At 59.7% G+C, this 57,671-nt stretch carries 44 protein-coding genes and 3 pseudogenes; 22 read left to right on the forward strand and 25 right to left on the reverse strand.

Translation table 11 applies throughout. From position 1 onward, the window contains the following. Positions 1-96: 96 nt before the first annotated feature. The 4 genes and pseudogenes from BF99_RS0115050 to BF99_RS22145 form a co-directional block, all read left to right on the forward strand. Positions 97-834, forward strand: a pseudogene (locus BF99_RS0115050) (amidohydrolase family protein); the annotation flags it as partial. Between the two features lie 102 nt (positions 835-936). Further along, complete coding sequence (gene ubiG / locus BF99_RS21120) at positions 937-1,746, forward strand: bifunctional 2-polyprenyl-6-hydroxyphenol methylase/3-demethylubiquinol 3-O-methyltransferase UbiG (RefSeq protein ID WP_081759306.1); 810 nt, start codon at positions 937-939, stop codon at positions 1,744-1,746. A gap of 14 nt (positions 1,747-1,760) precedes the next feature. Continuing rightward, positions 1,761-2,468 carry an HAD family hydrolase gene (locus tag BF99_RS0115060; protein WP_081759300.1) on the forward strand — a complete coding sequence of 236 codons (708 nt, stop codon included), beginning with the start codon at positions 1,761-1,763 and terminating at the stop codon, positions 2,466-2,468. Positions 2,469-2,498: 30 nt separating this feature from the next. Then, on the forward strand, positions 2,499-3,419 hold the full coding sequence (locus tag BF99_RS22145; protein WP_025771599.1) for a hypothetical protein: 921 nt from the start codon (positions 2,499-2,501) through the stop codon (positions 3,417-3,419). A gap of 87 nt (positions 3,420-3,506) precedes the next feature. Here BF99_RS22145 and nth read toward each other — a convergent pair whose 3' ends face one another. The 3 genes and pseudogenes from nth to metG form a co-directional block, all read right to left on the reverse strand. After that, entirely contained in the window at positions 3,507-4,145 is a 639-nt protein-coding gene (gene nth, locus BF99_RS0115075) for an endonuclease III (protein ID WP_025771601.1), read from the reverse strand. 349 nt (positions 4,146-4,494) lie between these two features. Then, positions 4,495-4,897 (reverse strand): annotated as a pseudogene (locus BF99_RS24030) (RnfABCDGE type electron transport complex subunit B); the annotation flags it as partial. Between the two features lie 106 nt (positions 4,898-5,003). Then, complete coding sequence (metG, locus tag BF99_RS0115085; RefSeq protein ID WP_025771603.1) at positions 5,004-7,109, reverse strand: methionine--tRNA ligase; 2,106 nt, start codon at positions 7,107-7,109, stop codon at positions 5,004-5,006. A 491-nt stretch (positions 7,110-7,600) separates the two neighbouring features. Here metG and apbC point away from each other — a divergent pair, with 491 nt between their 5' ends. From apbC to BF99_RS21130, 3 genes are all read left to right on the forward strand, one after another. Next, positions 7,601-8,686 carry an iron-sulfur cluster carrier protein ApbC gene (gene apbC / locus BF99_RS0115095; RefSeq protein ID WP_025771607.1) on the forward strand — a complete coding sequence of 362 codons (1,086 nt, stop codon included), beginning with the start codon at positions 7,601-7,603 and terminating at the stop codon, positions 8,684-8,686. Positions 8,687-8,783: 97 nt separating this feature from the next. Then, the gene (gene dcd / locus BF99_RS0115100) at positions 8,784-9,350 is read left to right on the forward strand and encodes a dCTP deaminase (RefSeq protein WP_025771609.1); all 567 of its coding nucleotides are present in this window, start codon (positions 8,784-8,786) and stop codon (positions 9,348-9,350) included. Between the two features lie 46 nt (positions 9,351-9,396). Further along, positions 9,397-9,903, forward strand: a complete 507-nt coding sequence (locus BF99_RS21130) for an RDD family protein (protein ID WP_081759307.1) — start codon at positions 9,397-9,399, stop codon at positions 9,901-9,903. A 122-nt stretch (positions 9,904-10,025) separates the two neighbouring features. Here BF99_RS21130 and lptG read toward each other — a convergent pair whose 3' ends face one another. Next, entirely contained in the window at positions 10,026-11,084 is a 1,059-nt protein-coding gene (gene lptG / locus BF99_RS22150) for an LPS export ABC transporter permease LptG (protein ID WP_025771613.1), read from the reverse strand. Then, positions 11,081-12,274 carry an LPS export ABC transporter permease LptF gene (gene lptF, locus BF99_RS0115115; RefSeq protein WP_025771615.1) on the reverse strand — a complete coding sequence of 398 codons (1,194 nt, stop codon included), beginning with the start codon at positions 12,272-12,274 and terminating at the stop codon, positions 11,081-11,083. The genes lptG and lptF overlap by 4 nt, the downstream gene beginning before the upstream one ends. A gap of 436 nt (positions 12,275-12,710) precedes the next feature. On the opposite strand from lptF, the gene BF99_RS0115125 reads away from it, so the two are divergent. The 8 genes from BF99_RS0115125 to BF99_RS0115170 all read left to right on the forward strand — a co-directional run bounded on the left by BF99_RS0115125 (position 12,711) and on the right by BF99_RS0115170 (position 21,886). Further along, positions 12,711-14,333 carry a leucyl aminopeptidase gene (locus BF99_RS0115125; RefSeq protein ID WP_025771619.1) on the forward strand — a complete coding sequence of 541 codons (1,623 nt, stop codon included), beginning with the start codon at positions 12,711-12,713 and terminating at the stop codon, positions 14,331-14,333. Between the two features lie 36 nt (positions 14,334-14,369). Next, positions 14,370-14,810 (forward strand): DNA polymerase III subunit chi, encoded by a 441-nt coding sequence (locus BF99_RS0115130; RefSeq protein ID WP_025771621.1) that lies wholly within the window; start codon positions 14,370-14,372, stop codon positions 14,808-14,810. 47 nt (positions 14,811-14,857) lie between these two features. After that, complete coding sequence (locus tag BF99_RS0115135; RefSeq protein WP_025771622.1) at positions 14,858-17,635, forward strand: valine--tRNA ligase; 2,778 nt, start codon at positions 14,858-14,860, stop codon at positions 17,633-17,635. Positions 17,636-17,965: 330 nt separating this feature from the next. After that, positions 17,966-18,511, forward strand: coding sequence for an Rrf2 family transcriptional regulator (locus tag BF99_RS21140; RefSeq protein WP_025771625.1), 546 nt, complete (start codon positions 17,966-17,968; stop codon positions 18,509-18,511). After that, positions 18,496-18,816, forward strand: coding sequence for a HesB/IscA family protein (locus BF99_RS0115150; protein ID WP_025771626.1), 321 nt, complete (start codon positions 18,496-18,498; stop codon positions 18,814-18,816). The genes BF99_RS21140 and BF99_RS0115150 overlap by 16 nt, the downstream gene beginning before the upstream one ends. Before the next feature lie 208 nt (positions 18,817-19,024). Continuing rightward, on the forward strand, positions 19,025-19,459 hold the full coding sequence (gene ndk, locus BF99_RS0115160; protein ID WP_025771627.1) for a nucleoside-diphosphate kinase: 435 nt from the start codon (positions 19,025-19,027) through the stop codon (positions 19,457-19,459). Between the two features lie 87 nt (positions 19,460-19,546). Continuing rightward, positions 19,547-20,737 carry a 23S rRNA (adenine(2503)-C(2))-methyltransferase RlmN gene (gene rlmN, locus BF99_RS0115165; protein ID WP_306699909.1) on the forward strand — a complete coding sequence of 397 codons (1,191 nt, stop codon included), beginning with the start codon at positions 19,547-19,549 and terminating at the stop codon, positions 20,735-20,737. 30 nt (positions 20,738-20,767) lie between these two features. After that, entirely contained in the window at positions 20,768-21,886 is a 1,119-nt protein-coding gene (locus BF99_RS0115170) for a RodZ domain-containing protein (RefSeq protein WP_025771629.1), read from the forward strand. Between the two features lie 187 nt (positions 21,887-22,073). Here the strand turns inward: BF99_RS0115170 and BF99_RS23075 are convergent, their stop codons facing one another. Continuing rightward, positions 22,074-22,247: a hypothetical protein gene (locus BF99_RS23075; protein WP_156013362.1), complete on the reverse strand. Its 174-nt coding sequence runs from the start codon at positions 22,245-22,247 to the stop codon at positions 22,074-22,076. Between BF99_RS23075 and hisS the strand changes: the two genes are divergently transcribed. The 4 genes from hisS (at position 22,237) to der (ending at position 27,323) form a co-directional block, all read left to right on the forward strand. Further along, positions 22,237-23,532: a histidine--tRNA ligase gene (gene hisS / locus BF99_RS0115185; RefSeq protein ID WP_025771632.1), complete on the forward strand. Its 1,296-nt coding sequence runs from the start codon at positions 22,237-22,239 to the stop codon at positions 23,530-23,532. The genes BF99_RS23075 and hisS overlap by 11 nt on opposite strands. 75 nt (positions 23,533-23,607) lie before the next feature. Next, positions 23,608-24,420, forward strand: coding sequence for a YfgM family protein (locus BF99_RS0115190; RefSeq protein ID WP_025771633.1), 813 nt, complete (start codon positions 23,608-23,610; stop codon positions 24,418-24,420). A gap of 30 nt (positions 24,421-24,450) precedes the next feature. Further along, on the forward strand, positions 24,451-25,842 hold the full coding sequence (locus BF99_RS0115195; RefSeq protein ID WP_025771634.1) for a PQQ-binding-like beta-propeller repeat protein: 1,392 nt from the start codon (positions 24,451-24,453) through the stop codon (positions 25,840-25,842). Between the two features lie 56 nt (positions 25,843-25,898). Beyond that, entirely contained in the window at positions 25,899-27,323 is a 1,425-nt protein-coding gene (der, locus tag BF99_RS0115200) for a ribosome biogenesis GTPase Der (RefSeq protein ID WP_306699895.1), read from the forward strand. Between the two features lie 165 nt (positions 27,324-27,488). Here der and bamC read toward each other — a convergent pair whose 3' ends face one another. Both bamC and BF99_RS0115210 read right to left on the reverse strand, forming a co-directional pair. After that, positions 27,489-28,742, reverse strand: a complete 1,254-nt coding sequence (gene bamC / locus BF99_RS22155; protein ID WP_197019177.1) for an outer membrane protein assembly factor BamC — start codon at positions 28,740-28,742, stop codon at positions 27,489-27,491. Positions 28,743-28,901: 159 nt separating this feature from the next. Next, a complete protein-coding gene (locus BF99_RS0115210) occupies positions 28,902-33,941 on the reverse strand; it encodes an NAD-glutamate dehydrogenase (RefSeq protein WP_025771638.1) in 5,040 nt (1,679 codons plus the stop codon). 283 nt (positions 33,942-34,224) lie between these two features. On the opposite strand from BF99_RS0115210, the gene BF99_RS0115220 reads away from it, so the two are divergent. After that, on the forward strand, positions 34,225-35,988 hold the full coding sequence (locus tag BF99_RS0115220; protein ID WP_197019178.1) for a tetratricopeptide repeat-containing sulfotransferase family protein: 1,764 nt from the start codon (positions 34,225-34,227) through the stop codon (positions 35,986-35,988). A 134-nt stretch (positions 35,989-36,122) separates the two neighbouring features. Here the strand turns inward: BF99_RS0115220 and BF99_RS0115230 are convergent, their stop codons facing one another. Next, positions 36,123-36,599: a hypothetical protein gene (locus BF99_RS0115230; protein ID WP_025771643.1), complete on the reverse strand. Its 477-nt coding sequence runs from the start codon at positions 36,597-36,599 to the stop codon at positions 36,123-36,125. A gap of 93 nt (positions 36,600-36,692) precedes the next feature. Here BF99_RS0115230 and BF99_RS0115235 point away from each other — a divergent pair, with 93 nt between their 5' ends. Further along, a complete protein-coding gene (locus BF99_RS0115235; RefSeq protein WP_231471406.1) occupies positions 36,693-37,787 on the forward strand; it encodes a PQQ-dependent sugar dehydrogenase in 1,095 nt (364 codons plus the stop codon). 304 nt (positions 37,788-38,091) lie between these two features. Here BF99_RS0115235 and BF99_RS0115245 read toward each other — a convergent pair whose 3' ends face one another. Further along, a complete protein-coding gene (locus BF99_RS0115245) occupies positions 38,092-38,523 on the reverse strand; it encodes a glycine zipper family protein (protein ID WP_025771645.1) in 432 nt (143 codons plus the stop codon). A gap of 381 nt (positions 38,524-38,904) precedes the next feature. On the opposite strand from BF99_RS0115245, the gene BF99_RS23080 reads away from it, so the two are divergent. Beyond that, the gene (locus BF99_RS23080) at positions 38,905-39,078 is read left to right on the forward strand and encodes a hypothetical protein (RefSeq protein WP_156013368.1); all 174 of its coding nucleotides are present in this window, start codon (positions 38,905-38,907) and stop codon (positions 39,076-39,078) included. A gap of 750 nt (positions 39,079-39,828) precedes the next feature. Here the strand turns inward: BF99_RS23080 and BF99_RS0115275 are convergent. The 15 genes and pseudogenes from BF99_RS0115275 to BF99_RS0115360 all read right to left on the reverse strand — a co-directional run bounded on the left by BF99_RS0115275 (position 39,829) and on the right by BF99_RS0115360 (position 57,172). Then, complete coding sequence (locus BF99_RS0115275) at positions 39,829-41,127, reverse strand: adenylosuccinate synthase (protein WP_025771647.1); 1,299 nt, start codon at positions 41,125-41,127, stop codon at positions 39,829-39,831. After that, a complete protein-coding gene (locus tag BF99_RS0115280; RefSeq protein ID WP_025771648.1) occupies positions 41,124-42,428 on the reverse strand; it encodes an ATP phosphoribosyltransferase regulatory subunit in 1,305 nt (434 codons plus the stop codon). Before BF99_RS0115280 ends, BF99_RS0115275 begins: the two co-directional genes overlap by 4 nt. A gap of 31 nt (positions 42,429-42,459) precedes the next feature. Then, positions 42,460-42,648: a DUF2065 domain-containing protein gene (locus BF99_RS0115285; protein ID WP_306699900.1), complete on the reverse strand. Its 189-nt coding sequence runs from the start codon at positions 42,646-42,648 to the stop codon at positions 42,460-42,462. Positions 42,649-42,820: 172 nt separating this feature from the next. Further along, positions 42,821-43,681: a protease modulator HflC gene (gene hflC / locus BF99_RS0115295; RefSeq protein ID WP_025771650.1), complete on the reverse strand. Its 861-nt coding sequence runs from the start codon at positions 43,679-43,681 to the stop codon at positions 42,821-42,823. Next, positions 43,682-44,992, reverse strand: coding sequence for an FtsH protease activity modulator HflK (gene hflK, locus BF99_RS0115300; protein WP_025771651.1), 1,311 nt, complete (start codon positions 44,990-44,992; stop codon positions 43,682-43,684). Positions 44,993-45,325: 333 nt separating this feature from the next. Continuing rightward, positions 45,326-46,735: a GTPase HflX gene (hflX, locus tag BF99_RS21150; protein ID WP_025771653.1), complete on the reverse strand. Its 1,410-nt coding sequence runs from the start codon at positions 46,733-46,735 to the stop codon at positions 45,326-45,328. A gap of 190 nt (positions 46,736-46,925) precedes the next feature. Beyond that, positions 46,926-47,219, reverse strand: a pseudogene (hfq, locus tag BF99_RS21155) (RNA chaperone Hfq); the annotation flags it as partial. A 115-nt stretch (positions 47,220-47,334) separates the two neighbouring features. Next, entirely contained in the window at positions 47,335-48,381 is a 1,047-nt protein-coding gene (gene miaA, locus BF99_RS21160) for a tRNA (adenosine(37)-N6)-dimethylallyltransferase MiaA (protein WP_025771655.1), read from the reverse strand. 39 nt (positions 48,382-48,420) lie between these two features. Beyond that, positions 48,421-50,493, reverse strand: coding sequence for a DNA mismatch repair endonuclease MutL (gene mutL, locus BF99_RS21165; RefSeq protein WP_025771656.1), 2,073 nt, complete (start codon positions 50,491-50,493; stop codon positions 48,421-48,423). Further along, the gene (gene rlmD / locus BF99_RS0115330; RefSeq protein ID WP_025771658.1) at positions 50,490-51,878 is read right to left on the reverse strand and encodes a 23S rRNA (uracil(1939)-C(5))-methyltransferase RlmD; all 1,389 of its coding nucleotides are present in this window, start codon (positions 51,876-51,878) and stop codon (positions 50,490-50,492) included. Before rlmD ends, mutL begins: the two co-directional genes overlap by 4 nt. Further along, positions 51,875-52,813 carry a 3'-5' exonuclease gene (locus BF99_RS0115335; RefSeq protein WP_025771660.1) on the reverse strand — a complete coding sequence of 313 codons (939 nt, stop codon included), beginning with the start codon at positions 52,811-52,813 and terminating at the stop codon, positions 51,875-51,877. Before BF99_RS0115335 ends, rlmD begins: the two co-directional genes overlap by 4 nt. 141 nt (positions 52,814-52,954) lie before the next feature. Further along, positions 52,955-53,716 (reverse strand): uracil-DNA glycosylase, encoded by a 762-nt coding sequence (locus tag BF99_RS0115340; protein ID WP_025771661.1) that lies wholly within the window; start codon positions 53,714-53,716, stop codon positions 52,955-52,957. Between the two features lie 192 nt (positions 53,717-53,908). Further along, positions 53,909-54,760, reverse strand: coding sequence for a CDP-diacylglycerol--serine O-phosphatidyltransferase (pssA, locus tag BF99_RS21170; protein WP_025771662.1), 852 nt, complete (start codon positions 54,758-54,760; stop codon positions 53,909-53,911). Continuing rightward, on the reverse strand, positions 54,757-55,251 hold the full coding sequence (ilvN, locus tag BF99_RS0115350; RefSeq protein WP_025771663.1) for an acetolactate synthase small subunit: 495 nt from the start codon (positions 55,249-55,251) through the stop codon (positions 54,757-54,759). Before ilvN ends, pssA begins: the two co-directional genes overlap by 4 nt. A gap of 193 nt (positions 55,252-55,444) precedes the next feature. Beyond that, a complete protein-coding gene (locus BF99_RS0115360) occupies positions 55,445-57,172 on the reverse strand; it encodes an acetolactate synthase 3 large subunit (RefSeq protein ID WP_025771664.1) in 1,728 nt (575 codons plus the stop codon). Positions 57,173-57,671: the final 499 nt, after the last annotated feature.

The following is a 57,671-nucleotide window of genomic DNA, read 5'->3' on the forward strand; positions in this document are numbered from 1 at the left end:
TGACATCCTTATTTTATGTTTAACTTATAGCAACTAAACAAGCGTAGGAAGGAATCGTCCGATACCGTATAGGGGGCGTGCGGAGCCCCCTATACGGTATCGGACGATTCCTTCCGGCGCATATCGACTCTGGCCGAGGAGCTCGATATCCAAATCCATACCCATCTGCACGAAAGCGAGGAGGAAGTCACCCAAGGACTCGCCCAATACGGCGTGCGCCCGTTCGAGCGCTTGGACAGGCTCGGATTGATGTCCCCCCGGCTCATCACGGTCCACATGACCCAACTACGAGATAGTGAAGTGGAGCGGCTCGCCGAATGCGGGACCCATGTCGTGCACTGCGCCGAATCCAATCTCAAGATCGCCTGCGGCATCGCCCCGGTGAGGGAATTGAACCGAGCGGGGGTCAATGTCGCGATCGGCACCGACGGGGCGGCGAGCAACAACGATCTCGACATGATTCAAGAGCTGCGGACCGCAGGCTTGCTCGCCAAGGGGATCACCGGCGATCCCACCGCCGTCCCCGCCCACCGCGCTCTCGAAATGGCAACCCTCGGCGGAGCCCGGGCCATCGCCCGCGAGGATGAGATCGGAAGCCTGGTGCCGGGCAAAGCCGCGGATATCATCGCCATCGATCTCGGGGCGCCGGAGACGCGGCCGGTCTACAACCCCGTCTCCCAAGTCGTCTATGCCGCATCGAGAAGGCAGGTAAGCCATGTCTGGGTGGAAGGAGAGCCTTTGCTGGACAACGGCGAGTTACTCACCTTGGACGAACAGGCGATTTTGGAAAAGGCGGATCGCTGGCAGCGCAAGATCATCGGCTCGAGTGCTTGAACAGTCGTTCGTCGCTTGCGATTGGAGCCCCTCTTTTGCCTTGGGCTGCATCCCGACGATTGCATCTCGATCGATGAGAAGAGATCGGAGAACTCGAAAACAATGATCGATGCGGTACCGAGCGACGCCCCCTTCGATGCCTCCTCCGAGACGCAAGCCGAATCGCCTTCGAATACCGACGAGGCGGATGTTGCGAGATTTTCCAAGTTGGCCTTCGAGTGGTGGGACCCTCAAGGATCCTTCCGCCTGCTGCATCGACTCAATCCGATACGATGTGCCTTCGTCGCCGAGCGCATCGATCTCGACGGAGCGTCGGTGGCCGATATCGGGTGCGGAGGCGGGCTGTTGAGCGAAGCGCTGGCCTTGCGCGGAGCGAGGGTGCTCGGCATCGATGCCTCGAGCGAGACGATCGCCGTCGCCGAGGATCATCTCGAGCGCACGTCCACCGCCATCGACGGTTCGATCTCCCTTGCCTACCGGACGGGGACCGCCGAAGATCTCGCAGGGGAGCGCCCCGGCGCGTTCGATCTCGTGACCTGCATGGAATTGATCGAGCACGTCCCGGATCCGGAATCCTTGGTCCACGCCTGCGCCACCCTCGTTCGCCCCGGGGGACGGGTCATCTTCTCGACCATCAATCGCAATCCGAAATCCTGGCTTTTGGCGGTGCTGATGGCCGAGTATGTCCTTGGCATGCTCCCCAAGGGCACCCATGACTACGCCCGTTTCGTTCGCCCCTCGGAACTGGCGAGGTGGGGCAGAGCCTGTGGCCTGATGGCCGAGAAGATCGACGGAATTTCCTGGTCGCCGGTCAAGGGCGGCTTCGGGCGAAGTCGAGATAGCTCCATCAACTATCTGATCTCCTTCATCGCCGGTCGGCCTCGGAGGTCGAGCCTTGGGGATTCACTTTAAAGGACTGCAGCTCGATGGCTAATATGGCTTCCTTCAAGGCGATGCTCTTCGATCTCGACGGCACCTTGGCCGATACCTTTCCCGATCTCGTCCTCGCCTTGGAGGAGAGCTTTCGGCAGGCGGGAAGGATCGGACCCGACGAATCGCTGTCGATCGATCGCCTTCGTCCCTTCGTTTCCAAGGGCGCGCGATCGATGGTCGTCGCCGCCTTCGAATCCGAACCCGCTCCCGACCCCGATATCATCGAATCCCTCCATGATCGCTTTCTCGCTCTTTATCTGGAGGGGATTGCAAGAAAAACCCGCCTTTATGCGGGCATCGATCCCCTCCTCGAGTGGCTCGAGGAACGAGGTCTCATCTGGGGGGTGGTTACCAACAAACTCCTCGATCCCAGCCTTCGGCTGCTTGCCGCCTTGGGGCTCGATCGGCGGGCGGCCTGCATCGTCGGCGGCGACAGCGCGGCGCGCGCCAAGCCCCACCCCGATCCCATGCTCCTCGCCTGCGAGCGCATCTCGATCCTCCCCGAAGATATCGTCTTCGTCGGCGATGCGCGCACCGATATCGAGGCCGGAAGATCGGTAGGAGCCCTGACCGTCAGCGCCGGATGGGGCTATATCGACCCCGCCGACCCGCCCTCCGCTTGGGGGGCGGATATCCATGCCGACTCCCCCCATGAATTGCTCGATCGGGCGATGCGCGAACGATTCGCCCCGCACGCATGATGTCCACTTCGAAGCCCTTGTATCGCCGCCGTGCAAACGAAGCCGGATGATTCTTTGGAGCGAGAGCATGCCCCGCCCGGCTCCGCCGTCTACTACGCCACCCTTTTCGCCGGCCGAGGACCCTTCGCCCATCGATATCGGCGGGAGGCAAGCATCGCCCTGCATGCATTGAGGGAGCGATGGCTCGATATCATCGCCGATACCGGCGAGCCCCATATCAAAGACCACAAGATCAACTGGTGGAGCGACGAGATCATGGAGGCCAGAGATGGCCATCCCCGCCATCCGGTCTCGATCGCATTGAGTCGCCATGCCGGAAGGGAATTCTGGCGAAAGCCCGAGGTGATCGGCATGCTGCGAGCGGCGGGCGATGCCGTGGCCCATGGGCTTTCGCAAAAAAGGGATGTGGAGGATTTTTGCCGTGATTTCGGAGGCAATTGCCTCGCCCTCAAATACGGTCTCGTGAATGCACCGCAATCCGCCTCATCTCCGAGCGAAGACCCCTCGCCCCCCCTGGATGCCTGTACGAAAGATGCAAGCAAAGTAGCAGCCCTTGCCGCCTGCGGAAGAGCCCTCGAACGGGCGATGCTAGCCAATCCACCCCCGAGTCTTTGGGCGGGACTGCAAGGACTCTTCAAGGCAAGCCCTGCGGATCTCGAAGAAAGAGCGAATACCGCTTCGCACGAAGAAGGCGATGACACCGCAAAGACTCATCGACAACGAATCCGAGGGGCCGGCGATGCGCTGAGCGAAGCCCTCGCCCTCATCTCCCCCGCAAAGGATTCCCTTTTCCTCGAAACCGAAATCCTGCTGCGGATCAGACAAGCGGAAATCCGCCTCGCATCAAACCTCGACAAGCCCCGCCCGACCTCGATCACCCCCTTGCGCAAACTCTTCATCGCTTGGCGATGCGCCCGCAAAGCCAAGGCTCATAAACAACATCGATCTTGAATGCTTTCTCGGTTGGTATCGAAAACCGATCGTTCAAGGCAATCGCTATGATGAAAAAGTTCGATCATCGTTCCTGAAGATCAACGATCACTGTACCGAGGTCTTATCCGGGTATTCGCATAGATCGTGGATCGGGCATTGCGAGCAGTGCGGGCGGCGGGCGGTGCAGATATAGCGTCCATGCAGGATCAGCCAATGATGGGCGTTGTGCAAGAACTCCTTGGGTAGCCGTCGCAGCAAGCGATCCTCGACCTCTTTTACATTCTTGCCGGGGGCGATTCGGGTGCGGTTGGATACCCGGAAGATATGGGTATCCACTGCCACCGTCGGTCGGCCGAAGGCGGTGTTGAGCACCACATTCGCCGTTTTTCTCCCGACCCCGGGCAGGGCTTCAAGATCTTCTCGTACCGCAGGCACTTGTCCTTCATGGCGTTCGAGAAGCAATCTCGAGGCTTTGATCACGTTTTTCGCCTTGGTATTGAACAGCCCGATATGGCGGATATGGGTGCGCACCCCATCTTCGCCGAGCGCCACCATCGCCGCCGCATCGGGGGCGGCTCGAAAGAGATCGCCGGTAGCTCGGTTGACGCTGATATCCGTCGCCTGCGCCGAGAGCATCACCGCGATCAGCAGTTCGAAGGGCGATGAATATTCGAGTTCGGTGGTCGGGGAAGGGTTCGCCTGCGCCAGCCGCTCGAAGATCATCCGTCTTTTGGCGGCGTTCAAGCCTTATCTCCGGCTCGTTGGCGATCGAAAGATTCTTTCGTCAAGGAGGGGGATCGACGGGCTCGCTCTCGCTTCAACGCCGCGGCGATCACCGCGCGTCGCCGCTCGATATCGAGCGAGGCGTCATCGATCCCCGTTCGGGGGGTTGCCGCCCCCTCGGTGGGCTTCGATGCCTTGGACGGGCGGGATCGCTTGGAGCGCCTTCGAAAGGCGAGATCTCCTGTCTTTTCGCGGTCGAGGTGGCGTAGGTAGCTTCGTTTGGCTCGCGGTGCGCGCTCGCTTCGGCGACGTTTTTCCCATCTTTCGCGCCATGGATCTTCGGCTTGGTCGAGCGGGGAATCGCGGGGGATCAGATGAATGCAGTCCATCGGGCAGGGATCGATACAAAGGGCGCAACCGGTGCATTCGGCGCCGAGCACGGTATGCATCCAACGCTTGGCCCCGATGATCGCATCCACCGGACAGGCGGGGATGCAAAGGGTGCAGCCGATGCAGGCGCGCTCGTCGATCGATGCGATCGGGGGCGGGAATTCCGCCTCGCCGCAATCGAGATCCAAAGGCAGGACCGGAAGCCCCAAGAGATTCGAAAGGTCCGAGATGGTTTTTTCGCCGCCCGGGGGACAACGGTTGATCGAAGCATCGGCGAGCGCTATCGCTTCGGCGTAGGGGCGGCAAGCCGGATAGCCGCAACGAGCGCACTGGGTCTGGGGCAAAAGATCGTCGATGCGATCGATCAGCGTATTCGAATCCACAAGCCTCGAGCCACCCTTTTCTTGCGCGCTTTTCGATCGACGAGTCTTGCCATTCGATAGCCGCTTTATTTCCGATATACACGCGTGCCCGCAAGGCTCGTCGGCATCACCTCACCCGCATGCCGGGGCGAGCGCCTTCGTCGACTTCGAGCACAAAGACCTGCTGCGCCGAATCATCCGACCCCGCCGATAGCATCATGGCTTGGGATACCCCGAAACGCATCGTTCGAGGGGCCAAGTTGGCGACGATCACCACATGCCTGCCGATCAGCGATCGGGGCTCGTACGCGGCCCGGATCCCGGCGAATATCGTGCGTGGATCCTCTTCGCCGACATCCACCTGCAGCTTGATCAACTTATCCGAACCCTCGACGGCCTCGGCTTCGATCACCTTGGCCACCCGCAGATCCACCTTCATGAACTCCTCGATTCCGATTCGATCCGCAATCCCGGAAGAATCCGGGGAGGCAGATCCGTCTTGGTCGCCGCTCGATTCGGGGGCGGCTTCCACCGAGGAGGCGACCATGGCCTCCAAGGTCTTGGCTTCGAGGCGGGTCAGCAGCGGCTCGAAGGGGGCTATCTTTCGATCCAACAAGGCGGTGGCGGCATCGTCCCAACCAAGCGGATTCGAGCGAAGGAATTCCCCGGCGCGTTCGGCCATCTCGGGCAACACCGGAGATAGCCAGATCATGATCGCTCGGAAGAGATTGAGTCCCCCGGTACAGACCTCGTGCACCTCGGGCCAGGTCGCCTCCTCCTTGATCAGATTCCACGGCTTGCGGTCGTCGATATGGCGATTGACCCGATCCGCAAAGGCGCTGATCTCGCGCATGGCCTTGGCGAATTCCCGCGCCTCGTAGAGGTCCGCGATACGCTTCGAGGTCGGGGCGACCTCGTCGAAGAGTTCCTTCGTTCCTTCGAGTCTCGCCGCCAGTTTGCCGTCGAATCGACGGTGGATGAAGCCTGCGCAGCGCGAAGCGATATTGACCACCTTGCCGACGAGATCGGCATTCACCCGCTGACGGAAATCATCGAAATTGAGATCCATATCCTCGATACCGCTCGCCAGCTTGCAGGCGAAGTAATAGCGCAAGTATTCGGGATCGGCATGATCGAGGAAGGTTCTGGCCTTGATGAAGGTGCCGGTGCGCTTGGACATCTTTTGGCCGTTGACGGTCAAAAAGCCGTGTACGAAGACATCGGTGGGCATGCGAAAACCGGCTCCATGCAGCATCGCAGGCCAAAAAAGGGTGTGAAAATAGGCGATATCCTTGCCCACGAAATGGCAAAGTTCCACCTTCGAATCCGGCTTCCAAAAAGCGTCGAAGTCGAGCTCGGGATCGCGATTGCATAGATGACGGAAGCTCGCCATATAACCGATCGGGGCATCGAGCCAAACATAGAAATATTTTTTATCCTCGATACCGGGGATCTCGAAGCCGAAGTAGGGGGCATCCCGGGAGATATCCCAATCCTCCAAGCCCTTTTCGAACCATTCGTCGAGCTTGTTGGCAATCTCTTTTTGCACCGGCGGGGTCGATCGAGGCGATGCGCTCGTTTCCACATTTCTCTCGCCCCGGATCCATTGCCGCAATATCGTCTCGAAATCCGCAAGGCGCACGAAATAATGCTCGGATTCGCGCATATCCGGGGGCTCGCCCGAGATCACCGATACCGCATCGCTCAGATCCGATGGGCTATAAGTGGCTCCGCAGACTTCGCAGTTATCCCCGTATTGATCGGGGGCGCCGCAATTGGGGCAGGTGCCCTTGACATAGCGATCCGGGAGAAACATCCCTTTGGCGCGATCGAAGGCTTGCAGCACCCGGCGAGTGTCGATATGCCCGGCATCGCGCAAACGGGTGTAGATCAACTCGCATAATTCTCGATTTTCCGCCGAGTGGGTGGTGTGGTAGTTATCGAAGGATATCGCGAAATCCCTGAAATCGGCGCGGTGCTCCTCGCCGATCCTATCGATCAGATCCTCCGGACTCATGCCTTCCTGCTCCGCCTTGAGCATGATCGGGGTTCCGTGACCGTCGTCGGCGCAGACATGGATGCAGCGATGCCCGCGCATGCGCAAATAACGCACCCAGATATCGGCTTGGATATATTCGACCAAGTGGCCGATATGGATCGGACCGTTGGCATAAGGCAGCGCGCTGGTCACCAACAAGGTGCGCCGGGGACGAGGATCCGTTGATTCGGACATGGCGATCGACAATCCTTAGGGCTATGACGAGGAGGGGTCGGGCTTTTCGGGCGGGGGATCCGCTTCGCCCCATGGTTCGGATTCGAAGATGGTTCGGATTCGAAGCATCGAAAAGGGGTTCGACGGGTGCGATTATGAACCTTTTTATCCCCCTTCGCCCGAGGTCTTTGCATCCGACTTGCATCATCGGCTCGGGGGCGCCCCTTGCAAGACCCTTCGAAGAGCCTTGCAAGGACCTTTGACCTGCGACTCGATGTCGAGAGCCTTCGAGTCGATGCCCCGAAGAGGCGCCGGTCTCGATCGGCACCTCTCGATCGTCGACTCTCGATTGGCAAAGCGTGCGCTTTTCGCCCCTCAAACCGCATCGGGAGGTGTAGAATCCGCTACTTCAAAACTCGAAATCGCCTTAGTCGCCTTACCCTTCTTATCATCTCGACCCCGAGCCCTTGCCGGATCGACCCTCCCAATCACCGCCTGAACGGAGCGCGAAGATGTCCGACCCCTTGCGCGATCGAATCGAACAAAGCATCAACTCTTACAGCGATCCTTATAGCGAGAGCAGTTTGAAAAGCGCCGGGGCACTCAAATCCTTGGAGATCGATGGCGGAAAGGTCGAAGCGGAAATCATGCTCGGTTTTCCCGCCGCCGGCTATCGAAAGACCTTGGTCGATGCGCTCGAAGAACGCATCTCGGCGATCGAGGGGGTCGAGGAGGCGAGGGTTCGCGTGGATTGGAAGGTCGCCTCCCATGCGGTTCAGCAAGGCTTGGAAGCCCTCAAGAACGTGCGCAATATCATCGCCGTCGCTTCCGGCAAGGGCGGGGTGGGAAAATCCACCGTCGCCGCCAATCTCGCCCTCGCCCTATCGGCCGAGGGCGCGACCACCGGGGTATTGGATGCCGATATCTACGGGCCGAGCCAACCGCGGATGCTCGGGGCGCAGGGCAAGCCCGATTCGCAAGACGGGAAATCCTTGGAACCGATGACCAGCTATCGCATCCAGTCGATGTCGATCGGTTATCTGATCGAAGAGGATACGCCGATGATCTGGCGCGGGCCGATGGTAACCCAGGCCTTGGAGCAACTCCTGCGCGATACCAACTGGCGCGAGCTCGACTATCTGGTGGTGGATCTACCGCCCGGTACCGGTGATATCCAGCTCACCTTGGCCCAGCGCATCCCGGTCAGCGGGGCGGTCATCGTCACCACCCCGCAAGATATCGCCTTGCTCGATGCGCGCAAGGGATTGGCGATGTTCGAAAAGGTCAAGGTACCGGTGCTCGGCATCATCGAGAATATGAGCATCCACGTCTGCAGCCAATGCGGCCACGAAGATCATATTTTCGGGGCCGGAGGGGGCCAGCGCATCGCCTCGGAATACGGCGTGACCTTGCTCGGGGATCTGCCGCTGGATCGTCGTATCCGCGAGGATGTCGATTCGGGACAACCCACCGTGGCCCGCGATCCCGACAGCCCGACGGCAAGGAAATATCGCGAAATCGCTCGCAAGGTGGCGGCCAGGCTTTCGATGCGGGCGCGCGATTACAGCCAAGCCTTTCCCCGCATCGTCATTCAATAAGGCCCTCGCCTACCTTGGGATCGACGACGACTCCCTTTTTCGAGCGCGGGCGTCGTTCTCGCGGTTTCGTTTCCCGGCCCGCCTTCGAGCACCAGCGATGAGCATCAAATCCGATCGATGGATCCGCGATATGGCGCATGCCATGAAGATGATCGAGCCTTTCGAGGAGCGCCAGATCCGCGAGAAAAACGGCACCAAGGTGATCTCCTACGGCACGTCGAGCTACGGCTATGACATCCGCTGCGCCAATGAATTCAAAATTTTCACCAATATCAACTCCACTGTCGTCGATCCCAAGAATTTCGACGATTCCAGCTTCGTGGATGTGATCGCCGATGTCTGCACCATCCCCCCGAACTCCTTCGCCCTGGCCCGCACCATCGAATATTTCCGCATCCCCAGGAATATCCTCACCGTCTGCGTCGGAAAATCCACCTACGCTCGCTGCGGCATCATCGTCAACGTCACTCCCTTGGAGCCGGAATGGCGAGGATATGTCACCCTCGAATTCTCCAATACCACTCCGCTGCCGGCGAAGATCTACGCCAACGAGGGAGCGGCGCAAGTGCTCTTCTTCGAATCCGACGAGGATTGCGATATCTCCTACCAAGACCGCGCCGGAAAATATATGGAGCAAGAGGGCGTTACCCTGCCGCGCGCATGAAAGCGGTGACCATCGATCCATGAGATTCGAGGGGAGCGGGGTGAAAATGGCTCTCGATAAGAAAAATCCGCTCCCTTCCACCCCCTCGCCCGATGACCCGATTCCTCATGGTCCGCCCCCGGGGGCGATGCGTCGGCTTTGCGCCTTTTTCTACGATTCGCTATCGCTCTTCGCAATCCTCTTCGCCGCCACCGTCCCCGCCCTCGCCCTGACCGGTGGGGAGGCGATTCGCCCCGGGAATCCGCTCTTTCTTTTTTATCTGCTGGGCGTGAGCTATCTCTATTTCGGCCGGTGCTGGACCCGTAGCGGGCAGACCCTCGGGATGCGGGCGTGGAATATAAGGCTATGCACTCGCCACGGACGGCGTATCGACTGGAGGCTGGCGTTGCTGCGCTTCATCGCCGCCATCCTTTCGCTGATTCTTGCGGGCATGGGCTTTTTATGGTGTCTTTTCGATCCCGAAAAACGCACCTTGCACGATCGTCTATGCAATACCGTGATCGAATACATCCCCTCTCATCGCCTCGATGCCGCAAAATCGCCCGCACCTTAGAGGCCCCCTTGCCGGGAAAGCCCGCTAAGGGATCATCCGTCCGTAGCGGTGGCGGCATCGGCAACGCCCTACTCCATCGACGGCCGGGAACGATCGAGGCGGAATCGAGGCGGTGGCGATGGTCATGTTCGCCTGAGCAACCACAATCCGACGATCAGCAATGCAAGGGTCGGGGCGAAGGCGCCCAAGATCGGGGGAAGACCGTAGACGATCCCGGCCTTGGCACTGATTTGCCCGAGAACATGCACCCCGATGGCCAACAGGCATCCGGCGATGATACGAAGCCCGACCCCGGAACCGCCCAATCGGCCGAAGACCAAAGGCACCGCAACCACGATCAGCGCAACGATCGAAAAAGGATAGGCCAGCTTCGACCACAGGGCGATTTCATAACGATCGCCTTCAAGACCGTTGCGCTTCAAATAACGGATATGGCGGACAAGGCCGATCGCCGGCAACTGATCCGGGGGCGTCGAGAGGGCGGTGATGATCTCGGGCTCGAAAGCCACCGGCCAATCCGCTTGCGCTGCGACCGAAGAGACGATTCCTTCGAGGGAAATATCCTTGCGCTGCAGATCCTCCAAGACCCAGCCGCCGTCCTTGCCATAGCGTGCGCTTCGGGCGGTGATCTCCGCTTGCAAACCCCGCTCGGGATCGATCTCGTAGATCGTGATCCCCTCGATACGATTTGCGCTCACCGTGCGTCGCAGATGGATGATGGTGTCCTTGCCTTGCAGCCAGACCCCGATATCGTGCGCAGCATCGTTGCCGAGCGCGCGATCGCGATGCGCCTTCGAAATCCGCTCGCTCCAAGGAACGATCGTCTCCGCGATCACCACCGCAACGAGGATCAAGGGCAAACAAGCGCACAGGACGCAAACGACCAATCGCAAGGGCGACATCCCCGATGCGCGAATGACGATCAGCTCCTTCGATGCCGCCAACGAGCCGAGCCCGGTCAAAGTCCCGATGATCACCGCAAAGGGGAGAAGCAAGAAGATACGAAGGGGCAGACCGAGCAGCATTTGCTCCAGGGCATCGACGAATCCGTAGCCGCCTCGACCGACATCCTCGAGATCGCCGACGAATGCCAATACCGTCAGCAAGGCCACGAGGGCCGCCAAGACCAACGAGATGCTGCCGCCGACGCATCGGGCGACATAGCGATCGACGATCTTCATCGGCGGCGATCCATCGATCCCCTCGGATCGTCTTGTAAAGCGGCGGATCCCGGATCGTCATCGACCCCGCCTGCGCCGGATCGACGAGGATCGAGATGGGACGATCCCCGAGATCGCCGCGGTCTTCGCAATCCTCCGGCGATCTGCCGGATCGAAAGGATCGCGATCAGCAACGCCATCGAGACATGGGCGGGCCACGGTCCCACCCAAGCCGGGATGCGGCCTTGATCGACAAAGGCGTCGAGGATATTGACGGCGTTGTAATAGGCGAAATAGATCACGATGGCGACGACCAATCGCAGATAACGCCTCTCCTTGGGAGAGGTACGAGCCAAGGGCACCGCCAGCATCCCGAGCAGAATGATCGAGACCACCGTGGACAGGCGGCGCTGCAACTCCGCTCGATAGGCCGGATCCGAAGAGGCGATCAGATCCATGGTGGCGATGGCCTTGACCTTGGCGGAGACGGCCGAGAATTCGCCCGCTTGGCGAATCCGCACCCCGTAGGTCGCAAAGCGACTCACCGTGAAGCCGCGCTCGTTCGTCGATGCCGAATAGCGCTCGCCCCTTTCCAACACGATATAAAGAGCGCCGTCCTCGGCCTCGCTTTGCCGAGCCTCGCGGGCGCTGAGAATATAGGACTCGTCGGCATCGCGCACGCGCACGAAGATATCGAACATCCGACCGGTTTCACCGTCGATCCGACCGACGAAGACCACCCGGCGGCCACCATCGAATTCCCGAAAGCGTCCCGATACGAAGAGATCGGTTTTCGCCTTCTCGCCCGCCTCGTGCACCAGCTCCGCTCGTATCGACACCGCGGCCGGGGAGACGAAGAAGGCGAGCAGCCCCCCGACGAGGGCGAAGATCGAAACGAGCCCCAGGATGCTTTGAAAGAAATACCCGGGGCCGATGCCTCCGGCCTCGAAAGCGACGATCTCGCTATCTCGATGAAGACGTCCCAATGCGATCAGGATCGCGATATAAAGGGCGATCGAGAGGATGGTCGGCGCATGCTCGATGAGTTTCAGCGCCAACATTTCGACGATCAGCTCCGGCGCGAGCGAACCTGCGGCGGCATCCCCCAAATAGCGACCGAAGCGGTTCGAAGCGTAGATCAGCATCAAGGCCGAGAAAACCGCGACCGATATCAGCCAAATTTCACGATAGAGGTAGCGCCTGATGATCAAGATTCGATCTCCGCTGCGAAATGATCGGAAGCGATATTGAAAAAAACGATTCCACCAAAAGATCGATCATCATCGAGGCAAAAACCAAGGTAAAGGACCGCGCTCGAAAAACGTCGAAGGCTCGAAAGACGATGGGGATCGAAACGCGGCGGCGAGCCGAGCGATCGCCTCGAGGCGGCTTTGCGAGCGAAGTTCGAAGCCTTGATTCGAAGGAGCGCGGACTTTGCCTGCGCGCAAGAAGCGCAACGCCCGCTCGGTTTCTTTTATGATCCGCATCATGCTCGCGATCTTGGCTCGTGGCTCTTTCGGGCGTTCGATGGGGATCCAAAACCTTGGATACTCGCAAAATACCGAGATTTCGAATAAAAAATCGCTCCCGACGGAGCCCTTTCACTTACGACGACCGGATCGTCATGGCATGAGGATTGCCTAACCCATGGAAATCAAGTCCACACCCGCCAATCCCCTTCGCAGCCGTAAGGGTTGTCTTGTCATCGGCAGCCATGAACGGCAACAGGGCACCGAGACCTTGAGCGCCCTCGACGGTGCGGGCAACGGGGAGTTGGAAAGGATATTGCGAAGATCCGGTTTTCGCCCCGAAATCGGCAAAACCTTGCATATCCACTCATCGATCGGCGGTGCCTCCGACAGCGTGCTCGTTGTCGGATGCGGTGGCGATGGGGACGGCATCGGCCCCGCCGATTTCCGCAGGATATGCGCCGCCGCCGCTCGGGCATTGAAAGGCGCCGGGGTTCAAAGCGCGGCTTGGTGCTTGAGCGAAATCGAGGTCGATGGGCTCGATGCCGCCGCTCGCACTTGCGTGGCGATCGAGGAGCTCGATATCGCCGATTATCGATACGAGCACACCCTCGCCAAGACCCGTCGCCGATACTCGACCATCAAGCGCATCGACATCCATGTCCCTTCCGGGGCGAAGCGGGGGCGAATCGACGAAGGGATCGCCACCGGTCAAGCCATCGCCGCCGGCCGAACCTTGGCCCGCGATCTCGGCAACCTCCCCGGCAATATCTGCACTCCGGAATACTTGGCCACCACCGCCCGCGATCTCGCGAAAAGGCATCCCAAGGTGCATGCTCGAATTCTGGACGAAGCCCGCATCGAGCGGCTCAAGATGAACGCCTTTCTCGCCGTCGCCCGCGGCAGCCGCGAAGCGCCGCGCTTCGTGGTCCTCGAGTACCGGGGGGCGAGCGCATCGAAAGCACCCATCGCGCTGATCGGCAAGGGTATCACCTTCGATTCCGGTGGCATCTCGATCAAGCCTGCGGGGGCCATGGACGAGATGAAATTCGATATGTGCGGAGCGGCGAGCGTCATCGGGACGATCGAGGCTTGCGCCCGCCTCTCCTTGCCGCTCAATATCGTGGCCATCGTCCCCGCCTGCGAGAACCTCCCCGGGGGAAAAGCGATCAAACCCGGGGATATCGTGACCTCGATGAGCGGGCGCACCGTCGAGATCCTCAATACCGACGCCGAGGGTCGGCTGATCCTTTGCGACGCCATCACTTGGGCGAAGAGCCTCGAACCCGAGGTCATCATCGATGTCGCCACCTTGACCGGAGCCTGCGTCGTCGCCTTGGGAGCCCATGCCAGCGGTCTTTTTTCGAACCATCAGCCCTTGGCCGACGCCCTCCTCCGAGCCGGACAGGATAGCGGCGACCGGGCATGGCAGATGCCCTTGTGGCCCGAGTACGAAAAACAGCTGAAAAGTCGATTCGCCGATGTCGCCAATATCGGGGGCAGCAAGGCCGGAGCGGTCACCGCCGCCTCCTTCCTTTCCATTTTCGCGCGACAAGAGCGCTGGGCCCATCTGGATATTGCGGGCACCGCTTGGAAGAGCGGCAAGGAAAAAGGAGCCACGGGGAGACCGGTGGGCCTGCTTTGTCGATATTTGATCGATCGCGCATGCCAAGTCCGAAACCAAGCCCCCAAGGCGAGGAGTGAAGCGGCCAAGGGCGAAAAAAGCGGCAAGCGGGTCGTCACCACCGCGGCCAAGCGCAAATCCGCGTCATCGAAGCACAAAGCGGCCAAGGATGCCTGATCGTCGGATATTCGCACGATCTTCGAAGCAAGACCCGTGTCTTCCAAGGTGGATTTCCATATCCGCAGCGAAAGCGGCAGCGAGGCGCGGGAGCTTCTCGTGTGTCGTTTGAGCGAAAAGGCTTGGCGCAAAGGGCATCGAATCTTGATCCTCGCCCCGGATCCGGGCACCGCATCGCGCATCGACGATCGTCTGTGGACCTTTCGAGAAGACGGCTTCGTTCCCCACCAAATGCTCGAAGGCGAGGGTTCGACGAGCGAAATCTCGCCCCTTACGCCCATCATCATCGGGATCCCGGGGCAGTGGAGGGATAGGATCGACGTGCTCATCACCCTCGTTCCCGAGGTGCCGAAAGAGGCCGGCGATGCGGCCCGCATCGTCGAAATCATCCCCGCCGACGAAAGCGAGCGCCGGGCCGGGCGCCGACGCTACCGCGAATACCGCCGACTCGGTTTCACTTTGGAGACCCATCGATGACCTCCGTCAACCCCGATAAGAGCGAAGATCTCTCCATTGCCGATCCCATGGAAAAGGCTTGGGATCCGCAGCAAGGCGAGCGGTATTGGTATGAATTTTGGGAGAGCCAAGGGTATTTCTCTCCCTCGGGGAGCGGTGAGCCGTGGTGCATCATGATCCCCCCGCCCAATGTCACCGGCACCTTGCACATGGGGCATGCCTTTCAGGACACCCTGATGGATGCCTTCACCCGTTGGCAGCGCATGCAAGGTCGCCGTAGCCTTTGGCAACCGGGTACGGATCATGCGGGGATCGCCACGCAGATGGTGGTCGAGCGCCAACTCGATGCCCAAGGGCTGAGCCGTCACGATCTCGGACGCGAGGCCTTCATCGAACGGATTTGGCGTTGGAAGGAGCATTCCGGCAGCACCATCACCCGCCAGCTGCGACGCATGGGGGCCTCGGTCGATTGGGAGCACGAGCGTTTCACCATGGACGAGGGGCTGTCGGCGGCGGTGCGCGAGACCTTCGTCCGACTCTACGATGAGGGCCTCGTCTATCGCGGAAAGCGGTTGGTGAACTGGGATCCGGTTTTGCGCACCGCGGTTTCCGATCTGGAAGTGATCGCGCAAGAAGAGGAAGGATTCCTGTGGCGAATACGCTATCCCTTGGAGGAGGGCGAGGGATTCATGGAGGTCGCCACCACCCGCCCGGAAACGGTGCCGGGGGATGTGGCGGTCGCGGTGCATCCCGAGGATGGCCGCTATCGTCATCTGGTGGGGAAAAACCTGATCGTGCCGATCGGGGGGCGTATCGTTCCGATCGTCGCCGATGAAATGGTCGATCCCGCCTTCGGTACCGGATGCGTCAAGATCACCCCGGCCCACGACTTCAACGATTGGCAAGTGGGAGCGCGCCACGCCCTCGAGGGCATCAACATCTTCACCCCCGACGCTCGTCTCAACGATGAAGTTCCCGAAGCATATCGAGGGCTCGATCGTTTCGAGGCCCGCAGCAAGATCATCGAGGATCTACAAGCAAGAGGACTCGTTGCGCACAGCGAAAAGCATCGCATGATGGTCCCGAGGGGGGATCGTTCGCAGGCGGTGATCGAGCCCTATCTCACCGATCAATGGTTCGTCAAAACCGCTCCCTTGGCCGAACCTGCGATCCGGGCGGTCGAGGAGGGTCGTATCCGTTTCGTACCCGACCACTGGGATAAAACCTATTTCGAGTGGATGCGCAATATCGACGATTGGTGCATCAGCCGTCAGATCTGGTGGGGGCACCGCATCCCGGCCTGGTACGACCCCGAAGGCAATATCTATGTAGGCCGCAGCGAGGAAGAACTGCGCCGACGGCTCTCCCTCCCCGACTCCCTGCCCTTGGTCCAAGACGAGGACGTGCTCGATACTTGGTATTCATCGGCGCTTTGGCCCTTCTCGACCCTGGGATGGCCCGATTCCACCGAACGCCTTGCGACCTTCTACCCGACCACGGTGCTGATCACCGGATTCGACATCATCTTCTTTTGGGTGGCCCGCATGATCATGTTCGGGCTCAAGTTCATGGACGACGTTCCCTTCCACGAGGTCTATATCCACGGCTTGGTGCGCGATGGCGATGGCAACAAGATGTCGAAATCGAAGGGCAATATTCTCGATCCCATCGATCTGATCGACGGCATCGAACTCGACGATCTGATCGCCAAACGCACCACCGGTTTGATGCAGCCGCAACTGGCCCCGCAGATCACCCGCACCACTCGCCGACAATTCCCCGACGGCATCCCCGCTTACGGGACGGACGCTCTGCGCTTCACATTCTGCTCTTTGGCCACCCAAGGACGGGATATCCGCTTCGATCTCGGGCGTATCCAAGGCTATCGCAACTTCTGCAACAAGATGTGGAATGCCGCGCGCTTCGTGCAGATGCAAAGCGACCAAGCGGCGAGCGAATCGAGCCCGGATGAAGGGGGGGTCGAGGAGAGATGGATCTTCGGCATCTTGCGCCGCACCGAGGGGCGGATGCGCACCGCCTTCGAGCGCTATCGTCTCGATCTGGCGGCGCAGGCGATCTACGATTGCATCTGGAACGAATTCTGCGATTGGTATCTCGAATTCGCCAAAGCCCGCCTCGCCGACCCCGATACCCCGGCTCAAAGACGCCGCGCGATCCTCGACACCCTGGCGCGAAGCCTCGAGATCCAACTGCGCCTCGCCCACCCCCTGATACCCTTCATCACCGAGGCGATCTGGCAGCGCATCGCTCCCCTCGCCCGAAAGAGCGGCCGAACCCTGATGCTGCAGCCGTGGCCCTCGCCGAGCGATGAGCCGGCGATCGAGAAAGAAGATGGCGAGGCCATCGCCCATGTCGACTGGATAAAGGATCTGATCCTCGCCATCCGCAATATCCGAGGGGAGCTCGATATTGCCCCGGGGCAAAAAATCCCGGTGATCCTGCGCAATGCCAAAGCCCTCGAGCGCGAACGGATCGCCGGCGGTGAATCCTGTGTGCGAACCCTCGCCCGCATCGAATCCATCCGCTTCGATGACGAAGGGACCCCGACTCCTGCAGGGGCGAATACCGCCACCGCCTTGCTCGGCGGCATGGAAATCCTCGTTCCCTTGGAAGGGTTGGTGAACAAGGAGATCGAGATCGAGCGATTGGATCGGCAAATCGAAAAACTCTCCCGCTCATTGGAGCGCTCCACGGCGAAGCTCGCCAATGCCTCGTTTTTGGATCGCGCACCGGCGGAAGTGGTAGCCAAGGAACGATCGCGGGTATCCGAAATCGAAGCCTCGCTCGATAGCCTCAAAACCAAGCGCGATGCGCTTGCAAAGTGAGCATTCGAGAAGGAGTGGGATCCCCGATGGGACCGCAAACGACTCGGCTTCGAAAAAAACACCGGGTCGAGCGAGTCCTCGGTCCCTCGAATCGGGATGGATTGACCATTGCGAATTTCATAAAATCGGATATCGTCGTTTCTAGGCGGATATTGCAATTTCGCCGCTTCGATACCATTGTCAATCTCGAAAGACTCTTGAAGACCGTGGATGATTTTTTCATCGAGGCTCGATATTTCCATCGTCGGGACTTGACCCCATGCGCCTGTTTTATGTAAATTTTCACATACCCCGGCAATTTGGCCCCCGACAATTTGGCGGAGCACCGATATGCGACTCACCGCAAAAAGTCGCTACGCCGTGACGGCGATGCTCGACTTGGCCTTGCATCATGACCAGGGCTCGGTTTCGCTCGGAGATATCGCGCGCAGGCAAGGGATTTCGCTCTCGTTCTTGGAGCGCCTTTTCGCGCAGCTGCGAAGCCGGGGGTTGGTCAACAGCATCCGCGGCCCGAAGGGCGGTTATCGATTGGGTTTCGCACCGGAATCGATCGCGGTCGCCGATGTCATCGATGCCGTCGAGGAGAGCGTCGACATCACCCATTGCCGAGGCAAGGAAAATTGTCGCAACCATGAGCGCTGCTTGACCCATGATCTATGGAGGGATCTCGGACACCGAATCGAGGAATTTCTTTCCGCCATCAATCTGGCGGAGCTGGTCGAGCGATGCCGGGCGCAAGAAACGATCGATACGGGATCCATCGATCGAAAGAGCGGCGCCAACGATGCGCAAGGGATATCCGTGGTGATCGAAAGCCCCACACTTGCGAACGAGTCCTCCGAACGAACCGAGACCATGCCATGTCAATCACTTTGAGCGAAAATGCCGCCCGCCGCGTCCACCGCTTTCTCGCCGATCGCAGCGATGCCGGGCTTCGACTCGCCGTCAAGCGCACCGGCTGCTCCGGTTTCGCTTATGTGGTGGATCTCGACGATCGAATCGGCGAGGGGGACCGAGTCTTCGAATCGATGGGGATCAAGGTCATCGTCGATCCCCAAAGCCTGCCGATGATCGACGGCACTCATATCGATTTCGCCCAAGACGGTTTGAACGAGGGTTTCACCTACGATAATCCGAATGTGAAAAATCGCTGCGGCTGCGGCGAGAGTTTCGGGGTTTGACGGTTCGAGATTCGAAAGACGATTCGGATCGAAAAGACCTCACAGATCGCTTCGAATATCGACCATCGCTCGGCGTTCATCGCTTGGAAGCCCTTGGATTTCCACCATCTTTCGGTTCTTGACGAACCGAAAACATGTCGACGTTGCCGCACTCGTCGGCGCAATCGTCGGCCGGTCCTGCTTTTTTATCGACTTGGAGTTTTTTCGCATGGCGCTGGAACGAACCCTCTCCATCATCAAACCCGATGCCGTCGGCAAGAATGTCATCGGGGAGATCTACCGCCGCTTCGAATCCGCCGGGCTTCGCATCGTCGCCGCCCGTATGGTGCATCTTTCACGCGAGAGCGCCGAGGCCTTCTACGCCGTGCACCGGGAGCGTCCTTTTTTCGACGAACTCGTGGGCTTCATGACCTCCGGCCCATGCATGGTGCAAATCCTCGAAGGGGAGGATGCCATCGCCAAGAATCGCGAAGTGATGGGGGCGACCAATCCGAGCGATGCCGCTGCGGGCACCATTCGGGCGGATTTCGCGAGCGAAGTGACGGAAAATGCGGTGCACGGATCCGACGGGAGCGAGACCGCTCGCGGTGAAATCGAATTCTTTTTCGGATCGGCAGGCGATATCTGTCCCCGTACCCGCTGATCCCGACCTTTTAGTCCCGATCTTGTCCTTCGAAGCCTCGACCTCGTGCAACCCGCCCTTACCAGCCTTGCGGACAACCCAAGCGGCGTGAACGACGTCGGCGAGGAACAGACCGATCTTTTGGGATTGACCCGCACCGCAATGCGCGAGTTTCTCGCTTCGGTGGGCGAAAAACCCTATCGCGGCGACCAGATATTGAAGTGGATCTACCACCGCAATATCGATGACTTCTCCAAGATGACGGATTTGGGGAAGGCCTTGCGTGCGAAGATGGCGGCGAGCGCGGCAATCACCCCGCCGAGGGTAGCCTCCGATCGCCTTTCGGCCGACGGTACCCGCAAATGGCTCTTCGAGCTCGACTGCGGCAACTGCGTGGAGACGGTTCATATCCCGGACGGCGATCGCGGCACCTTGTGCATCTCATCCCAAGTCGGCTGCGCCCTCAACTGCAGTTTTTGCGCAACCGCAAGACAAGGCTTCAATCGCAACTTGCGAACTCAGGAGATCGTTGCCCAGATCTGGCTGGCGCAGCAACTGCTCGAGAGCCCTGACAATGGCGGCCGCAGCATCACGAATGTGGTCTTGATGGGGATGGGAGAGCCGCTGTTGAATCTTGCCAATGTGATCCCGGCATTGGAATTGATGCTCGACGATCTGGCCTTCGGGCTGGCGCGAAAAAAAATCACCTTGAGCACCGCCGGCGTGGTGCCGGGGATTCGCAGCCTCGCTCGAAGCTGCCCGGTCAGCCTTGCGGTCTCCTTGCACGCCCCCGACAATCCTTTGCGCGACGAGCTCGTTCCCATCAATCGCAAATACCCCATCGAGGTCTTGTTGGAGTCCTGCCGGGAGTTCGCCGATGCCCTGCCCCGCCAGAAGATCACCTTCGAATATGTGATGATCGACGGTGTCAACGACAGCCTCGATCATGCCCGACGCCTCATCGACCGCTTGAGCGATATCCCCGCGAAAGTCAACCTGATCCCCTTCAACCCCTTCGTCGGCATCCCCTACCATCGTTCCCCGCCGACGGTGATCGAACGATTCCGGGATCGTCTGATGTCCGCAGGATTGATGACCGTCACCCGCAAGACCCGAGGCGACGATATCGATGCCGCTTGCGGTCAGCTTGCGGGAAGGGTGATGGCGAGAGGGCGCCGCAGCGCAGCGAAAAAAGCCATGCCATCGCCGACGATCGCACCTTGTCGGCCTCCTCTGGCTTGCCCCCCGCCGGCCCCCGAGGCTTGCGGCGGATCGCCTATCGATCGCCCCTTGGGTTGATCGCCCCTCCTTCGACCCATCCCATCGATCATGGAAAGCACGGCCACTCAGGCAAGCATCGAGGATGACTCGGAGATCGGGTCCCGTCTTCGCCGGGCACGGGAGGAATCCGGGCGCAGCATCCAGGAAATCGCCGCCGAATTGCCCTTGCGACCGAAGATCCTCGAAGCGCTGGAAAACGACGATTTCGATAATCTTCCGGCTCCGATCTTCGTGCGGGGTTATCTGCGTACCTACGCCCGTCAACTCGATATCTCGCCCGATCCCTTGCTCGAGGCCTACGAACGCCATAGCTTTCCCCCGCCCAAGCTGGAAACCAGCACCCCGCTCTCGCAATCCATCCAGCCCTCGGAAACGCTTTTTCGCACCCTGACGCATGTGGGAGTGGCGGGATTGATCGTGCTCGTCATGCTGTGGTGGCAATCCCGAACCCCCGACGGATTCGACTTCCAGCTCACCGACAGCGGTGACTCCACGAGAAGCGTCGACAGCGAATCGGGAAGCCGAGGCGACATTCCGAACGATTTTTCTTTCTCCTCTTCTGCGACCGAATCCGTATCGAATACCACCGAACGAGCGATCGATGACGAAGGCAATTTTCCGATCGGCGATTCGACCGATGATACCGGGGGCTTCGCTTCGCAAGAATCTCTCGATGACACGACTGCGCTCGCGGCGGCCGCTCCGGCCTCGACCTTCGAGATCGCCATCGAGGACGACCAAGGAACCGAGTCATCGCCGACGAGCGAGGATGGGGATGGGTCTTCGGCCACCGGGGATCAAGGCGAGCCCCGGGCGAGCGATGACACCGACGAGGACTCGATTGCCGATGGCATCGCCGATGAAAGCCCCGGCGAGTCGTCGAGCGCATCGTCGCCATCCCCCCAAGCAACGATATCCCCGGGCGGCCCCTCCCGACTGACCATCCGTCTTCGCCATGAATCGTGGATCGAGGTCTACGACCGGAACGGTGAACGCCTGATGTTCGAACTCGCCGATGCCGATCGCGAGATTTCACTCGTCGGGGATTCGCCCTTCGACGTCCTGCTCGGCAATGCCAAGGATGTGGAGGTGCAATTCAACGATGTGCCTTTCGATTATGGCCCCCACACCCTCAATGGCATCGCAAGATTTCGCTTGGAGAGGTGATCGATTTCGACCGATCCCGGGCATTCGGTGCGATAATTCGGCCAAGGTGCACTTATAGGCTCGATGCAAGTTCCAATCTCGATGCCAAGGAGAAAAGATTCGCGCATCGAGAATTCGCCTGCCGGGAATTCGATGATTCATATCCAAACGCGCAAACAAACGACCTTGAACATCCAATCGACCGGTACTAATGTGAAATAGGAAAAAATGCAATTCTTTCGCTAAAAAAGAATCCCTCGCCGAAGAGGCGAGAAGAAGGATAAAAGCGCGATACAAGCGCATTCGCTTCGGCTTGGATTTCCATACCACGCTTTTCGAAGCCATCCCCTTTCGAGTCCGAAGGCCCGAATATGAATTCCATCAAGGCGATCCGCGGGATGAACGATATCCTGCCGAGTGCCGTGGGCGCTTGGCAATCGATCGAGCGACAAATGCGCACGCTGCTCGCCTCCTTCGGCTACGAGGAAATCCGCCCCCCGATCGTCGAACGCACCGAACTCTTCAGACGTTCGATCGGGGAGATCACCGATATCGTCGAAAAGGAGATGTACACCTTCGACGATCGCAACGGCGATAGCCTGAGCCTGCGCCCCGAATGCACCGCGAGCATCGCCCGAGCGGCGATCCAAAGCGGCCTGTTGCGCACCCCCGGCCAAAGGGTGTGGGCGATGGGGCCGATGTTTCGGCACGAGCGACCGCAAAAAGGACGCTACCGACAGTTCCATCAGCTCGATGTGGAAATCCTCGGCATCGCCGATGCGAGCGCCGAAGCCGAATTGATCGTCATGAGCCGGCGACTGTGGAGGATGCTCGGGATCGATGATCCGGTGCTGGAAGTGAATTCCTTGGGCGATCGGACCATCCAAAAGCGTTATCGCAAGGAACTGGTGGAGTATTTTTCATCCCGCAGCGCCGAGCTCGACGATGATTGCCGGCGGCGACTGCAGACGAATCCGCTGCGGATCCTCGATTCGAAGAATCCTGCGATGCAACCTTTGATCGAGGCCGCTCCGCGCATCGTCGATCGCCTCGATCCGGCCGCTCTTGGCCACTTCGAACGACTCGAAGCGATGCTCGGCGAGGCGGGAGTGGAATATCGAATCAACCCTCGCTTGGTGCGCGGCCTCGATTACTACACCGGAACGGTTTTCGAGTGGACCACCGACGCCTTGGGGGCTCAAAGTGCGGTCTGCGGCGGGGGACGATACGACGATCTGATCGCCGATATTGGGGGATCGGCGAGTCCGGCGATCGGCTTCGCCATCGGCTTGGAGAGATTGGTGGCCCTGCTGGAACTCTCGGGAGTCGAGCCTTCGATCCCTGTCCCTCATGCCTACCTTGCGGGCATCGGAGAAGCGGGAGAGCGATCCGCTCACGCCGTCGCCGAGCGGCTGCGCGATGCGATTTCGGATTTGCGGCTGATCGTCGACGCCGAGAGTGCGAGCCTCAAGGCCAAACTCAAGCGGGCGAATCGAAGCGGGGCTCGCTTCGCCTTTTTACTCGGGGAAGAGGAAATTCGCGATGGAGCGTTGACGGTTCGAGATCTTCGAAAGGATACCCCGCAGTCATCGATATCATTGGAAGGGATATCGGCATTGATCGCCGCCGCCGATGCGGCGCCAACGCCTGCGCTCCCGGATCATTGATCGTCGATCCGGGAATGAATCGATCCCTTCGGCAACGCTCCTTGGACGGGGCGAAAAAACGAGTGAGGCATTTCAATGGCAGGTGAAGAAGAACAGATCGAATCACTGAAAAAGTGGTGGTCCGAATACGGCAAGGCCATCGTCACCGGTGTCTTGGTGGGGGCGGTCTCGGTGGGCGGCTGGAGTGTGTGGCAGAACCACCGAAACGATCGGATCGAGCGCGCATCCGTCGAGTACCATGAAATGATCGAAGACAGTGCCGAGGGCGAAAGCGACAAGGTACTCGCTCGCGCCGAGACCTTCTTCGATGATTATCCGAACTCCCCCTATACCTCCTTGGCCTCGCTGCTGGCCGCCAGGGCTGCGGTGCATAGCGACGATACCGAGCAGGCGAAAACGCATCTACAACGAGCGATCGAACACTCGGACGACACAAAACTACCGGAGGTGAATACCATCGCTCGGATTCAGATGGCCCGCCTGCAAATCGATGCCGACGACTTCCCCGGGGCGTTGTCGACGCTCGATCGGATCGATTCCGATCCCGATTCCGAACCCTTTCGAAACCTCGTCATCGAGCTCAAAGGCGATGCCCAACGATTGAGCGGGGATATCGAGGCGGCTCGTCGACTCTATCGATCCTTGCTCGATGAAAAAGAGGCCGAAGATGCCGACGACGATCCCCTCCAAAGGGAGATCGATCGGCGTTTGAACGCCAAAATCGATGATCTCGGACGGATCGCCGAGTCGCTTTCGAGCGACGATATGGTCGATTCCTCCTCTGATTCGGACGATTCTCGCTCATCGGGGGACAAGACGCCGGCCGAAGGGGCGCCGGACGAGGATGCATCGGGCGATGACGATAGCGCTTCGTCCGTGGACGGATGATCACTTTATCCATATCGCAGGATTCGACCCATGCTCGCTGATCGCCGCCACCCTTTGCAGATCGATCCGCAGATCGATCGCACCGAAAGACGGATCTCGAAAAAGGCTTCGGATTCGGCTCGACAGCGCTGCGGCGGCGACGAGCGGCGACGCTCTTTCTTGCCCAAGGCCGGGCTCGCCGGGGTCGCCGGACTCGTCCTTGCCGGCTGCGGCAATCTATTCGAGCGAGACAATGCCCTGCCCCCTGCGGATCTCGTCGACTTCGAGCCCTCGATCGATGTTCGCGAGATCTGGAGCAAAAACGCCTCATCCGGAACCGGTGACGAGCATATCGATCTCCCGCCGATGCAAAGCGACGAGGGCCATATCATCGTCGCCGGTCATGACGGGGATCTAAGCGCCTATTCGAAGGCCGACGGCGGCCGGCGGTGGAGGATCGATACCGGGATCGAAATCTCCGGCGGCCCCGGGGTGGGCTTCGGGCAAGCGGTGGTCGGAAGCCGAGAGGGACAGGTGATCGCCTTTTCCGTCGCCGATGGAAGTCGGTTGTGGGAGGCCACCGTCTCGAGCGAGATCCTCTCCACCCCCGCTATCGGCGAGGTACCCCGGGCATCGATCGGCGATGCGAGCGAAACCCCGGCACCGGATGCGGGCGAAGCCTCGAGCGACGATGCGGGGGAAAGGACCGTGGTGGTCATCGTGCGCACCGTCGACGGACGCCTCTTCGCTTTGGACGGCGCCGGCGGGGATCGGCTTTGGGTGCATGACAGCACGGTCCCGGCGCTCTCATTGCGCGGAACCGGCGATCCGGTGGTGGCAGGCGATCGTGTGCTGGCGGGATTCGATAGCGGCCTTCTCGCCGCCATCGCACTGGCATCGGGCGATGTGCTATGGGAGGCTCGCTTGGGCACGCCATCGGGTCGCACGGAGCTGGATCGCTTGGTCGATATCGATGCCGGTCCTTCGATCTCGGGCGATACGGTCTATACCACGGTCTTTCAGGAGCATATCGCCGCCGTCGATCTCCTCGATGGCCAAGGCAGATGGCAAAGGGATATCTCCTCCCATACCGGAGCCACCCCCGGCGCTCGCCTCTATGTCGCAGATAACAACGATCATCTATGGGCGCTGAGTCCTGATTCCGGGGATGCGATCTGGCGGCAAGAGGGTTTGGAACACCGACGACTCACCCGACCGGTGGAGTTCGTTTCCCCCCAAGGGGAATACTTGGTGGTGGGAGATTTCGCAGGCTATCTTCATTGGATCGACGCCACCAACGGGGATTTCGTGGCCCGCACCCGCTCGTCCTGGAGGACGGCGAGGGTGAGCGCCATGCCGCTGATCACGGACGAGGCGGTTTTCGTGCTCGATGATCGGGGAACTCTGACCGCTTGGGCGCCCAAGGGTCCTGGCGGACCATAAAAAAACGAAAACCCCGCGGCCGATGGCCTCGCCGAAGCCGTCGGAGGATTTGAATCGTGCCCCTGACCTTGGCCCTGATCGGGCGACCGAATGTCGGCAAATCCACCTTGTTCAACGCCATGACCCGTAGCCGGGACGCTCTGGTGGCGGACTTTCCCGGCCTGACCAGAGATCGGCGTTATGGGAAGATCCGGGTCGACGAGCGCGATCTCATCATCATCGACACCGGGGGGCTGACCGACAAAGCCACCGCGGATCCATCCGCCGCGATAAGCCCGGCGATCCCGCAGATGATCTCCGCGCAAACTCGGCTGGCGATCGAAGAGGCCGATATCCTCTTGCTGATCCTCGATGCCCGCGAGGGGGCGGTGGGATTGGATCGGGAAATCACCGATCGGTTGCGGCAGTGCGGCAAACCGATCATCGCCGTGGTCAACAAGACCGACGGCTTGGACGAGTCGACCGCCACCGCCGAATTCCATCTCCTGGGACTCGGCGATCCGATCCCGATAGCCGCCGTCCATCGTCGAGGGCTTGCGCGGATATTCCATCGAATCGAATCCATCTTCCCTTGCGAGAAAGGCAAGGATGAGTCGGCGGCGCCTGCTAAGGATACGATTCGCGTGAGCCTGATCGGAAGACCCAATACCGGCAAGTCGACCCTCGCCAACCGTCTATGCGGACAGGCCCGAATGTTGGCCCATGATGCACCGGGCACCACCCGCGACAGCATCGAGATCGACTTCGAATATCAAGGACGGAATTATGTATTGATCGACACCGCAGGCATTCGCCGACGAGCGAGAATATCGGAAACGATCGAGAAATTCAGCGTGGTCAAATCGCTCGAAGCGATCGCCGACTCCGATGTCACGGTGCTGATGCTCGATGCCGACGAGGGATTGAGCGAGCAGGATCTCTCGCTATTGGGGCTGGCGATCAAAAGCGGCCGAGGGACGGTGATCGCCCTCAATAAATGGGACCGTCTTTCGCGCAGCGAGCGAAATGCCTTCAAATCCGAAGCCGAGCGAAGGCTCGGATTCGCCTCTTTTTGTCCTCGCTGCCCGATCTCCGCCAAGCACGGATCGGGATTGGGGGAGCTGATGCAGCGGATCGTTCGATGCCGCTCCTCCGCCTTTGCCCGCCTATGCGCGAGCAAGCTGACTCGCACCCTCGAACGGGCATTGGATCAGACCCCGCCGCCGCTGATCCGCGGACGGCGGATTCGTCTGCGCTATGCCCATCAAGGAGGAGTCAATCCGCCGGTGATCGTCATCCACGGCAACCGAAGCGATTGCCTGCCCGAGCATTATCGGCGCTATCTCATCGGCCGCTTCCGCGCCGCCTTCGATCTGATCGGCACCCCGATCCGTCTCGAACTGCGAAGCGGCGACAATCCCTTCGAAGGGCGGCGCAATCAGCTGACGCCCCGCCAAGTGAAAAAACGCAAACGCCTGATGCGTCACGTCGCCCGCAAATAAAATCCGAATGGCATTGACCTCAAGATCGCGCGAGATCCAAGGCTGAGATGCCAAGGACTTCGAACGATACCCCGAAGAAGTCGCCGAGGAGAAATCATCGAAGGGTTTCACTCGAAATCCGATCCGATATCGAAGGCGCATGAAAAGCCGGCCCTTCGCCGATGCTCAAAGAGCGCTTTGCAGCAAAGAGAGCACCCTCATGGCATCGGGGCCGGCATCGGGCACCCCATCGTCTTTTTGCACCACAAGGCGCGTATGCAAAACGCCTTCGACGTTCTGCCCGATCAGGAGAAGGCGATAAGTCTCGGGCTCGGGTTCTTTCGATCCCGAACGCTCCCAGAACTTCAAACCCGATAGCCATGAAGCGGATGCCTCGGACGCTGTATCGTCGATATAGGACACCCGATAGACGCCTTGCGCTTCATCCCGGCCTTCGATGGTAAAGCCCGCTCGGGCCAAAGCCCTTCCGATGCGTTGCCATGCGCTTTGCGGATCCTCCTCCAACCGCAAGAAAAGAGGATGACGCTCGTCGCTCTCGATCCGAGCAAAGACCGCCGATACCGGCGTTCCTTCGATCAGCGAATCGGCTTGACTGTCTTTCAACCCCAAGAAGACCATCATCCGGGTCAGCATCTCCGCTTCGAGCCCCGGATCGGCAGCGATGGGCTTCCATACCATCTCCCCCACACCCTCTCGATGCCGCTGTCCGGTGGCTTCGCCGTCGGAAAAGATCCGCTCCGTTCCCAGATGCGAGATGTGAATCTCCGTCGCCCCCGGCTCATCCGCTCGATCGATGCGGGTGCGATACTGATCCCGCACCCCGACCCCGTAGAGGACTTTCGATATATTGCTGAGCAGGGATTGGACCAAGCCAACGGGCAAATCGCCGCTCCTTTCGAGCCAATCGGTCTCCATCACCCCCGATGCGGGTTCTTCTTTGACCAACGTGAAACCCTGTCGCAACCAAAACTCGCGCAGACGAGGCCAAAGGGCTTCGGGTTCGGCTTCCACCACCAACCACCGCCGATTCCCGTTTCGCATGATGGAAACGCTATCCACGCTCGGGAGAACCGCCGGATTCGACGGATCGTTCCCGGCTGCATATTGCGAATGCGTCGCACCTTGGTTCGGAAGAGCGAGGGGATCGTTGATCGCGGTCCGTTCGAGATCCGGCGGCACTTCCAACGGGGGAAGGCTGGTGCTGGATCGATAGGGAGGCTGCCGTTCGGGAATCAGATCATCGACCGTGATCGTTTGGGTGCATCCGGTCAAAGCGATCAGGATCGATGCGATCGAGAGGGTCGCGATCCGAAATGGAATTGATGCCTTGCCTTCGATCGAATCCTCTTTCTTCGCTCCGGTTCGCACTTCGATCTCCTCGCTATCGATCCGGTTCTCGTTGACTTGCCTGCTTTGCATCTCGTTCTCCGGGATACGACATATTCCTTCGGCGACCGGAGAATCCGATCGCCGATATCGTTGCCTATGCAAACGCACCATGGACATGAACATAGGGTGGCCGCCGATGAGCCGGCCATCGAACACAACGATCCATCGATGACTCGAAGGGGAATTATGCTACAAGGATTGGCGTAGAGTGCGAATCTCGCCCATCGCCACCGAAATCATCGTGAAATCCGTGCGTTCCATGCTCCTCAGATCGGAGAGGATCTCGCGGCAGCGAGCGAGCGGTATATGGTTTTGCGAAAGCCAAATCTCGACTCGCTCCGCCGGAGTCGAATCGCCTGCGTTCATGCGCAAGGCATCCAAGGCCAACGCGCTCAACTGCACGTGGAGATCATCTCGCAATGCCGCCCTGGCCAGCGCCTCCCAGCGATTCTCGCGGGAAAGAAGTCCGATTTGGGCTCGTATCCAGTAAAAATCCAAGGCCTCGCCGATGGTGAAATAAACCGTGGCCGATTCCTCGAAGGGAGTATCGGCACTGTGCGCGATCTCCACCACATCGAGGGCGAAGAGCAGATCGTTGCAACCGGCGACTTCCAAGGCGATCTCCTCGGGCACTCCTTGCTGCATCAGCCCGAGGGCATTTTCATCGATCACCCGGCGATTCTCCGCCGTCAGGAGATCGCGCAAAAGCCCGCGCAGGGCTTTGACGCCATCGGCAAAGCGAATGCCGTCTCGTTCCACATCCAAGGGCCTGGGGCGATTGCGCAATAGCCAACGAGCGGCCCTTTCCGCCAGTTTGCGGGTCTCTTGAAGCATCATGATCTGAGCCGCTGCCGGTACCCGATGATCCAAAGATTCGATGGAACGCCAGATTCGATCCATTTCATAGACATCGCGCGCCACCAGGTAAGCGCGAGCGATATCCGCCTCATCCGCTCCGGTCTCCTCGCCGAGTCGATAGGCGAAGGTGATGCCGCAACGATTGACCATCTCGTTGGCGACCACGGTGCTGACGATCTCCTGCGCAAGGGGATGAGCGGACATCCGATCCGCATGACGATCCCGCAAGGGCGAGGGAAAATAGCCTTGCAGCTCACTCGAGGCGAAGGGTTCCGTCGACAGCCCGGATGCGAGGAGTCGCTCGAAGAGGTGGATCTTGACATAAGCCATCAACACCGAGAGTTCCGGTGTGAGCAATCCCTTCCCGGCGGCGCGGCGCTCCTCGATCTCCTCCCTTTCCGGCAGATACTCGATCGCGGGCATCAATACCCCGTCCCTCTCGAGGCGCCGGATCAAGCGCGAATGAACCTCCAACAACGAGGCCGCCAGACTGCGGGCGGTTCCCAATGCCTGGGTCTGAAGATAGTTGTTGCGCAGCACATCGGATGCGACTTCGTCGCCCATCTCCTCGAGCAATCGATTGCGCTGCTTGGAGGTCATATCCCCGCTCGATACCACATCGTTCAACAAGATCTTGATATTGACCTCGCGATCGGAGCAATCGACCCCGCCGGAGTTATCGATGGCATCGGTATTGATCCGTCCTCCGGCGGCGGCGTATTCGATGCGACCGCGCTGGGTAAGCCCCAAATTCCCCCCTTCGGCCACCACTTGGCAGCGCAACTGATCGCCGTTGATCCGCACCGCATCGTTGATTCGATCCCCGACCTCGGCATCGCTTTCGAGGGTCGATTTGACATAGGTCCCGATCCCCCCGTTCCATAGAAGGTCCACCGGGGATCGCAATATCGCCCGGATCAACTCGTTGGGGGTCATGGAGGGGGATTCGATATCGGATTCGATCGCCAGCATCTTTCGCACCTCGAAGGAGATCGGAATCGATTTGGCGCTGCGAGGCCAGATACCGCCCCCTTTCGAGATCGAAGCGCGATCGTAATCATCCCATGTCGAGGGCGACAAGGAGAACAATCGCTTGCGCTCTTCGAAAGCGCTTTTCGGATCGGGATCGGGATCGAGAAAGATATGTTGATGGTTGAAGGCCGCTTGCAATCGGATATGGGGCGAAAGAAGCATCCCGTTGCCGAAAACATCCCCGCCCATATCCCCGATACCGACCACCGTGAAATCGCCGTTTTGGACATCGATCCCCAGATCGCGAAAGTGGCGCTTGACCGACTCCCACGCCCCGCGGGCGGTGATCCCCATCCCTTTATGGTCGTATCCTTGCGAGCCTCCGGAAGCGAAGGCATCGCCCAACCAAAATCCGTATTCATGGGCCAGCGCATTGGCGATATCCGAAAAGGTCGCGGTCCCCTTATCCGCGGCCACCACGAGATAGGGATCGTCCGGGTCATAACGCACCACATCCGAAGGAGGAATCACCTCGCCGCCCGAGAGGTTGTCGGTCAGATCCAACATGCCGCGGATGAAGGTGCGATAACCGGCGATCCCTGCGGCCGAGATCGCCTCGCGATCGTTTGGCGGCAAGCGCTTGCAGACAAAACCGCCTTTCGAGCCGACGGGCACGATCACCGCGTTCTTCGCGATCTGGGCCTTGACCAAGCCCAAGACCTCGGTGCGGAAATCCTCGCGACGGTTCGACCACCGAATGCCTCCCCGGGCCACCGCCCCGCCCCGCAGATGCACCCCTTCGACCTCGGGGGAATAGACGAATATCTCGTATTTCGGACGGGGTTCGGGAAGGCTCTCGATCCGATGCGGATCCAGCTTGATCGAGAGATAGGATTTGGGCGATCCCTTCTCGTTGCGCTGGAAATAATTCGTGCGCAGCATCGCCCGGACAATCCCGAGATAACTTCTGAGGATGCGATCCTGATCGAGGTGCGTCACATCGTCCAAGGCGGCCTCGATCCTCGATTCGACTTCGAGGACTCTTTCATCCCGGGAATCGGCACCGGTCATCGCCGATGCCCCCGAAGCGTAAGCCTCGTCGCTACGAGGCAAGGCTTCGCCCCCGGCGGCGGGATCGAAACGAGCCCGGAAAAGTTCGATCAGCATCGAGGCGATATGGGGATTGGCCGCCAAGGTATCCTCCATATAGTCCTGACTGAAACCGACCCCCGCTTGGCGCAGGTATTTACAACCCGCTCGCAGAACGACGACCTCGCGCCAACTCAAACCGGCGCCCAACACCAAGCGATTGAAGCCGTCGTTGTCGACCTCCCCCGACCATACTTGGGCGAATGCTTCTCGAAAGCGATCGCCGATCCGATCCGGATCGATGTCGAGCCCTTCGGTATGCCACATGCCGATATCGTGCAGCCAAATCGCCGAGGTTCCGGCGCGATCGATCCGGCTCGGCTGCTCCTCCTCGACCTCGAGCCCCATATTCTCCAGCATCGGCAATATATCGGATAAAGAGACCGGCTTTCCGAGTATGAAGAGCTTGAAACGAAGCCGCCCCTCGCGCGCATGCAAGGGGCGATAAAGGCTCATCTCGATATCGTCGCCTTGCCGGATCCGCTCCATTTTCTCGATATCGAGTACCGCGATCCGCGCCGAGTAGATCTCCCGATAGCCGGAGCGGAAGGCCTCGCCATAACGCCTAAAGAGGTGCGCCGCCCGCTCCTCGCCGAAGCGATCCAACAGGGCATCGTAGAGATCGTCGCTCCATGTCCGGCTGACCTTGCGCAGCCGGCGCTCTAGTTCGACGACTTCGTAATGAGGGGGATGCGCCGGATCGACCCGAATGAGGAAATGCACCTGGGCCAAAACCGACTCGCTGAGCTGGATACCGAACTGCGTATCCACCGCCCCCAAAGCATCCTCCAAAATGCTCTGGATCGCAGTGCGGACGGCGGTGTTATAACGCTCCCTCGGGACATAGACGAGACAGGAGATGAACTCGCCGAAGGGATCGGGATGCACGAAGAGGCGGATCCTCCGACGCTCTTGCAAGCGCAAGATACCGATGGCGGTATCGAGCAAGGCCGCAACGGGAAGATGAAAGAGCAAGGGGCGAGGCAGTGTATGGATGATGTGGCGCAAGGCCCTCATCGCATAGCCGGTGACCGGAAACCCGGCCAGACTTAAGGTTTGTCGCACCTTGTAGCGCAACAAAGGAATATCCTCCGGGGTGCGCAAATAAGCCGACGAGGCATAAAGACCCACGAAACGATGCTCGCCGCATAGTTCCCCCGCAGCGTCGAACTGCCGGATACCGACATAATCGAGATAACCCGGTCGGTGCACGGTGGAACGGGCGCTGGCGCGGGTCAAAGCGATACGAGAAAAGGTGCGAGCATCGGCCGCAGGCCTTGGATCATCCTCGTCGACGCTCTCGGACAAGGGATCCGCAGCCTGCGAAAGAGCCGGCAAGGGCAGCGGCGGCAGACCCGACCAGATATCTCCCGAGCGCGGATAGTCGTCTCGCAAGAGCCCGAGCCCGCTGCCGGGTTGCGGAAGGCAACCATCCTCCAGGCCCTCGATCCGACAGTTGACATAGCCCAAAAAAACGAAATTGCCGTCATCGAGCCATTCGAGAAAAGCCCGTTCCTCGCGCACGTCGGTACCATCGGATATCGAGGAGGATTCGCCTTGCGATCCGGGTGATCGAGGCATCGATATTTCCGATGCCGCCTCCCTCAAACGGCTTTGCATCGCATCTCGATCGTCGACCGCGATCCGCACATCGTGCAAAGCGCATCGGATCGAATCGGCGAGCGTGATCAGCGCTTCCTCCTCGGTTTGCCGATCCACTTCGATCAGCAGCATCGACTCCATGACCGCCGCCGGGGGCGCCGAGGCATCCGGGGGCGAAAGGTCATCCCCTTCCGGCATCCTTAGGCTCTCGGACCCGTCCAAAATCGCCTCGATATATCCTTGCTCTTGGCGCCGAAAACGCATGACATGGTTGACCATGAAATGGCAGGTCAGCCCGTGATCGTTCAATACCATGCGGACGGAATCGACCAAAAAGGGACGATCGTCGGTGATGATCTCCACCACGCTATGGGTGGATTGCCAGCCATGCCGCTCGAGTTGGGGGTTGTAGACCCGAAGATGGATCTCCTGCGATTGGCGCCGATAACAAAAATCGAAGTGCGATGCCGCCGCTCCGTAGAGATCCGCCAGCTCGCGATCGCGCAGATCATCCAAGGAAATATCGGCGTAGTAGCGATCGACGAAATGCCTGACGAGCGCCGCCTCTTCCCCCGGTGCGCGCTCGCAAGCCATCTCCTTGAGAGCTGCTAGCAGCTCATCCCGACGAGAATCGAAGTGAACGTTCATCGATTGACGACTCCTTGGCAAAATACGAGCGGTGATGGGCGGTGGTGGAGGGGTGCGATGGAGATCTCATCGAAGGGGCGATCCTTCGAGGCGACTCGATATCCCCTAACATTCGATACCATCGTTGCCATCGTCGAGGATCGGTCGCCATCGAAAAACCGGATCCGTCGCTCCCGACGGCTCGACGATGCGGTATTTTGAAAACCGTCCGCTTCGAATCCGAACAGCGCTTTGGCCCGGCACGGGCGAAGGATTCGTTCTCCCCATCCATCGCAGACAAGGCATGAACAAGGTCAATACGCAAAAACGCCTGTCGAAGTGGCTGCATGCCGCCTTCGAAAGCCACGGCAAGGGAAGGGAACGAGAAGCGGAAAAATACGCTCGACGCGTCCTCGATGCCCTGCCGGATCAACCCGATGCCCTGCATCTTCTTGCCACCTTGGCCCGCGAAAAGGGTCGGCAATCCCTTGCCATCGAACGCTACCGTCGCCTTTTGGCCCGCCATCCCGCCATCCCCATCGCCCACAACAATCTCGGGAATCTCCTACAAGAACGCGCCGACTACTCGGGGGCCATCGAGTGCTATCGCCAAGCCCTCGCCTTTGATGCCGATTATGTTTCCGCGTGGATGAATTTGGGTCATGCCCTCGTATTCGTCGGCAATTTGCCGCAAGCACGCGAATGCCTGGAAAAAGCCCTTCGCCTCGCCCCCGACGATCCGGAAATCAACGCCAAGCTCTCGGCGGTGATGATCGAGACGGAAAATTCCACGAACGCGCTATCCCTCGCCGAGAAGGCGGTCGAGATCGCCCCCGATTCCGCTGATTATTGGACAAATCTCGGCAGCCTGCGCAGCACGATCGGGGAATTCGAAAAGGCCCATGCCTGCTATCGTCGAGCCCTTTCCCTCGACCCCGGTTTCGCCAAGGCCGCGCTGGCCTTGACCAAAGCCCGAAGATTCGGCAACAAGGGCGATGACGACGAGGATATCTCGAAGGTGAAAAGGGCCGCCTCCTTGGGGTTGGATGATCCGAAAAAGGCGCGCGATCTTCATCTCGCTCTGGGCAAGATACACGACGATCGAGGGGAGTGGGAAGAGGCCTTCTCGCATTTCGAGAAAGCCAATGCAAGCCGCGCCGAAGCGGCCCGCAAAGGGGTCGAATCGTCCTTGGCCTTGATGAAGCGGATCCGCAAGACCTTCACCCCCTCATGGTTGCAAAGGCAATCGCAGCATCGGGAGTCGTCGAACCTTGGATCCGGCCTTTTCGGTGCCGGCGGTCGAGAGGATCCGATACCCGTTTTCATCGTCGGGATGCCCCGCTCCGGCACTTCGCTGGTGGAGCAGCTGCTTTGCGCCCATCCCGAAGTATACGGTGCCGGGGAGTTGCGAGAGATCGATCAACTGGCGTGGGGGGATTCGGCAGCGCAAGGCGAAGGCGGGCTCGGTTATCCGGAGCGATTTGCGGATATCGATCCCGAAAAATGCCTGACGATGGGAAGAGGCTATCTCGATTTCCTGCGGACTCGTTCATCCGATGCCCAGCGGATCACCGACAAACTCCCCGGCAACTACCTCCATCTCGGATTGATCGCGGCGATCCTGCCAAAAGCGAGGATCATCTATTGCCGACGTCATCCGGAGGATATCGCCATCTCCGTCTATTTCACCGATTTTTGGGTCGGCCACGAGTATTCCTATGACTTGGCCGCCATCGGGCACCATATCAAAGGCATGTATTCGCTGATGGATCACTGGCAGGCAATGATCGGGGAGAGGATCCTATCGGTGGACTACGAGGATCTCGTTCAAGATCCCGAGCCGTCGGTGAGGGCGATGCTCGACCATATCGATCTGCCTTGGGACGATGCCTGTTTGCGCCCGCACGAGGTGAAGCGCAGCGTGCGCACCGCCAGCGTTTGGCAGGTGCGACAACCGATCTACGGTCATTCCTCCGGTCGGGCGCGCCACTACCACCGGTTCTTGGGATCGATGCGAGAGGCTTTGGGTCTCGATGGTCGAGGGGATCGGGATCCATCCGATACCTAGAAGCCCGATGCCATCCGACGGATAGGAAGCGGGGATCGCAGCCTCGCTCCGAAGCCGATCCATCCGAGGCGAGGATTCAAGCGTCGATACCGATGAGCGATAAGAGCAATCCGCATTTGATCGCGGATCGCCTCCTATCGAGCGAGGCGCCGATAGATCAATCCGGATAACGCCCCGGCCAAGGACATCCAAAATACCCCGGCAAGGGTGCGGGCCCCGGCGATGGGAACGATTCCGAATGCAGCCTCCATGACCATCAACGTCGTCAGCACGCAGATGAATCCCGCACCGGCATGGATCACGCCTTTGGGGTTGGCGAAGAAGCGCTCGGCAAGCCTCGCCCCCAACAGCCCCAAGAGCAGGCCCGTACCGAAAATGGGGAAAAAGAGCGGCAGCGTCCCCAAGATATCTTTGAATATCATCTGCATCGACAATCCCATCGGCACCGTCGCTTCGAGAGCCTCGAGCCGATGCAAGACCGACTGCGTGCTGATGAAGCTGGACAAGGCGCACAGCACCAGCAACGACACCGCAAAAGCGATGATTCGACGCAGCAATCCCATGTCATCGTCCTCGATGGCGACTCGAATGCGGCCCAAACCCGGCGTCATTATGACGGGTTGAAAGACGAGCCGCAAAGACGATGGAATTCAAACAACCGGGAATTCAAATAAAAAACACCCATGAGAAAACACTGCATCGTCTTGCTGACAAGCTTAGGTCTGGTGACTTGCGTCCAAGCCCAAGGCTACCGCCTCGAAGTCATCGCCCAAGGATTCGATCTCCCTTGGAGCGTGGCCTTTTTACCCGGAGGCGATATGCTGATCACCGAGCTATCCGGAACTTTGCACTTGGTGAGAGATGAAAAGCGCATCGACGAGCCGATCGCCGGGGTGCCTCCGGCCTACTTCGCCGGGCAAGGCGGGCTGATGGATGTGGTGCTGCATCCGAAGCACGCCGAGAATCGGCTGGTCTATCTCTCCCTCGCCGCCGGCGATCGCCGCCGCAACCATACCCGTATCGTGCGAGGAACGCTCGACTTGGACGGCATGCGGCTTTTGGATGTCGAGACCGTATTCGACGCCTTGCCGGAAAAGGATACGGCGGTGCACTACGGAGCGCGCATGGCCTTTCTCGGCGACGGAACATTGCTGATCAGCATCGGCGACGGATTCGATTTTCGCGAAGAGGCGCAAAATATCGGCAACCACCTCGGGACCATGGTGCGCATCACCGACACCGGCGAGGTACCCAAAGACAATCCATTCATCGGCCTATCCGGAGCCCGGCCCGAGATTTACAGCTACGGCCACCGCAACCCGCAAGGCGTGTTCTACGATGCGAAGAGCGGGCGAATCTTCCAGATCGAGCACGGCGCCCGCGGCGGCGACGAGTTGAATCTGATCGAGCCCGGGGTGAATTACGGCTGGCCGATCACCACTTGGGGCATCGACTACTCCGGGGCCCGCATCTCTCCCTATACGACATATCCCGGCACCGCCCAACCGTTGCACCACTGGACCCCCTCGATCGCTCCTTCGGGAATGACCATCTACCGCGGAGCGGCCTTCCCCGAATGGACCGGGGATATCTTCGTCACCAGCCTGGTATTTCGCAAGGTCGTGCGGCTGGATATGGATAAAACCGAGGTATCGGGCACCGAAGATCTCTTTGCCGAAATCGATGCCCGCATCCGGGATGTGCGCACCGGACCGGACGGATTGATCTATATCCTGTCCGAGCCTGCAGGCGATGAGAGCGGAAAAATCTGGCGCGTGCTTCCCGCCGATTCGAATTGATCCGAAGGGAGCCTTCCGCTGCGTTTTACCGGAAGCGTTTTCACCATCTTATAGCGATCGAGCATCCGGTCGGGATCGAAAAGGGATCTTTCGATCCCGACCTTAGGTCGCCCCTTGCACGCCGACCTTTCGCAATTGCGCAAAACATCGACCTCGCCTAAGCGCAACTTATCATGCCCTGTCCTTCATTTTTTCCACAACAACCAAAGGCACGGGTTTATAAAACAAAAACCCGAGGAACATGGCTCATCCATCGATGCCTTGGCAAAGCGCTTGGATCCATCGCTTGGATCGAAGCGTCGATCTATCCCCTTCCGATATCGTTCAAGATGCGATATCCCCGATCGCTCATGCATCGGTCGACGACCCGGCGGGGACCGAAACGCACGATATCCTCGCTATATGCATTGTCCGATGCGGATGCCAAAGCACCGGCAACGGCACCGGCTCTGGTATATCGCCCTTGATAGTTGCCACTGTCGCCGGCGATCGAACCGATCACCCCTCCAACGAGCGCACCGACGATCAAATTCGTCATCATCTCATTCGCTTGCCGCTTCTCGTACTCCTCTTGAAGTTCGATGGCGATCGCGCGACAGTCGGCCAAATTCGATTCGAATTCGCTCATATCCGTTCTCTTGGCATCGACCACCGGTCGATATTCCGATAGGGGTTGCATGGCACAACCGACCATCGCCAAAGAGATGAATACCACAAAAGCTTTCTTCGACCGCATTGCAATTCTCCTCGTTTCGATCGTAAAAACGATCGGGTTGCAGTGCCAAAAGAGGCAGATCATGCTCCTTGTCATCAAGCGATACCACCCGTTTTCGCTCGTCTTCGAACTCAGATGAGCGCTGAATATGAGAACAATCTATCTATATAACCATCGAGATGGAAGGCATCGTCAAGGCAAGGCTCGACGGAAAAAATCCCGACGAAGGGGATCGCTTCGCCCATCGATCCTCGACAAAGACAAGATCCTTCCTATATCGATTCAAAATAAAAATCTCTCTTTGCTTTTCTCGACGATGATGCGATCCGAATTCATATCGACGGCGACGGGGATACTCGAAGAGCGAGCATGAGGGCTTGAACGGAGCCGATATCGATCGACTTGAACAAGCCTTTCCCGACCATCGATTTTTTGGATGATAAAAAAGATAAAGAACCGAAACAGCCGTCGAGCCGAGCGGCATCGACGATATCTTCTCTTGCAAGCAAAACACAGATAAATAATCCACCGCCGGGATATGCCTTTGCATATCCGCAGGCGAAGGGTCTTGTTTGAAAGAATCGATAAAACGACCGCCAAGCATGACGCTCGGCGCATGATGCTGGGCAAGCCAGCATCCGGTTTTGCGTGCCATCTCGTGCTCCTTGTCATCATCCACTCGATGCAAAGCAAAGCATCGAGCATCACCCGGGGATGATCATACATAAAAGGGGCGAGGAAATCAAGGATCGGGGCGGGAATTGTTTATCTTCCGGAAATCCGAAAGTACAAGCGCCTGTGGATGAATGATCGATATCGATCTATCGATCTATCGATCTTTCCGATAAGACTCATGGGGTATGGATTGCATTCGATGCTCGAGATTCAAAGGCGAATCCCCGGCGATATCGAAAAAGGATCGAAAATCGCCTTCGCCCCGATATCGCCTCTTTGACATCGGCAAAAAGGCTCCATCGGCCCAAGGTCGAAAAAGAGATCGAAGACGGGGCTTCGTACCCGCAAAAATCCAAAGTATCGAGTGGATAAGATCGATGCGAAAACGGCGAATATCGTGTAATATCCCAAGCGTCAGGGGGGAGTGGTCGTGCTCCTTGTCAAAGCGGTACCACCCACCGCACTGCCGCTTCCTCCTGACCTTATGAATGATCTATTCATCCAATCGTTTTTTCGATGGACCCACCGATCCTGTCCTATTTTCTCGGGTTTTCCTTCCCGCCGAAAATATCCCTTTTCTCGATCGCGCCCCACCCTCGACCCTCCTTCGCCCCTCTCATCGAAGCGCTTGACCGAGAACCCATCGATCCGTCAAATATCGAGAGGGTGACGCTCGACGATGGTCTCTTGTCTATCCGGACCGGTGGAGATGATATCGATGGGGACTCGAGCGATCTCCTCGATGCGAGCGAGATAATCCCTCGCCTTGGGGGGCAGCTCGGTGCGAGAGCGAGCGCCCTTGGTCGATGACTCCCAACCCGGCATTTCCTCGTAGACCGGAACCATGCGAGCGAGGGCTTTTGCCGAAGTGGGCGGCGTGTTCCGCACCGATCCATCCTCTTTTCGATATCCGATACAAAGGCGTATCGTCGGGGATTGGTCCAAAACATCGAGCTTCGTCAGACACAGCCCCGATATGCCGTTGATCCGGATGGCGCGTCGCAAGGCGACCATATCCAACCATCCGCAACGCCGGGGGCGACCGGTGGTCGCACCGAATTCCTGTCCGCGCTGCGCAAAAAGACGACCGGTTTCATCATGGAGTTCGGTCGGGAAGGGGCCGGAGCCGACCCGGGTGGCATAAGCCTTCACGATCCCCAAGACGTATGAAATATCGAGCGGGCCGAGGCCGCTCCCCGTGGCTGCGCCGCCGGCGGTGGTATTCGACGAGGTGACGAAAGGATAGGTCCCTTGATCGATATCGAGACTGCTGCCTTGTGCCCCCTCGAGCACGATCCGCCGTCCGGCATCGAGGGCATCGTGCAAGATGGCCGGGACATCATGGAGCAGCGGACGGATTCGCTTGGCCGCCGCCTCGAGGCTATCTCGTATCGCCATCGAATCCACCGGATCGGCTCCGAGCTGGCGAACGAGAAGGAAATTATGGTATTCATCCAAGGCCTTGAGTTTTTCATCGAACCCGGCGGGATCGAGCAGATCGCCGGTACGCAGGGCGCGACGAGCGACCTTATCCTCGTAGGCAGGACCGATCCCCCGACCGGTGGTGCCGATCGCATCCTTGCCCCGAGCCAACTCCCGGGCTCGGTCCAAAGCCTCGTGATAGCCGAGGATCAAGGGACAGGCATCGCTGATCCGCAAGCGCTCGGCGACGGGGATACCCCGCGCCTCGAGCATCTCCAACTCCTCGACGAGGGCGGTGGGCGATAGCGCGACCCCGTGTCCGATCAAGCATTGCACTCCTTCTCGCATCACCCCCGAGGGGATCAAATGCAATATCGTGCGCTGCCCGCCGATGACGAGGGTATGCCCGGCGTTATGCCCGCCTTGGAAGCGCGCGACCAAGTCGGCGCGATCCGTCAGCAGATCGACGATCTTCCCCTTGCCCTCGTCGCCCCATTGCGCACCGACAATCACCACCGCTTTGCTCATCCTTGGCTCCCCTTCGTCGCTTCGGGTGAGGATCCGAGCGTTTTTGCCCGCTCGCTCTCTTCGACGGGATCATCGATGCCATCGATGCCATCGACGATCTCCCAAGCCCCATCACCTCGTCGCACCAATAGACGCGCCCCCGGCTCCGGGGATTCCCCCGGCAGGCATCGAACGACCCTCTCGCCCTTATCCCGCAAAGAAGCGATCGCATCGTGCACCTCGGGATCATCGGACCAAGGGACTTGCACCGCCTTGACCATCGAGCGCCCCTCGCCGATATCATCGGCCAGCAAGGAAACGAGGACCTTGAGATCCATGCTGAAACCGGTGGCCGCACGAGAGCGTCCGAAAACCCCACCGATCTCGTCATAGCGCCCCCCGCGCGCCACCTCGCGTCCGTAGCCCGCAACGAAAGCGGCGAAGACCGTACCGGTGTGGTAGCGATAGCCCCGTAAATCGGCGAGATCGATTTGCACTTCGATTTCGGGATATCGCGCATGGATCGCTCGCACGAGCCGATCGAGATCGAAAAAGGCCGACTCGATGACCTCCCCGCAGTCGGATAAAGGACTATCGGGCGAGATAAAAGGCTTCGTCGGAACCGCATCGAGCGCATCGGCATCCAAGACCCTCGCCTCGTCGATCAAAGCGACGATCGCCTTCGCCCACTTGGCATCGACCCCCCACCGATCGAGCAGGCGATCGGCTTCGGCCGTGGCCTTGCGCTGCAAGACCTCGTGCAGGGCCGCTTCTTTGCGCGGATCGAGCCCGGCGTTCCTGGCGAGATGACGGAAGATGCCCACATGACCGATACATAGGTGCAGCGTTCCGATCCCGATCTTCGCCAAGAACTCGAGCATCGAACAGATCACCTCGCAATCGCTTTCGATCCCCGCATGACCGTAGATCTCCGCCCCCGCCTGAAAGGGGCTGCGAGTGCCGGAAAGGCCATCGGGGAGGGCATGCAACACCGTTCCCGCATAGCACAGACGAACGGGATGATCGCGTCGCAAGCGGCGAGCGTCGATCCGGGCGACTTGGGGGGTCATGTCGGCGCGCACCCCCATCATGCGCCCGTTGAGCTGATCGATCAGTTTGAAGGTTTGGAGATCGAGATCCTCTCCCGCCCCGGTCAACAAGGATTCCAAATATTCGATGAATGGCGGGGTGACCAGATCGAATCCCCAGCGGGAAAAATGATCGAGCAAGTCGCGGCGCACACGCTCGAGCACGAGGGAATGAGGAGGAACGAGTTCCTCCATTCCCTCGGGCAACAACCAGCGTTCTCGAGTGGGATTCACCGACTTCGAAAAAGCGCGATCGCGCGCTCGATCAGCGCACGAAGTAAAGAAGCAGACAGCCGAAGAGCATCAAGACAAAACCCATGCGGCGCAGCATGCCATCGCTCATTCTGTCGATCCCTTGCATCGCGCTGCGCACCATCTTCGGACTCAAAAAAGGCACGATGCCCTCGATGACCAGCACCAAAGCCAATGCCGCCAGCAAATCGTCCCATATCAAAAGATCGCCCTCGCACCCTTAGCAGCATAACCCGCCGAAGCCGATGCCTTGTCCGAGAAAAAAGCAGATTGCATGATCGATCGCAAAGATGCCGCCGGCCGAGACAAGCGCGCTCGATGGCAAGCGGCAACGATATCGACAAGCGCCGATCGCAGGTCACGAATGCTCCGGCTCACGGATTCGGCTCCTTGAAATAGCGGAAGAACTCGCTGTTCGGCTCGAGCAGCAAGATATCGGCGGTGCTCCTGAAGGTATTCCGGTAGGCATCGAGGCTACGATAAAAGCGGTAGAACTCGCGATCGCGCTCGTAGGCCGCAGCGTAGATCTCGATGGCCCGAGCATCCCCCTCACCGCGGGTGATCTGGGCTTCGCGCTCGGCCTCGGCGATGATCACCTCGCGCTGCTTGTCGGCCTTGGCCCGCAATTCGCGCGCTTCCTCCTCGCCCTCGGAGCGAAAACGATTGGCCGTCTCCTGCCGCTCGGAGCGCATCCGGTTATAGACCGATTGACTGACATCCTCGGGCAAATCCACCCGCTTGATACGCACATCGATGATCTCGATGCCGAGCTCGACCGCCGGCTCTTGCACCGCCACCACCAGTTTATCCATGATCTCGGTTCGCTCGCCGGAGACCACCTGTTGGACGGTACGTTTACCGAATTCATCCCGAGAACGCCTGATGATCTGCTCGCTCAAGCGATCGTTGGTGCGATTGATATCCCCTCCGACAGCGGTGTAGAAACGCTGTACATCCGCAATCTTCCATTTGACGAAGAAGTCCACCATCACGTTCTTTTGCTCTTGAGTGAGGTATCTCTCCGGCTCTCTATCCAGGGTTTGGATACGACGGTCGAATGTGCGAACGGTTTGCACCACCGGTATCTTGAAGTGCAATCCCGGCTGGATATCGGTGCGTTGGATCTTGCCGAATTGCAAGAGGATGGCGGTCTGGCTCTCATTGATGGTGAACAGGCTCATGGCCCCGAGAATCACCAAGCCGATAACCAATACCCCAAGGGCTTTGATATTCATCTAACGACTCCTCCCGGCCGAGCGGTCATTACGCGAGCGCAAATCCCCGGATGGGGCGGTATCGACATCGTTGACCGATGTCGGGCTCTCGAAATCGAAACGCCCCGCATCGGAATTCCCGCGTCTGGAATTGACGATCTGATCCAATGGGAGGTACATGAGATTGTTTCCCTCGGGGATATCGACCAATACCTTGCTGGTATTGGCCAAGACGGATTCGACGGCTTCGAGATAAAGACGATCGCGGGTCACGTCCGGAGCCGCGCGATAGGCCTTCAATATCTGCTCGAAGCGCGATGCATCACCCTCGGCGATCGCCTCGACCCGCTCGCGATAGGCTTGGGAACGAGCGAGGATGGCATTGGCCTCACCGCGGGCTTTGGGAACGACATCCGCCTCGTAAGCCTTGGCCTCGTTGATGATTCTCTCTTGATCCTCTCGAGCCTTGATCGCATCCGAGAACGCAGCTTGCACCTGCTCCGGAGGCTGACCATCTTGCATATCGACACTCGTGACCCGCAAGCCGGTACGATAGAGATCGAGGACCTCTTGGATCAACTCATCGGCTTCGTCGGCGACCGTGGCTCGTTCTTCGGTGATCACCGATCTCATCAGCGTTCTTCCGATGATTTCCCGCACCACGCTTTCCGTCGCCCGAACCAAAGCGGTCTCCGGATCCGCATTCTGGTAGAGGAATTTCGCCGAATCGTCGACTTTGTACTGCACCGTGAATTGGATATCGACGATATTTTCATCCTTGGTGAGCATCAAGGCCTCGCGCGGAACGCTCGAATTGCCGCTGCCCCGGCTGCGAAAACCGATCTGAACGACGCGCACCCTGTCGACATTCACCACTTCGACGGTATCGATGAATTTGGGGGCCCAGTTGAAGCCCGGCTGCATCACCCGATGCAAGTGGCCGAAGCGCAAAACCACTCCCTCTTCCGGCTCTTGGATGATCGTCACCCCGGCAAGCCACCATATTGCAAGGAGCACGACCGCAACGAGACCGATGACGATCGAGCCCCCGGCGCGAACCTTGCCCGCAAAACCCGATGATCGTCCGCCTTGGCCCGACGAACCCCGGTCGCCCCCGGAAGGGGTCTCGGGAGAGGATGAATTCGAAGAGCCGCCGCGACCGAACCATCGACGGATTTCTTGCTGCAACTTGCGAAGAATCTCGTCGAGATCCGGCGGGCCGGACTGCCCCCCACCTTGGCCCTTGTTGCGATCCCTGTTCGGACCCTTGTCGCGACCCTCCTGGCCGCTCCAAGGATCCTGATCCCCTCCTCCCGATTGATTCCATGCCATCTTGAAAAACTCCCGAAGCGTCAGGAAAGATCGAACGTTGCGAAAAGCGATACCGCCGAACGATTCACTCCGACGAGGAACGATGTGCCGACGAAGAACGCCGACGAAGAACGATGTGACTCAATAACCCGGCGATCGCGATGGAAAGGACCTTCTTCGACATCCTCGATGGGAAGACCGACGATATTCCAAGACTCGATCGCTTTTGCTCGGATCGCAAAGGGTGAATTATGCGACATTTGAGCCGACCCTTTACGAATCACCCGCGCGATACCCTCCGGCCAGGCGGACGAAGGAGGGGGTTTTGCCGACCCGACCCGACCTCGACGAGCATCACGGACCATCGGCGAGGCATCTTTCGAGCGCCGTCTCCCGACACAAACGCTCGAATACCTTGGCCTCGATACGAAAGGTCATGCGCGCCGCCCCATCGGGTTCACCGCATTCATTCATCACCTGGGCGCTGCGATACAGGGTCGACCTCAGTCTTCCATCGGTCGCCGGGATGCAGGCCACTCGAACCAGGCACCCGCCATCGACACTCTCTCGGATCGCCCGCACCGCATCGGGCAGACCCTCGCCGGTGATCGCCGAGACGAAGACGCGGGGCGATCTCGTTTCATCCCCTGCGATCCCCTCCCCCGCAGGCATATCGCCGGCCGGCGCGGCCTCGCCGTGATTTTCCTCTTCGAAATCGCTTCCAAGGGCGCCGGCTGCGGGCCCGGCATCGAGCAGGTCGGACTTATTGAAGATCTCGATACGCGGAATTTCGTCGGCCTTGATCGCCTTCAAGACCTCGTGCACCTCGCGCATCTTCTCGCGCCGATCCGCCGCCGCGGCATCGACGACATGCACCAGCAACGAGGCATTGCGCGTTTCCTCCAATGTCGCCCGAAAAGCGGCCACCAAATCCGTAGGCAAGCGCCGGATGAAACCGACGGTATCGGCGAGGATGACCTCGCTTCCCGATCCGAATTCTCCCTTGGGATCCAAGCGCCTCAAAGTGGGATCGAGGGTCGCAAAGAGCTGATCCCGCACCAAGGTCGCCGCCCCCGTCAAGCGATTGAAAAGGGTCGACTTTCCGGCATTCGTATAGCCCACGAACGCCACCAAGGGCACTTGGGAGCGGTCCCTCGAGCGCCGACTGAGGCCACGCCGACTGCGCACCCGATCCAAGCGCGAGCGCACCGTACGGATGCGCCGATCGATGAGACGGCGATCCGTTTCCAGCTGGGTTTCCCCGGGGCCGCGCAGACCGATCCCCCCTTTTTGGCGTTCGAGATGGGTCCAGCCCCGCACCAACCGGGTGGAGAGATGGGCCAACTGGGCCAGCTCCACTTGGAGTTTGCCCTCGAATGTGCTGGCCCGGCGGGCGAAGATATCGAGGATCAAGGCGCGCCGATCGATCACCCGACACTCGATCTTGCGCTCCAAATTCCTTTCTTGACCGGGGCTCAACGGGGGATCGAAGATCACCGCATCCGCTTTTCCCGAGCGCACCGCCTCTTGGATTTCCTCCACCTTGCCGCGGCCGATAAACAACGCCGCATTCGGGGTTCGATCCGGACAACGCACGACGGCGAGGGTCTGCGCACCCGCCGCCAAGGCGAGTTCTTGCAACTCGGCAATCGCATCCTCGGCATCGATATCGGGCTCATCGACATGGACGAGCACGACTCGCTCGTCCCCGTCGGCCCTTCGATCGAGCGGTTTTTTATCGCGATGACTCGCAAGTTCGAACATGCGCGCTAAGGGTGCCCGATATGGCGGTGCATCGACGAAGACGATACGGTCGAGTGTGGATCCGAATCCGCTTTCAAGAATCGACTTCTCGTGCGTCATGCTTCGACGGCGATGATCCATGCGATGCATGGGAGCCTTGAACCCGATTTTCCGCAACGGAGGCCGAGCCTTGGGTTTTCCGCGGCATGGCATCGGACGCAGCCTCGTCCTCCATGCGGTACAGGCGCACTTGCCTCGATGGCGAGATCGTCGAGATCGCGTGCTTGTAGATCATCTGGGTGACGGTATTGCGCAGCAACACCACATACTGATCGAAGGATTCGATCTTACCTTGCAACCTGGTCCCGTTGACCAAAAAAACGGAGACCGGCACGTGATCCCGGCGCAGGGCATTCAAGAAGGGATCTTGCAGGGTTCGACCCCTCACCCGCTCGTTGCGTACCGGGGTCTCGCCTACATCACCCGCTGAACCTTCATCCGACATGATCCGCTCCTTGGATTGTCCGGCTCTCGATTCGATGGCCACCACCGGCCGCGCAAACGGCGACGGCAAGCGATGCGCATCGCTTCGATCCGGCTTGCGCAATGTTCGAAGATCGTCAATTTACCAAACCGAGCGCGCTCGTGGCTTGACAATCTCCACCCGATGCGCTTGCGCACTCGGCAAGGAATTGATCGATCCGCCCGGCCACCCGCTCCGCCCTATCCGGGGCGTGGCAATCGACCCTAAAGGATTGCCTCTCGGATCGCCACCAAGTGATCTGCCGCTTCGCCAGTTGACGAGTGGCGGCGAGCGCGCGCTCCACCATCTCGTCGAAGCCATACTCCTTGCGCAGGAAGGATCGGACCTGTCGATAGCCCACCGCCCGCATCGACGGACTATGCGCATCCAGCTGCCAGTTGCGATCCAGCGCCTCGACTTCGTCGACGAGACCCTTTTTCAGCATCCCCGTGAAACGATCGTGAATCCTTCGGTGGAGGAGGCTTCGATCGCCGTCATGCTCCAAAGGCTCGAGAACGATCCGACAGATCGGAGCGGCAAGGGAGTGGCGGCGACCGGATTCGAGCCATTGCGACATCGACCGACCGCTGGCGCCGTGGATTTCGAGGGCGCGCCCGATGCGCTGCGGATCGTTCGGATGGATGCGCTTTGCCGCTTGCGCATCGACCTGCGCCAAGCGGGCGTGCATCGCAGGCCATCCGATCGACGCCGCTTCGATTTCGAATGCTTCGCGCAAGCGTCGATCGGCCTTCGGCAATGGCGATAGACCGCGCTCCAATGCCCGAAAATAAAGTCCGGTGCCCCCGACGAGAAGCGGCAACCTTCCTTCGGCCCGGATGGCTCGGATCGCCCGCCTCGCATCGGCATGAAATTCCGCCGCCGAATAGCATTCGTCGGGGTCGCGGATATCGATCAGGCGATGGGGAGCGCGGGCGAGCAAGGCGCGATCCGGCTTGCCGGTGCCGATATCGAGACCGCGAAAGACTTGGGCGGAATCGACGCTGATGATTTGCGCGGCGAAGCGATCCACGAGATGGACGGCGATATCGGTCTTGCCCGCCGCCGTCGGCCCCGAAAGAAAGACGACCGGACCCGAATCGTCGGCATCGCTCGCAGGCAGCTCCTTCGAGGGCATGGATTGCATGGGAATGATTGTCCGCTGACTGGCCTGGATCATCGCCTTTCAATCGCGGCCATCGTCTTGGTCGGCGAGACCTGCGCGGGAGACGAAGAGTCGGCGAAGGATCCCTTCGTCGAGTCGCAGCACCGCCGATCTCGGATAATCCGCATGGATATCGCCCAAGAGATCCGCAATATCCGCATCGCTCGCATTGTTGGCCGATATCGAAACCAGCCGACGGTGAATATCCCCTACCAACCTATCCGCCAGATCCGACGCTTTGGCGACGCCCGCCACACTAACCAAGGCCTCGAGCAATTCCGAGGCATCGATCCCGCCGATACCGCGGGGAAAAGTGCGCAAGGTCACCGCATCCGGAGCGTTGCGGCGGTACTCGATACCCAAAAGACGAAGGGATTCCTCGGCCTCCTCGATCACATCGGCGGACTTTTTCGGCAACGGGGAGGATGCGGGGATCAGCAAGGGCCGCAGGGGCAATGCCGGCGCGGAACGATTCAGCGCTCGCTGCATTCGTTCTCGCACCGCTGCTGCAATATCGATGAGCAGCAAGGTCCCGTCAGCGGATTCGAGGCGATCCCCCCCGAGCTTCGATCCCGAAGCCAGCAAATAGCCGCCGATGCGATGAGCGATAAGGCCTGCGATCTCGTGAGTTCCTTCGAAGTGCGAAGCATGGGCGAGATCCGAAAAGGCGGCGATCCGCTCCTTGACCTGATCCCCGGAGGAGGGATGCGTTTGCCTTAGGTAGCGGGTGGAGATGGGACGCAAGATCGAGCGAGCCCCGGCGGTGGATCCCCTTCCCGACGAAGACGAGGGCAAGGATGGAGAGCCCGCGGGCGATTGTCCGGCGAGCGAGGGTCCGGCGGATGAGGGAGGCGAGGTCGATGACGGGGCGTTCGTTCGGGGCGCAAGATCGATCGATCCCGGAGCATCGTCGGCGAGGGATGCAAGACCCTCCTCTTGCACCTTCGACTGCTGCACCTTCGGCTCTTGCGCTTCGGTCTGGGGCAATCTCGATGCTTGCGCGCTCGGTCCCGGATCGTTCGCAGGCGACAAACCATCGCGCAAGGCGCGGGCGATGGCATGGCGGATGAAATCGTGGATATGACGCGATTGCTGAAAACGGATCTCTTGTTTGGCCGGATGCACATTGACATCCACCAAGGGAGGGGGGATCTCGAGCATGAGCACGAAAGCGGGATGACACGGGGCTTCGATGGAGTCCCCGAAGGCCACCCGCACCGCATGGCGCACCGTCTCGTTGCGCACGCTACGACCGTTGACGAAAAGGTATTGGGTATCCGGGCGAGTGCGCGCCGCCTCCGGCGGAGCCACGAACCCTTCCACCGAAAAATCGCCTCGGGCGAAGGAAAAGCCGATCGATTCTTCGGCGAAGGCCTTTCCCAACAAGCGCATCAGGTGCTGCCGCGGTTCCATCTTGCTATCGGTCTCCAAGCTCTGCCGACCCTCGTTATGGAGCTTGAAGGAAATATCGGGGCGCGCAAGAGCCAAGCGCCGCATCACCCCCTCGACATGATGGAATTCGGTTCGGGGGGTGCGAAGGAATTTGCGTCGAGCCGGGAGGTTGAAAAAAAGATCCTTCACCTCGACCACCGTCCCCGGCAACCCCGGGGCGGGTTCGACCTCCGAATGCGCCCCGCCGACCACCTTGAGCCGGGCCCCGACGGGATTGTCGTGAGGACGGCTCGTGATTTCGAGCCGGGAAACGGAGGCGATACTCGGCAGAGCCTCCCCCCGAAAACCCATGCTGTCGATGCGATCCAAATCGCCCAAGGTCGCTATCTTGCTGGTGGCGTGGCGCGACAGCGCGAGCTCGAGTTCGTCTCGATGAATGCCGATTCCGTTATCGCGCACCCGGATCAGGCGGATCCCCCCGCCCTCGATATCGACCTCGATGGCTCCGGCGCCGGCATCGATCGAATTCTCGACCAACTCCTTGACCACGGACGCCGGTCGCTCGACCACCTCTCCGGCGGCGATCTGATTGGCCAAGACCGATGGCAGGATTCTGATAGGCGGGGTATCGGGAATCCCCCGGATCACCCCTTTCCTTTCATCCGCACTCGGATGATCGCTCGGGGATACGAAATCACTCATCGCTTCGCCTTCGATTCGCTCGGCTTTTTCAAAGGAAGGAATTCCGCCACCGCTTCGATATGGCTGGTATGGGCGAACATGTCCGCGATGCCGACCCGATGCAGCAAGTAGCCCTGGGCTTGCAAACGGGCCGCGTCCCGGGCAAGGGTACCGGGGTTGCAAGAGACATAGACGATACGCTCGGGCGAGGCGAGGTCGATATGCTCGACCACCATCGCCGCCCCGGCGCGAGGCGGATCGAGGACGATGGCATCCCAGCCTCGACCCAACCACTGCCGTACCGCCTCGGCGTTTTCGAGGTCCGCCTCTTCGAAGACCACCGACAGATGATTGGCGGCGGCGTTCTCTTTGGCCCTTGCGACCATCGCCGAGCCGAACTCCAAGCCCGTTACTTGGGCCCCTTCGGCCGCCAGCGGCAGACTGAAATTGCCGATACCGCAAAAAGCGTCGAGGATGCGTGAATTCGATCGCGGCCGGACCATCCGCCGCACCCTTTGCACCAAGGCACGATTGACCTCGGCATTGACTTGCGTGAAATCGAGCGGGGAAAAACGAAACCGAAGGGATGTCTCCTCCTCGGGCAGGTCTTCGGCATCGATCGCCCGGCTTTTCGCCTCCCCGGATTCCCTTGGGGGCCTCGCCAACGAATATTCCAAGCGCTCGGCCGCCGACGGACGCCCGACGGCGCTGGCCGGACCTGCGGGCTGCAACCAGATCCCGATCCCCCGCTCGGCCGCAAAAGCATCGACGGCCTCGATATCTTCGAGGGACAAGGGATCGAGATGACGAATCACGAGCAGGGATTCTCCCTCGCCCGTCGCCGCCTCGATCTGCGGGATCCTCGCAAACGCATCGAGCCCCCCGATCAACTTGCGAAGCGGGGCGATCACCGCTCCCAAGGGATCGGCAAGGATCTCGCAGTCGTTCATGTCGGTGATCCGACGAGGCTGCCGCTCGCGAAAACCGACCAAGACCTCGCCCTTGCGCGGGACATGGCGCGCCCCGAAGCGGGCTTTGCGCCGATAGCGCCAAGGCTCGCCGGTCAACGGCGGCAGGAGCTCCGTAGGAGTCACCCCGCCGATCTTGCGCAAGGCGGTCAACAGTTGTCGCTCTTTATAGCGAATTTGGGCGTCATACGATAAGTGCTGCAAGGTGCAGCCGCCACAGCGAGCATAGTAGGGGCAACGAGGCTCGACCCTGTCGGCCGATGCGCTCAGCAGCCTTTCCACCACCGCCTCGTCGAAGTTTCGAGAGCGGCGAATGCGGCGAAAGAGCACTTCCTCCCCCGGCAACGCCCCGGCGATGAAGACCACCTTGCCCTCGCTACGCCCGACCCCTCGACCCGAACTATCGAGATCATCCACCTCGATGGACGATGCGCTCATCGATCACCGCCGGCAGGGGCCGATGACGGGGCATCGGATTCGGGCCGATCTTCGGTCGGCGAAGGGTCACTCAGTGAAGGACTCAGCTCCCCGGTCATCGAATGCATCTCGCCCGATGACGAGCCCAGTACGGGATCCGCATCCTGGTGATTCTTCCAAGCCTCCTGGAATTCCGCGAAATGCCCTCCTTGGGGTTCGAGGGATTTCTCGGCCAGGAATTGCCGCACTCCTTCGCATTCCGATAGATAGCCCTCGTTCGAAAGATTCCCCCGCATCAGCTCGAAGCGCAAGTAGATCAGCCAAGTGTTGAGGGCATCGCACTCGCAATAGGCGCGGATCCTCTCGATGCCGCCGTCTTCGCTCCACGCCCGCTCCACTTCGGAACCATCCATCCCCATCTTGCCGGGAAAACCCAGTATGCGCGCAAGGCCGTCCAAGGGAGCGAAGGATCCGCGATTGAAGGCGGCGAGCACATCCATCAGATCGATATGGCGGTAGTGATAACGATTGAGATAGTTGTTGTAGCGATAGGAGGAATCCCGATCGCCTATCTCCCAATATCGAGGGGCGCTCACCCCGTGGAGCATGGCTCGATAGTGAAGCACCGGAAGATCGAAGCCGCCACCGTTCCATGTGATCAAGGTCGGGGCATGACGCTCCAACCAATCGAAGAAGATCCTGACCAGATCGCCCTCCTTGGTATCCGCATCACCGATGGATCGCACCAAGAAACGATCGTGGTTTCGGCGAACCACGGAAATCGCCACGATTCGATGCAGATAGGGGGGCAGCCACTCCGTTCCCGATGACTGCAAGCGATATTGGCGCATGATCCGCAGGACATCCTTGTCATCGAGATCCTCGAGTTGATGGAGTCGGCGACCGGATAGGGTATCGGGCACCGTCTCGATATCGAAAGCCAGTAGATTGTTCATACCCACCTTTGTTTTTTCGGTCCTATCGCCTCGCAGCGCCATCGATACGAGGGCAAGATGATGATCGAGGGGCTACGAGGCAAACCGAACCATCTCGATAGCGCAAAGGCTCCCCCTTCGGGGGGATTTCGTGGAAGGAATTCACGAAAGATCCGGCGAGGCGCTCCCCTCCAGGGTCGAGTGCAGCATCAGCAGATCCTGCCATGCCTTTCCTTTCTCCCTCGGGCGGCGCAATAAATAGGCCGGATGGTACATCACCAACAGCGGCAGACCGGTGGGCTCATGTCGGTGAATCCTCCCGCGCAGCCGCCCCATCGGCTCGGTGGTGGAAAGAAGCCGTTGGGCGGCGATACGCCCGACCGCCACCAACATGCGCGGGGATATTTCGTCGATTTGCTGCGCCAGATAGTCCGCGCACGAGCGAATTTCGATATCTTGCGGATCGCGATTTCCCGGAGGGCGGCATTTGATCATATTGGCGATATAGACCTGATCGCGACGAAAACCGATCGCGTTCAGCATCGCATCGAGCAATTTGCCGGCTCGACCGACGAAGGGTTCGCCTTGACGATCCTCTTCCGCTCCCGGCGCCTCCCCGATCAGCATGCAATGGGCCTCGACCCCGCCCACGCCGAAAACGGTCCGGTTACGGGTGCGGTGCAGATCGCAGCGGGTGCAACGCTCGACTGCGGCCTTGATCCGCAAAAGCGCAGCGTCCGGGGCTTGACTATCGGTGATCGATGGCGAATTCGGCTTCCGTTCCTCCCGATTCGAAAGCGATGGGGTTTGTTCCCCGGCCAAGAGAGGATCGTCCGATGTTTGGCCTGCCGAGGGAGCGAGTCCTCGGCGGCGCCAGCTCGGAATTCCCAAGGCCGTGAGATAGGAGCGGTTGGAATGCGGCATCGTCGATTCGGCAACTACCGTTGCGCACCTTGGAAGGAGTGCACAGTGCGGGGCGAATGAACCAAAAAGATCGGTGGATGGGCAGGCGGTCTCGATGACGATCTCGATCGTTCCATGATCGATAAACTGCGGATCTCGGGCGGATCTTGCAAAAAAACGAGTGCGCTTTCGAATCTTTCGCCGAAAAAGCGTTCAGCCGGGATCGATATCGTAGGACGAAGACGACATGCCCCGGCGCCGGGCGCGGCGGCGGCGAAGGCTCAGCAGCGTCAACAAGGGACCGGATCCGGCGTATGCGAGGGCTGCCAAAAAGAGCACCAATGGCGGATCGCTCGATACCAGCACGAAGAGCAATACCACCGCGAAAATGGCGGAGAAAGGAACCTGTCCGCGCAGATCGAGATTCTTGAAGCTGTGGAAGCGAAACCTCGACACCATCAACGCGCCGGTGGCGATGGTGATGGCAAAGGCGAAGGGGGCGAGGGCCGGACCCAAGAGATCGTGATCGCCGACGAACCACACCAACCCCGCGAGCACCGCCGCCGCCGCCGGACAGGGCAATCCTTGGAAATAACGCTTGTCGGTGCTGCCGACCTGAACATTGAAACGGGCGAGCCGTAGAGCGGTCGCCGCGGTATAGAAAAAGGCCGCGACCCAGCCGGGCTTTCCCATGCCCGCCAATACCGATTCGTAGAGCAGCAGGCTCGGGGCCAAGCCGAAAGAAATCACATCCGACAAGGAATCGTATTCCGCCCCGAAGTTGCTCTGGGTGCCGGTCATCCGCGCGATGCGGCCATCCACCCCATCGAGCACCATCGCCACGAAAATGGCGATGGCCGCCGACTCGTAGCGACCATCGGTCGCGGCCACGATGGCATAGAAGCCGGAAAACAAAGCGGCGGTGGTAAAAAGGTTCGGCAGCAAATAGATCCCCCGCCGCCGCGGTATCTTGGGATGCGGATCGCGCTCCGATGAATCCCCTGCCCGGTGCCCCGACAAGGGCTCGTCGGAGGAGGATGACCCTTCGCCCGATGGATCGCTCAAAGCCGCAACCCCTTCTCGCCTCGAACGATGGCCAAGGAACCGGAGCGCACCACCTCCACGATCGAATCCCGCTCCATCGCCCCGAGGAAAGCCCCGAGTTTGGGCCCCGCCCCGGTCAACTCGATGATATAGGTGGTGTCGGTCACATCGAGGATGCGACCGCGAAAGATATCGCACAATCGCTTGATTTCGTTGCGGGTGGAAGCCTCGGAAGCCCGCACCTTGACCAGCATCATTTCGCGATCGACGTGCGGGGCTTGGGTGATATCTTGCAGTCTCACGACCTCTATCAACTTATGGAGTTGCTTGGTGATCTGCTCGATGACCTCGATCGACGCCGTGGTGACGAGCGTCATTCGAGAGACCGTCTCATCCTCGGTGGGTGCCACCGAGAGGGATTCGATGTTATAGCCGCGAGCGGAGAACAGGCCGGCGACCCGGCTCAGCGCTCCGGGCTCGTTCTCGAGCAAGAGCGAAATGATATGGCGCAATTTGCATCACTCCTTGGCAATATCGATGATCGACCGACGATCGATCGACAATAAGCCGACCGGGCCACGCAAAGGGCGTAGGCGGCGAAATCGAAGATCGAAAAAATCCTTGCAACGCCCCCGACAAGCGCTCGGGCGAGGGCTTGTCGTCATGAGTCTGCGAGCGATGCTCGGCGAAGCGAGCCTCGTCTTTTCAGGCGAGTTCCCTTTCCCTTGCTTGCTGCGAGAGCAACATCTCGTTATGGCCCTTGCCCGAGAGCATCATCGGGTAGACGTTCTCGGAAGGGTCGGTGATGAAATCCAAAAAGACCAAGCGATCTTTTTGCGCAAAGGCCTCTTTCAAGGCCCCCTCCACATCCGCCGGATCGTCGATGGTCATGCCGACGTGGCCGAAGCTCCTCGACAGCGCCGCGAAATCGGGCAAGGAATCCAAGTAGGAATGGGATTCGCGGTTTTCGTACATGAACTCCTGCCACTGCCGCACCATTCCCAAGTATCGATTGTTGAGATTGATGATCTTGACCGGCAATCCGTACTGCTTGGCGGTGGAGAGTTCTTGGATGCACATGATGATGCTGCCCTCGCCGGTCACGCAAGCCACCTGCGCCTCGGGCCAAGCCAGCTTCACCCCCAAGGCCGCGGGAAGACCGAATCCCATCGTCCCCAACCCCCCGGAGTTGATCCAGCGCCGGGGCTTGTCGAATGGATAGAACTGCGCCGCCCACATCTGATGCTGACCAACATCGGAAGTGATAAACGCATCCCCGTTGGTCACTTCGTAGAGTTTTTGCACCACCGATTGCGGTTTGATGCGCTCGATCGATGGGGCGTAGGCAAGACAATCCACCGACTTCCACGCGCGAATCCGCTCCCACCACTCAGAAAGAGCCTCGCTATCGGGGCGGCGATTGCTTTTATCGAGCATCGCGTTGATCTCGTGCAGCACCTTGCCGACGGAGCCGACGATGGGAACATGGACCTTGACGGTCTTCGAGATCGACGCCGGGTCGATATCGATATGCACGATATGGGCCTCGGGGCAGAATTTACTGACATTCCCCACCACCCGATCATCGAAGCGCGCGCCGATGGCAATGAGCACATCGCAGTGGTGCATCGCCATATTGGCCTCGTAGGTACCGTGCATTCCGAGCATGCCGACGAACTGATCGTCGGTGCCGGGATAGGCACCCAAGCCCATCAATGTATTCGTGATCGGATAGCCCAAGGAGCGGGTGAAGCGAACGAGCTCGTCCGCGGCATCGTCGAGCACCACCCCGCCACCGGTATAGATCATCGGCCGCCGCGCCGAGAGAATGAGATCCATGGCCTTTTTCACTTGGCCCGGATGACCGCGGGTGACCGGGTTATACGAGCGCATCGAGACCTGCGCCGGGTATTGGTATGGAATTTTATGGTCGGGACGGGTCACATCCTTGGGGATATCCACCACCACCGGCCCCGGCCGGCCGGAGGTCGCCACGAGGAAAGCCTTCTTCAAGGTTCGGGCCAAATCCCGCACGTCCTTCACGAGAAAATTGTGTTTGACGCAAGGTCGAGTGATCCCGACGCAATCCACCTCCTGAAAAGCGTCGCTACCGATGGCATGGGTGGGCACTTGACCGGTGATCACCACCATCGGGATCGAATCCATGTGGGCGGTGGCGATCCCGGTAACGGCATTGGTGGCTCCGGGACCGGAGGTGACCAACACCACCCCCGGTTTGCCGGTGGCGCGGGCATAGCCGTCGGCCATGTGGGTGGCACCTTGCTCGTGCCGCACCAAAATATGGGTGATATCGTCTTGGCGATGGAGCTCGTCATAGATATGAAGCACCGCTCCGCCGGGATAGCCGAAGATGAACTCCACTCCCTCGTCCTTCAAGAACTGAATGATGATCTGCGAGCCGGTCAGCTCCACCTTGAAATCCTCCTTCGATTTTCGATGCGATCCATTTGGCTAGTACCGGTGGGATTGTGCCCGAGTGCTTTTGTCGAGATAAGCGCTTAGCCCTTCGCAAGGCGACGGGATCTCGAATACACAGCCCCTTCCATCGGAAAAATCTCGACCGATAATTTCATGCAATAGGAAAAAGCATTCCCTTGAAAGGTCAAGCGTACCCTAAAACGGGCGATCGGTCAGCGATTCGACCTCGAGGGTGCTTATGATCGATGCTTCGACACCCTCTTCGATGCATCTCTCGATACGCATCCCGATGCCCTCGTCGAGGTGCGATGTCTTGGATTTCGATGATGCTTCGTATTTCAAAGGATCCGCTTCCGCGCATCGAACGCCTCCATCGCATTCCTCGATCGAATCCTCCAAGTGGCCGTCTTGTTCGATCCGATGGAAAGACCAAGCGCCAAGGCATGAAAAAAGATCGTAGGGTCGGATCGCAGGGCCGGATCGTACAATTCAT

It is taken from the genome of Thioalkalivibrio sp. HK1 (assembly GCA_000583135.1).
Classification (GTDB): Bacteria; Pseudomonadota; Gammaproteobacteria; order HK1; family HK1; genus HK1.

Excerpts from the sequence above, each read along its gene's own strand:
- ubiG (WP_081759306.1), top strand. The coding sequence starts at position 937 with ATGATCGATGCGGTACCGAGCGACGCCCCCTTCGATGCCTCCTCCGAG.
- BF99_RS0115060 (WP_081759300.1), top strand. The coding sequence starts at position 1,761 with ATGGCTAATATGGCTTCCTTCAAGGCGATGCTCTTCGATCTCGACGGC.
- metG (WP_025771603.1), bottom strand. The coding sequence starts at position 7,109 with ATGTCCGAATCAACGGATCCTCGTCCCCGGCGCACCTTGTTGGTGACC.
- apbC (WP_025771607.1), top strand. The coding sequence starts at position 7,601 with ATGTCCGACCCCTTGCGCGATCGAATCGAACAAAGCATCAACTCTTAC.
- dcd (WP_025771609.1), top strand. The coding sequence starts at position 8,784 with ATGAGCATCAAATCCGATCGATGGATCCGCGATATGGCGCATGCCATG.
- BF99_RS21130 (WP_081759307.1), top strand. The coding sequence starts at position 9,397 with ATGGCTCTCGATAAGAAAAATCCGCTCCCTTCCACCCCCTCGCCCGAT.
- lptG (WP_025771613.1), bottom strand. The coding sequence starts at position 11,084 with ATGAAGATCGTCGATCGCTATGTCGCCCGATGCGTCGGCGGCAGCATC.
- BF99_RS0115125 (WP_025771619.1), top strand. The coding sequence starts at position 12,711 with ATGGAAATCAAGTCCACACCCGCCAATCCCCTTCGCAGCCGTAAGGGT.
- BF99_RS0115135 (WP_025771622.1), top strand. The coding sequence starts at position 14,858 with ATGGAAAAGGCTTGGGATCCGCAGCAAGGCGAGCGGTATTGGTATGAA.
- BF99_RS21140 (WP_025771625.1), top strand. The coding sequence starts at position 17,966 with ATGCGACTCACCGCAAAAAGTCGCTACGCCGTGACGGCGATGCTCGAC.
- BF99_RS0115150 (WP_025771626.1), top strand. The coding sequence starts at position 18,496 with ATGTCAATCACTTTGAGCGAAAATGCCGCCCGCCGCGTCCACCGCTTT.
- ndk (WP_025771627.1), top strand. The coding sequence starts at position 19,025 with ATGGCGCTGGAACGAACCCTCTCCATCATCAAACCCGATGCCGTCGGC.
- BF99_RS0115170 (WP_025771629.1), top strand. The coding sequence starts at position 20,768 with ATGGAAAGCACGGCCACTCAGGCAAGCATCGAGGATGACTCGGAGATC.
- hisS (WP_025771632.1), top strand. The coding sequence starts at position 22,237 with ATGAATTCCATCAAGGCGATCCGCGGGATGAACGATATCCTGCCGAGT.
- BF99_RS23075 (WP_156013362.1), bottom strand. The coding sequence starts at position 22,247 with ATGGAATTCATATTCGGGCCTTCGGACTCGAAAGGGGATGGCTTCGAA.
- BF99_RS0115190 (WP_025771633.1), top strand. The coding sequence starts at position 23,608 with ATGGCAGGTGAAGAAGAACAGATCGAATCACTGAAAAAGTGGTGGTCC.
- BF99_RS0115195 (WP_025771634.1), top strand. The coding sequence starts at position 24,451 with ATGCTCGCTGATCGCCGCCACCCTTTGCAGATCGATCCGCAGATCGAT.
- bamC (WP_197019177.1), bottom strand. The coding sequence starts at position 28,742 with ATGCAAAGCAGGCAAGTCAACGAGAACCGGATCGATAGCGAGGAGATC.
- BF99_RS0115210 (WP_025771638.1), bottom strand. The coding sequence starts at position 33,941 with ATGAACGTTCACTTCGATTCTCGTCGGGATGAGCTGCTAGCAGCTCTC.
- BF99_RS0115220 (WP_197019178.1), top strand. The coding sequence starts at position 34,225 with ATGAACAAGGTCAATACGCAAAAACGCCTGTCGAAGTGGCTGCATGCC.
- BF99_RS0115230 (WP_025771643.1), bottom strand. The coding sequence starts at position 36,599 with ATGACGCCGGGTTTGGGCCGCATTCGAGTCGCCATCGAGGACGATGAC.
- BF99_RS0115245 (WP_025771645.1), bottom strand. The coding sequence starts at position 38,523 with ATGCGGTCGAAGAAAGCTTTTGTGGTATTCATCTCTTTGGCGATGGTC.
- BF99_RS0115275 (WP_025771647.1), bottom strand. The coding sequence starts at position 41,127 with ATGAGCAAAGCGGTGGTGATTGTCGGTGCGCAATGGGGCGACGAGGGC.
- hflC (WP_025771650.1), bottom strand. The coding sequence starts at position 43,681 with ATGAATATCAAAGCCCTTGGGGTATTGGTTATCGGCTTGGTGATTCTC.
- hflK (WP_025771651.1), bottom strand. The coding sequence starts at position 44,992 with ATGGCATGGAATCAATCGGGAGGAGGGGATCAGGATCCTTGGAGCGGC.
- hflX (WP_025771653.1), bottom strand. The coding sequence starts at position 46,735 with ATGTTCGAACTTGCGAGTCATCGCGATAAAAAACCGCTCGATCGAAGG.
- miaA (WP_025771655.1), bottom strand. The coding sequence starts at position 48,381 with ATGCAATCCATGCCCTCGAAGGAGCTGCCTGCGAGCGATGCCGACGAT.
- mutL (WP_025771656.1), bottom strand. The coding sequence starts at position 50,493 with ATGAGTGATTTCGTATCCCCGAGCGATCATCCGAGTGCGGATGAAAGG.
- rlmD (WP_025771658.1), bottom strand. The coding sequence starts at position 51,878 with ATGAGCGCATCGTCCATCGAGGTGGATGATCTCGATAGTTCGGGTCGA.
- BF99_RS0115335 (WP_025771660.1), bottom strand. The coding sequence starts at position 52,813 with ATGAACAATCTACTGGCTTTCGATATCGAGACGGTGCCCGATACCCTA.
- BF99_RS0115340 (WP_025771661.1), bottom strand. The coding sequence starts at position 53,716 with ATGCCGCATTCCAACCGCTCCTATCTCACGGCCTTGGGAATTCCGAGC.